This is a genomic window from Erysipelothrix aquatica (assembly GCF_009828825.1).
In the GTDB taxonomy this organism is placed as follows: domain Bacteria; phylum Bacillota_I; class Bacilli_A; order Erysipelotrichales; family Erysipelotrichaceae; genus Erysipelothrix; species Erysipelothrix aquatica_A.
This window is the reverse complement of record NZ_WTTA01000003.1, coordinates 403,700-461,370: the sequence shown is the minus strand read 5'-3', so window position 1 is coordinate 461,370 and position 57,671 is coordinate 403,700. Positions and strand designations below refer to the sequence as shown.

Genomic DNA, 57,671 nt, shown 5'->3' with positions numbered 1-57,671 from the left:
GCAAGCATGGGCAATCAATACATCAGTTTTGAAGAAATGAAAAATGCTCCCATCGTTGATAACTGTAAGACTTCAAAGTTGAAAAAAAATACAACGGTAAATATCTCTGCGTCGGGAGAATTTGCGTATTATGCAAAAACAGATGACCAAGGGCGCGTAAAATATATCTACGCACCAGAACTCTTCTTCGCAAATTATGACGAGCGATACAATGGCAACAAACGGCTGTGTGATCGTCAACAAAAAACACCGGGTGATACAAGTAGTGATGATGCCGGGCATATGATAGCGAATCAATTGGGGGGGAATGGATCATTGTACAACCTTGTGGCACAAAATGAGGTTCTTAATCGCAGCGGGGGATGGCGTAAAATGGAACGAAAAATTGTGGAGGATATGCAAAACAATAACCCGGTTACGAATTATAGTGTTGTGATAAATTATAATAATGATGAGCTACGTCCAGATCGCTTTACGGTGTCCTACGATGTTGATTATCAAAATCCAAAGACTGGGAAGAAAACGTATGAACATAGTTTTAAAAATAACGGGACGAACCAGAATTTACAGCAAGCAAAACCCAAAGCTTAATCTTACCCACTGAGTTAATCAGAAAACCCACATCTGTGAAAGATGTGGGTTTTTGCACATTTGGATTGCAACATGACGAAATTGGTTTATATATGAGTTCAATTTTAATAGCGTGGGTGGGGTAAGGGACATGTATGTACAAAAAGGGTGCTATGATTAAAGAAAAGCGAGGGAATGCCATGAAGATACGTATCGATGAAACATTTTATAACATTGTACAAAAAGATCCGGAATTGCGAAATATCTTGGTTGATTTTGGATTCAAACCGATGAAACATGATTTGCAATTTTCTACGGTGGGAAAAGTTGTGACAATTCGTAAAGGACTCAAACATCTTGGTAAAGATATGGAAGCACTCAATAAATGGTTAGAAGAACATGGGAGTACACACCGATTTATCGATGAGACGATAGCGACCAACGATGAACATGGAACCGAAAGTCAAACCCTCGGAGCTCTTATCAAGCGGCTTCACGAAGGGGAAAATCCAGAGCATGTCAAAGAGGATTTTCAAAAGCATTTTGGCAGTGTACATGCTTCGGAAATTGTCACCATGGAACAAGAACTTGTGAAAGAAGGGATGCCAATTGGAGAGATCCAACGTCTATGTGATATCCATGCAGATGTGTTCAATGGTTCGATTGAAGCTATTCATGCAAGCATGAACGATATCGACATTCCAGGTCATCCAGTCCATGTTTTGAAAGCGGAAAATAAAGCCATAACGGATCTGCTGGAAACACTTAACCAAACTTTACTAGCGTATGTAAACGGAGCAGATGATTCGATTAAGTTTGGAATTTTAATGCAGGTTAATGAGCTTTTTGACATCGAAAAACATTATAAACGGAAAGAAGAGTGTTTTTTTCCACTCTTAGAAAAACATGGTTTTACGGCACCGCCACAAGTTATGTGGGGCGTCGATGATGAAATCCGTGCTGACCTGTCGGGTTTTCATAAATCGGTGTCAGAGTTACCAGCGATAGAGGTTTACGAAATCTTTAAAGCACTAAGAAAACGTATCGAAGATATGATTTTCAAAGAAGAAATGATTCTTCTTCCCATGATTATTGATGTTGTTACGGAAGACGATTGGCTTAAAGTAGCCCATGATTCAAAAGAAATCGGGTACTGCTTAGTTAGCCCATCTCAAGAATGGGTTCCTGTTCGAAAATCGTTCTATGATCGTGTTAAAGATGATCTTTCGACACGGGATAATTCACTTCATTTTAAAGTGGGAACGTTACGCTTTGAAGAACTGGAAGCAGTCTTGAATCTCTTGCCGATAGATATTACATTCGTCGATAAAAATGATACCTTTAAGTATTTTAATCAAACCAAAGATCGCCTCTTTTTCCGTTCTCAAGCACAGATTGGACGGCAAGTTCAACACTGCCATCCCCCAAAATCACTGGATATTGTGGAAGGTATCTTACGGGACTTTAAATCTGGCGAAAAAGATGAAGAAAGTTTTTGGATAGAAATCAAAGGGAAACTAATCTATATTACGTACTATGCAGTTCGAGATCAATTTGGAGCCTACATGGGAACCTTAGAAGTCTCTCAAGACATTAAACCCTATCAGGCAATCAGTGGCCAAAAACGCTTACGTGACTAAGGAGGCGACGATGGATAAATTTGAAATGTTGCGAACACAAATCAAGCACGATTCTGAGAATAAAGTATTTACTGAAAAAGGATGGGAGCCTATTTATATGGTCGATGCGCGTGCTCGCATCCTCATTATTGGACAAGCACCAGGTGCTAAAACACAGGAAATGAAGGGTGTATTTCATGATCAAAGTGGTGTTCGATTGCGCTCTTGGATGGGGGTCGATGACTCCATATTTTATGAAAGTGGGCTGATTGCTGTGCTTCCCATGGATTTTTATTTTCCGGGTCATGGAAAACAAGGTGATTTACCCCCACGTCCAGAGTTCTACCAAAAATGGCATCCGCAATTTCTTGAAGCAATGCCTCATGTTGAACTGATTATCCTCGTGGGAATGTATGCACAAAATGCGTATCTCAAACCGAGCGCATATAAAACGATTACTGAAAATGTACTCCATTATAAAACATTTCTACCACATTATTTTCCCTTGATACATCCCTCACCACGAAATCAGGTATGGATGTCACGGCATCCAGAGTTTGCAGAAGTAATTCTTCCGGATTTTAGAAAGTGTATTCAAAAAATATTGAATGCTTGATCTAGGTCAAGGTGTCAAACTCAGAAATCTCTATACTATAAGTATGGAGGTTGAAAGACTATGGAAAAGAAAATAAGATTAGAAACGCTAACATGCCCATCATGTGTTGCGAAAATTAAAAAGGGCGTCAGCCAAATGGAAGGTGTTGAAACTGTTGATGTGGGATTTAACACATCGACCGTACGGGTTAGCTATGATGAGAAGAAAGTTGATGCGAATGTCATCGAGCAACGCATTAAGGACTTAGGATTTGCACTTCGATAAGAAGTGGCTTCCATTTGGACTTGCTCTCATCTTACGTATTAGCGTTGCAAACACGGTGATTGCACAACTGATCTTTGGACTGGTAGGAATCTTTTATGCTTCCTACTTTTCAATACAAAGTTTTCGAAATCTACGATTCCGTATTGTAGGAATTGACTTACTTGTTACGTTGGCTGCACTTGGATCCTTACTAATTGGCGAACCTTGGGAAGCCGCCTCAGTAACATTCCTGTATGTATTTGGAAAACATCTCGAATCGCGAGCACTTTACAAGACGCAAAAGGAGCTCAAATCACTCATTAACTCGATGCCAACAACGGTTGTGGGTGCAGATGGGATGTCCTATACGATGGAAGAAGTATTCCCCGGTATGAATATCAAAGTTGTTGCTGGAAATGTTATTCCGGTGGATGGTAGTGTGTATGAAGGAATTGGAAGTGTTGATGAAGCATCGATTACTGGTGAATCAAACCTCCAGCAGAAGACTGTTGCTAGTCAAGTCTTTATGGGGTCGATACTGAAAGAAGGTTATTTACTGATACGGGTTGAGCGTACGAGTGATGATACTGTCTACGGTCAAATTTTAGATTTGGTTGAGAATGCCCAGAATAAGAAATCTCGAGTTCAAAATTTTATTGATCGTTTTTCACAATACTATACACCTGCGGTGATTGGAGTTGCGATTGTGGCGTATCTTCTAACCCAAGATATCCGGATGGCGTTATCATTGCTTGTTGTATCATGTCCAGGTGCTCTTGTTATTGCGATTCCCATCGCATCTTCGGTAGCATTAAGTCATGCTCTGAAACATCATGTCTTAATTAAAGGTATCGATATCTTTGAAAAACTGAACAAAATTGAAACAATCGCATTCGATAAGACAGGTACATTGACATTAAACAGACTGAGTGTGGTTCGTGTCGAAGCCCACGCACAATCACAAGAAACAGTACTGCAAATCGCTACGTCGTTAGAACATTTTTCTGAGCATGTCATTGCATCCGCAATATTGGACAAAAATACATTGCCGCTTAAAGAGGTATCCGACTTTGAAGTAATCGGTGGTATGGGTGTTACAGGAACTATTGACGGCGTATCTTATCGCGTAGGTCAAGAAAACCTCTTCTCCTATGATGTCCCTCAAGTTTCATCAAGCGCAGTATATGTCGGGACAGAAGTGGAACTCTATGGTATTGTTATTTTAGAAGATACATTACGCCCAGAAGCACCTGATGCACTTGCTCAACTTCAAGACTATACACTAATGATCTTAACGGGTGACAACGCCCATAGTGCTCAAAGAATTGCGGATATGGTAAATATCAGCCATGTTAAGAGTCGGTTATTACCGCAAGAAAAGCTCAATATCATCAATCAAAATGAAAATATCATGATGGTTGGGGATGGTATGAATGATTCACCATCGTTAATTGCAGCTGACTTGGGAGTCTCAATGGGTGGTTCGGAAAATCGTGTGGCGATGGAATGTGCGGATATGATTTTGGCACATCGTGATTTAAATCAACTGCCAAAGATGTTCCGATTAGCACGTCGTGTTCGCAATGTTATGTATCAGAATATTGTGATTGCATTGGTCACAGTTGGTGTGCTATTTATTGGAGTGCTTAATGCACATGTATCCATGTCATTAGGTATGATAATTCATGAATTATCAGTTTTAATTGTCATTGTAAATGCAATGAGATTGCGAGGATAAAATGGATCAATACAACCGTTGTTTACTACAGGTACCGGTGTTTCAAGAGTTAACGGAGGACCGCTTAATTGCGATCTCTGATTTGATAGAACCACGTCATTATCATGCGGATGAAAGCATCTACGATGAAACAGATGTGATTGAAACACTAGGGGTTATTCATCGCGGGTCAGTCAAGTTACGAAAAATTAATGAAGATGGCAAAGAGCGAATTTTGAGCATCCTTTATCCAGGTGATTATTTTGGCGAAGCATCATTACTCATTTCGAAGGAAAGTCAATATGACATTGTTGCGCTTGAGAAGAGTGCCATTTGTACAATTGAGTTGGACGCATTTCGGACAATTATGAAGCGTGACGAAACCATGATGCTATCCATGATGGATTCTTTAATCCAAAGAATTGCGAGTCGTGACGATCTCGTGATTGCTGAGAGTTTAGTACCCGCAAAAGACCGTGTGCTCAAGGCATTAGCACACTATACAACGCCTGACGGACTTGTGCAGTTACCACTCACAAAAAAAGACTTAGCGAGCTCGCTGGGGATAACACCCGAAACAATGAGCCGCGCAATCAATATTTTAGTTCGAGAGTGTATCCTTGAGAAGAAGGAGAATGAACTCTACTTTAAGACTTAGATTGTAACCTCAAATGACCTCTCGTATTTAGGTTTTGTAAATATAAAAGCAAACACTGATTAAGGTGTTTGTTTTTTTTGTGGTATTTCCTTGGAAATTTTCCATAGATAAATTGAAATAATACTACGGTAGGGAGCGTAGGGAGAAAGGAGCTGGTTATACTGCGACTCATCAATCGCGTCCAATTGGTACCATGTGACGAGACCTCTTCGAAGGGCAACATCCGCATAACTGGTCATGTCCATGCGACCATATCCGTGTAATGCAATCATGCGTGCACTCCAATCACCAATACCTGGCAAGGCAACCAAAGATTTAATCAAATCAATATCATCGAGTGTATCTAAGCGTGCCAAGTTCAGTTCTTTTAATTTTATCTGTGTGGCAATAGCGTGAATTGCTTTGGCTTTATTATTGGTTAATCCAATCTGTTTTAAATTTTCTACACTATCTTTCGCAACTGCGTGATAACTGGAATATGCGTCAAGATAACGTGCATAAATACTATCTGCGGCTTTCACCGAAATCAGTTGGCCAATAATAGTTGAGACAATGGCATCAAAAGGGTCATTAATCGTGGGGCGGTCTACAAAGCCATACTGATCAAAGATACGATCAAATCGTTGATCGATTGTGCGTAAATGGTCGATGTGATCGGTATTATATTGAAAGATTGGCTTTGCAAATTTTTCAAGTGGGTCAGGGTCGCTAATCTTGCGTTTGCCGTAAGCAACAATCAAAGCATGAAATTCTTGATACAAAGCGACATCTTGGGAAAGTTGCGTCATAACATAGTCTTGGTACTGATTGTAGGTGGAAAACTGGGGAAGATGAACGTGCTTGAACAGGCGCTTCAGATAAGTGTCCACTACAAAGACAGGTTGATTAAATGCATATAGAAGGATAGCATCTGCAGTTTCGGGTCCAATTCCTTTTAATGCGAGCAAGTCTTTGCGTAAGGCATCAAGATTAATCGCATCAAAATCAAAATTAGCAGGTTGGAAATACGCAACAAGATTTTTAATGGTGTTTGATTTTGCGCGATAGAAACCTGCTGGCTTTATAAACGTTTGGAGTGTTTCGAGTGACAACGCATTAATTGAAGTAAAGGAAAAATCATTGTCAAAGTTAGACAGTGCTTTTTCAACGTTGGTCCACGAAGTATTCTGCACGAGGATTGCACCCAACATCATTTCTTCACGACTTTTGGCTGGCCACCAGTCCTGAGGACCATATGCGCTATATAGTTCATAGTAAATATCCATTAATCTCAGCATAATCTCTACCTCACTGCCTTAATTATACAAAAAAAGCCCTCTTAGAGGGCATGATTAACATTAATAATTGATATCTGGAATTGCTCCTTGTCTTTGGACAACCTGTGCACTAACATTACTTGCGTGTGCAATCGCATCTTGTAGATGCGTTTCTAACCACGTATCAAACGAAACGTTTGAGAGCGATAGCGATGCTAAAATCATTGCAATATAACTATCACCGGCTCCGGTTGTATCGACTTGTTGTACAATTTCTGGCGTGTATGTAATGAGTTCACCATTTGGTTTGAGAATCTTCGATCCTTCAGCTCCAAGGGTACAAATAATCAGCTGCTTGTTTGTTTGAAGTCGCTCCATCCCGATAGTAACATCATGAGTTTCCGTTAGCCATGCTAACTCGTCCTCATTAACCTTGATGATATCTACATGTGGAATCAATGTCATGACAGCAGCATAAGCATCGTCTAATGATGACCATAATCGCTCACGAAGGTTAACATCAAAGCTAACAATACCACCAGCTTTTTGACATTGTTGGATTGCGTAATGATGGGCATCCCGTGTTGTGCTCTCAGCTACGAGGCCTAACGAACAAAAGTGCAAAATGTCATCTGGTTTGAATGCAATGGTGTCAATATCTTCAATGTTTAAAGATAGGTCGGCAGTATCATTGCGATAGAATTGAAAACTACGATCGCCATTCTGATGCGAAACTAAAGCTAAAGCCGTGTTTTTGTGACTGCGAGGTAAAGGGAGCAAAATGTTGTGTTCTTTGAGCGTTGCGTATAAGAGATCACCTAAAGAATCTGTACTTATCTTACCAACAAAGACGGCATCTGCACCACGTCGGCGCGCGTGGGCTGCAACGTTTGCAGGGGCCCCACCAGGATATGGCACATAATGAGAACCTTCTTGCATAAAATCAATGAGCATTTCGCCAAGACTATAAATCATGATTAACATCCTCCAAAGGGTAAAGTGTTTTTAATGCTGAATCGTTAAGTGTCTTTATTTTAACATGGCCTTCTATATGCTGAGGGAAAAATCGCAGAGACATTGTATATCGACCTTGGTTTATAAATATTTCCAAGGTAGATGTATCACGGAAGACATGAAGGTTTTTAAGTGGTTCATCGAGGCGTACTGTTCGAGTTTCGCCTCGTTCTGTAGCATAAGTGTTTTTAAGTGCGCTGCGATCAAGGGTCAATGTCTGTGTTGATGCATCATAGCGAAAATTAATGCACTCACCTTGATAACGATAAAGGTCAATGTCCAAATCGCCTTGGATTGAATCAAGAATCAGTTCGTAGGAACATAGTGGGGAATCAATGGGAACGGCATCTGTGCGAAGTGCAATGAGATTGGGGTGTGGCTGTTGATAGAGGTGGTTATCAATCAGTGTGAGTACACGTGGTAGTGTTAATACATGAGCCCATCCATACTTATCACTTGGATATCCGCCTTCAGCGGCTCCCATCCATGCCAAGAGCACCCGTTGACCCGTTTGGTCAATAAATGTCTGCGTGGCATAAAAATCAAAGCCATAATCGAGTAATTGAGGATTGGTATGATGTCCCATATCAAAATGAGTTGTGTCATATTTTCCGACAATGTAAGCATTGGGGTAGATATTAGTATTCAATTGTGGCAAATTCATGGCTCCTTGCGGACAAAATAGCAATATACCTTTTTGATCGAGTTCGAAATAATCAGGACATTCCCACATATAACCAAAGGATTTTAATGCCGTTGTCAGTTCTTTCGCGAGATGCCAAGCTTTAAGATCTGTGGATGTATACAACAAAGCAGTTCCTGTCATATCTTGGCGTTGCGCTCCGAGAATCATCGCGTATCCTTGTGGAGTTGTGAAAACTTTGGGATCGCGAAAATGGTCAGTATATCCTGATGGAATATGGTCAATAACAACCGTTTTGTCCACAATGCCGTTTGTATCTAAGCGTGCGTTGAGTTGGTACGGAATACGGATATCATCAGGTGTCCGAGTGTTTCCGGTGTAAAAAAGTTCAAACGTGTCATCGACGATAAGTGCAGATCCGGAATAGGCACCGTGACTATCATAAATGGAGTCAGGTTGAAGAATTCGTTTATCTTGAGTCCAATGGACGAGGTCGGTTGATGTAACATGATTCCATGACTTTAAACCATGTGTTGGTCCATCTGGATGCCATTGATAAAAGACATGATAAACGCCATCATGGTAGATTAAGCCATTGGGATCGTTAAGAAGTCCAGTCGGTGGCTGAATATGAAATTGTGTGCGCCAATGATTGTTGGCGTTATGATTAAGAGTTTGTTTTGTATCTTTCAATGGATGTACCTCACAAGACAATATGTCGTTTTAATGGGAACGATACCGCACATTTAGCCTACCATATCTTGGTAAGGAGTGCAATGGTGATGGAAAATTTGTTGAAAGGGCTTGCTTTATCCTGAAAACGGTGTTAATCTGTGGTTGTGAACGTGGTAACGATACCACATTGTAGGAGGACAATATGAACTATCAAGATATTGCAGCACGCATCCTTGAATCAGCGGGTGGCAAAGATAATATTCAAAATTTTGAGCACTGTGCGACTCGTCTGCGTATTATTGTGAAAGATGATACGGCGATCGATGTTACAAAAGTTGATGCATTAAAAGAAGACATCGGTGGATACTTTTTTCAATCCGGACAGCATCAATTTATTATTGGAACAGGAAAAGTCAATTATGTTTATGAAGCATTTCAAATGCTTATGGGTAAAACCCCTTCGGATTCAAACTTTAAAGAAGATGCTTATGCAAATATGAAACCTATGCAAAAGCTCATGCGAATCTTCGCCGATGTGCTCATTCCTTTAATCCCCGCTTTAGTAACAACAGGGTTATTAATGGGAATTAGAGGGATGCTTACAAACATGGGTATCGAAATGTCAGTTGAATTCGCAACCTTGTTTGGAATGTTGACTGATATTGCCTTTGCATTCTTGCCGGTATTAATTACTTACTCTGCAACTAAACGTTTTGGCGGAAATCCTATTCTTGGAATCGTTGTTGGATTAATGATGGTCGCACCGCAACTTCCAAATGCTTGGGCAGTTGCTACTGGTGGTGCAGAACCAATGGTAGTATCGATTTTCGGCTTATCGATTAATATTGTAGGATATCAAGGATCCGTTTTACCTGGAATTTTTGCTGGATGGTTAGTTGCTTGGGTTGAACGTCATGTTCGTAAATATGTACCTGCTATGATGGACTTGATTGTTACACCATTTGTTTCCATTCTTGTATCAATTACAGTTGTACTCTTTGTGGTTGGACCGATCCTACATGGTGTCGAACAGTATGCAACACACGGCGTGCTACTTTTAACACAAATTCCGTTTGGCATTGGTCAGATCTTCTATGCTGCAATTCAGCAAGTGATAGTTATTACGGGAATGCACCATGCGCTTAGCGTTATCGAAATTCAACTAATTACTGAAACAGGTGTTAATATACTACAACCATTGGGTACTGCATCAATGGCCGGACAATTTGGAGCGGCGATTGCTGTAGCAACATTAATGAGGAATAAGAAACAACAATCGAATGCAATTTCTGCTTCGGCGTCGACGTTGTTCGGAATTACTGAACCGTTACTCTTTGGTGTCACCTTGCCCAATCCCAAAGCTTTCGCAATGGGAATGATTGGTGGAGCAGTTGGAGGGTTCGTAACATATATCCTTGGGGTAGCACCTGCGGGGATGGGAATTACATTCATCCCAGGACTTCTTCTCTATACACAATCTGTTGGAGCAATGATTGGTTATCTCTTAGTTATTGCAAGTTCATTTGCAACCGCATTTATCTTGACCCGTATGTTTGTGAAAGTAGATCAATAATAAAAAAACACCACGCTTTAGAATTGCGTGGTGTTTTTTTATCATAAAGATCTAGAAGGGTCTTTTTTTATTTGCTTGAATTGCGTTCAATGAGTTCCAAATGAACTTGCTCAAGTGTAAAAGTGAAGTCTTTTTCCAACAGTGCTAACATAGCATTTGCTGCATTACGACCTAACGTTTGATAGTCAATGTGCAGTGTTGTAAGTGTTGGATGTATAAAGTGACTTAAATCATAGTTACCAATTCCCACAACTTTTACTGTTTGGGGAACTTCGATGTGTTGGCCGTGCAAATAACGTAATGCACCAATCGCAATATTATCTGTGGCTCCGACTACAATATCAAATTTTACGGTCGCAGATTCGCGTTTCATAACCTCAAAGGCATCCGTTTGTTGGAATCCTGTGACAAGCGTACGAACGGGCTTATTTAAATGCTGTAAAAAACCTTGCTTTCGGGAAACACCTACCGCATGATCACTCTCGGATACAGAGAGATATAAAACATTTTGAACATCCAATGTATTGACGTATTCAGCAACTTTCTTGCCAATCTCGAAATCTTCTAAGGTAATAGAGCGAGTCTGTGGATGATGTTGTCCTGTGAAGATAATGGGGGTTTGGGATGCTTTCGCAATCGCAACATGATCATCCGTAATGGCATGTGCCATTACGATGATGCCATCAAATCCCTGGGTTGTGATTCGACGAAGATAGGTAATTTCATCTTCTTCAATTGTATTTTTAGGAACGACAACCATTTGGTAACCATAGTGTGATAAAACAGTATTCATACCATTCAGTGATTGAATGGATGTAAAGGAATCCAAACGCGGCAATATAATAGCAATCAATTTACTTCGATTGGTTTTTAACCCACGGGCAAAAACATTCGTTTGATAGCCTGTTTCTTCGATTGCTCGACGGATTTTTTCCCGGTTTTCATCACTGACATATCCGTCATTCAGATAACGAGAAACAGTGCTTTTAGAGACCCCAGCTACTCGAGCTACATCATTAATTGTCATTCGATCACCTCTTCGTGTACCTCTATTATACGCATCTTGCTATTAAAAAGCGATGTAAAGCTATTTAGGTGCGTAGTTCTTTGTATCCACGTTACAATTCGAGTTCTTGAAAATAAGGGCAAGTGTTAACAACAAAATGATAGTAAGTAAAAAAACAATAATCCAAGTATAGTTGTCGACGTAATTATAGGCAAGAAAAGAGAATTCAGTGGTGCCCTGGTCTCCATGATCCATGAGAATATTCGATAAAGAAAGAATGTTGAACGTTCTTTTGATAAATACAATATAAAAGCATAGAACGGCATAAGCCCAGACAGTTCCGATAATTAGTAGTGCTTTTTTCATGACAAGAGACCTCCTAATGTTGGTGCAATCCACAATAACAACAAAAGCTTGGAAAGTCGAGCGTCGCAGTTTAAGTTGCTAATTTCCACGGTTAAGTTGAGAATTGGTTAAATTAAGGATCCAGTTTCTTCGATCTGCGCGAACGCATATGCTTGATATGCATCAAATAACTTCCGGGCACGTTTCGTGTCTTTTGTTTTTAAGGCAGCAATGAACTCAGTGAGTTGTTGAATTGTTGTTTGTGGTTTGGGCTGTATTGTATTCCGGTAGGTAGGATTAATGTAAACTGCAGAGGTCATTGTTTGCAGTGAGATGCGACGGGAAACATTGATAATGGTTTGATTATTGAGTGGTTCCATTAAGGTAATATAAATTTTATGGATGGTTTCAGCATAGGCGACGATATCTCCAACATCACGATATTGATATCCAAGGGTACATAATTGATTAAGTAATGAAAAGTTAACCGTACCTTTACCAAGAAGTAACGGCTCGATTGCATTTGAAACAAAAAGAAGCAGCATTTGAGTCGCGTCTTTGACTTCTGAAGGTGTTGCCTGTCGGATGCGAATTCCTTTGTTCCGATGATACGTTATTAAGTGATCTTGTTCTAACTGTTTTAGTGCATAGCGAACGGGTGTCCGGCTAATATTTAGTTGTTGTGAAAGGGTGACTTCTGAGTGATATTGGTCGCGTTTTAAATCGCCGTTTAGAATCATTTGACGTAAAATTTGATAGGTATTTTGTTCCGTATTCATGTATTTTCCTCTTAACTTTCTTTTAACAGAATCATTACGGTGAATCCAAAGACATAGTGTTATGATGACCTCAGTAGTATCCTATTGACAAACAAATACTACACTATTTCCATTATAAACGGGAGGAAAATATGAAGATTTCAAAAATTATTGCGGGTGGTATTGCTCTTTTTGCCCTTGTCGGTTGCAGTGCTCAAGGTCAAGAATCATTTACGATTGCATACTTACCAGTTGAGGACTCAATGGCAGTTCAAGAATTGAATACAGCCTTTCAAGAAGATTTATCTAAAGCAATTAATATGGAAGTTAAATCGTATCAGACAACAAGTTATTCTGCAGCGATTGAAGCCGTTTCAAGTGGCAAAGTTGATATGGTGCAACTCACACCATTCTCGTATGTGGTAGCCCGAAACAAAGGCGGCGTTTCTTTAGTGGCCAATGTGGAGATGCCATCCATGGCAAATGACAATGGCTACGTCGCTTGTTTCATCACATCACAAGCTTCCGACATCCAGTCTCTAGATGATGTTAAAGGAAAGACGATAGCCTTCGGTGATCCTGCTTCAACGACAGGACATCTTATTCCTAAATACAAATTATTAGTTGAATCGGGTGTTCCATTGGAAACATTAGAATCCTCATATTTTAAACAAATTCAATTTTCAGGTGGGCATGATAAAACGGTTATTGGTGTTGCTCAAGGAACGTATGATGTTGGTGCGACCTATTGCCAAATGCCACAAATTCTTGAAGATAATGGTGTGATTGATAAAGATAGCGTGCGTGTTATCGGTGGTGCGGGCAGTGAACTTGGTGTTGATATTAGTGCTGTTCCAGTCGTTGTTCGGGAAGATCTTGATGCCACTGTGAAACAACAAGTTCAAGATTTCTTAATGACATATTCAAATCCAGATTATTTCAAAAACCTTGGTATGAAAGGTGGTAAATATGGTGCACCCAACGATGCCTTATACGATGGCCTCGAAATAATGTCGAGAGAACTTAAACTGACTGAAGAAGTGATGTCGCAATGATTCATACGCTTAAACATAAATGGCAAACGTTATTGGTCTTGGGTCTTTTTGCAGGGCTCTATATACTCACAAGTCAAGCAATTGATTTTAATCTTGCAGTCTTTTTGACATCGATTCCAGGTTTTATTCGATTTATTATCGTGGAGTTTTTACCACCGAACTTAACAGCGTTACCCCTCTATGTGGAATCAATTCTTAATACAATTTTTGTTTCCATTCTTGCAAGTGTTAGCGGAGCCATTCTTGCATTCGGGTTTGCATTGTTGATTGCGAAACGAACGACACCTTTTCCAAAAATTGCAATTGTGATTCGTGGGGCACTTGCCTTTGTCCGAAACATTCCAATGATGGTATGGGCATCGCTATTTGTCATCATTGTGGGAATAGGTATTACGGCTGGAGTTGTTGCTCTTGTCTTTTTCTCAGTATCGTTTCTCAGTCGTGTGTTCGCAGATGCACTCGATGATATTGATAAAGGAACGTTAGAAGCGTTGCGTGCCAATGGCGCTTCCAAGTTAGCATTGATTCATCACGTTATGATTCCAGAATTTCTTCCAACCTTTTACGGTTGGGTCTTATTTCTCTTTGAGATCAATATTAAAGCATCTTCCATCTTAGGGCTGGTAGGGGCAGGTGGATTAGGATACGAACTTAAAAAATCACTGGATTTGTTTAAGTATCATGATGCGAGTGCACTCATACTGGTGATTGTTGTATTGATGATCACGGTAGAAATTATTTCCAACAAAATTAGAAAGGCCATTTTATGAGACCTGAAGACTTAACCTTAACAACCTCGAAACAGGCCGCAAGAAAACGCATTCGCGTGAAACATGGCCCCACACAACGGCAAAACCGTCGCTTTATAGTTGGGGCAACGATCCTTGTTTTTGTATCGTTGTGGTATGTAAAACTCGATTTCTCAATGTTTGTTGCGAACATCGATAAAACGTACGGAATTATCGGACGACTCTTGAATCCAAACTGGACCTTGGCACTTCCGTATCTAACGAGTTTTATCGATACGCTTGCAATCGCGTTTGTCGCATTATTGACGGCATTATTATTTGCCTTACCCATTGCCTATCTGACCGCATCCAATACAGCACCGTTTCCAAAGTTGGCTCGCGTCTTACTCGTGCTCTTTTCATTGATTCGAGCAGTGCCGATAACGATTTGGGGATTGGTCGGAGCTGCGAGTATTGGATTCGGATCCCAAGCGGGCGTACTTGGCCTCTTTCTTCCTACGATCTCATACCTTGCGAAAATCTTAGCACAGCGTATTGAAGAAGCAGGTTATGACATTATTGAAGCCATGAGTTCGAGTGGAACTCCCTGGATTGTGATGGTGTTTCGTGGGCTCACCCAAGAGCTAATGCCACAACTGATTGCAACCGTCGCACTACGATTTGAATTAACAACATCAGAAACCATTTCGTTGGGAATGGTTGGAATTGCAGGTATTGGATACACCTTAAATATGTCGATAGGAACCTATAACTTTGAAAATGCAAGTATGGGGATCCTCATCATATTTATGGGAATGTGGATCACAGAATATACTACCCGACGCATGGTGTCGTGGATTCGAAAGGAACGTTAGCATGGAGGCAATCTTAGCAATGCATGATATTTCAATGGTTTATCCGAATGGGACCCAGGCTCTTAAGGATGTGAACCTAACAATTTATGAGGGAGAGTTTATTGCAATTATTGGTCCTTCTGGGTCAGGTAAATCCACTTTACTACGCTCGATTAATCGTCTGGTGACACCGACATCAGGCACGTTAAGTGTGAAAGATATCGAAGTCTTAACGGCTTCAAAGCATGAACTGCGAAATGTCCGTTCACGCATCGGGATGATCTTTCAAAATTATAATCTTGTACACCGATCAAGTGTTCTCGAGAATGTGCTTCATGGTCGATTGGGCCAGATGTCAACCTTCAAAGGATTCATGGGATTGTATTCCGAAAAAGACAAACGTCATGCAATTCGACTTTTAGAAGATATTGGATTGGGTGAAAAAGTATATGCTCGTGCAGATGCCCTATCTGGGGGCCAAATGCAACGTGTTGGGATATGTCGTGCATTATCTCAAAATCCTGATTTGATGCTGGCAGATGAGCCCATTGCATCGTTAGATCCGAAAGCCTCTAAAGATGTCATGGATACGTTAAAGCGCGTTAACGAGGCACAAGGAATCACAACGATCGCAAACCTCCACCAAGTAGATGTGGCGAAACACTATGCAACGCGAATCATTGCATTAAAACATGGACGCATTGTGTTTGATGACAGTCCAGACAAATTGAGTGATGCACTCATTCATGATTTATACGAAAACATCGAGGAGAAACACTAATGCAAAAACGTTATCGCTTTAAACAGGTTCATAATTTCCGTGATTTGGGCGGTTATCCGTTAGCGGATGGTTCCCAAACGAAATGGAATGTAATATTCAGATCGGATGATATGGGTCTATTAAGACCCGAAGAAGTTATGTATCTTGAGCAACGTGGACTTCAAACAGTCATTGACTTGCGTCATCAAGAAGAGCTAGCCCAGAGTCCGAATCCTTTTGCGGTTCACGAAACAATTGCATATCACAATCACAGTGTATCCAATTTAGATTTAAATCCCAATCCAAGTTTGAAATTGGGCGATATGTATGTCATGATGATGGACGATCATGGGTTTATTCGCAATGTTTTCAACACGATAGCGGAAAGTGAAGGTCCCGTTGTATTTCATTGCTCTGCGGGAAAAGATCGGACAGGTATCATCGCAGCGACACTTCTTGGTTTAATGGGGGTTGAACATCGAGATATTATCAACGACTACCAACAATCTTACATCAACATCAAAGATCGTTTTCAAACTTTGGATCCCGAATTAAATCAACGATATATGAATTTAATGAAATCAGAACCAGAAGCCATTGAACAGTTCCTGCATGCGATTCATGACCGTTATGGTTCGTTTGTATCATATCTTTCTACAGTTGGCGTGGATGTCACAGTCCAAGACCAAATTGTCAAAAAATTCACCTCAAAATAACACGAAAGACCACCTATAGGGTGGTCTTATTATTTGATGGAGGTGGCAAAATTGACATACATTGTGACTCTAGGTATAATGTACATAGATACACATAGGTAGGAGGGATACCATGAAACGAAATCGAGAATGGTTGCGAACCGGTGCAGAATTTATGTTGCTGTCACTCATCCAAGAACAGGATCGCTACGGCTATGAAATCATTAAAGAATTGGAGTCACGTTCCGACAATACTTTCGAGATGAAAGAAGGAACGTTGTATCCAATTTTGCATCGCATGGAAGCATCAGGATATTTAAAATCTTATATGGCTAAAGGGGAGAATGAAAAGAAAAGGAAGTATTATCGCATCACGACTGCGGGTCAAAAACAACTTGAAGAAGAACGTGCAATTTGGGAACAATTCTCAAATTCTGTGAAACGAGTTGTGAATACACCGCAAACACTTACGACATCATGACACCACGACAACAATTCATCCAAACCCTGATTGCTCACATTAAATATCCATTTGATCGAAACGCAATTCGTGCTGAGTTTGAAAATCATCTTGATGAATTGACGGAAACTTTTACGGACTTAGGAATGTCTTTAGAAGATGCCGAGCTAGAAGCCGTCCACCAGATGGGAAATCCTGACGACATAGGTAAACAATTGAATGCGGTGCATAACCCCATCATTGCATGGTTATATTTCGGTTTGAAAATAGTACTTGTGATTTCAGTTGTTTATATTCTTATAGCAATTTATCCTTCGTTAAGTCGCACAGTTGATATTGCGAGAGCTCCTAAGCCGTCACTCACAACGGCATTGGAAAATGAAAATCCTACTTTTGTCCAGCCGGTCGAGGGGGCAATGACAATCGCAAACACGGACTATACGTTTCTAAATTTCGCATACTTCGATGACAACTTGTTAGTAATTACAGTACATAAAGAAACGCCACCGTTTACGGTCTTTAGCACGGATATCCAATACCTTGATTGGACGATGACATTGAATGGCAAGCTACTCGAGAGCGGAGAACGCAGCAACTATACTATGCCAGGAATCCCTGAAGGAGGGTTTGCCGCACTCGATACACATGAATCATTCGCACTGAAAGTTTACTCGCAAACTGAATTTTATCTTATAGTTCGTAATGTGATGGAAGCACCTGAATCCATAAAAATAACGGTTAATCGTGACGACGGCGTTGCGATCTCGACCGATTTAGAAAGGAAGTAGGCCACATGCGTAGAACTCATAAATTAACACTTGCGACACTCATAGGGGTTGCACTTGTTGGAACGTATCTCTTTGTTTCAGGGTGGAAGTTTTCCACAGATGCGTACATTGAAGACGTGTGTATAGGCGCAACAATCCCGCAGTGTGACGTTGGGTATAAAGAAGACATAAATCAACTGGACACCCTCTATATTCTTGAAACAGATACGCATTATCTCCCGATTATTTTTGAGAAATTGGGTCCTTTAACACGTCCCAAAATGCTATCGGGAGCGACGTATTTTGAAGGGTCGCCTATCGAAACCTATATTCGATTCTATCCGAAAGAAAGTACCTCTTCGCTAACGGCATTGACAAAATACCGTACACAACCAGATACGATCGTACTTGCGTTTCCAGGAGATGCAACTAAAAATTATGCGGTCGCGCTCAAAAAAACAAATCAAAGTTACGCGAACAATAAGGAATTCGGTGTTTTTACATTTGATGATATGTTTGATGAGCCAGAAAAAATTCAAAAACAAGGGAACTATTATGTGCACGTATTACCAAACGACACGTCGACCAATTACGTTAATTATGCTGTGATTGAATCGAAGCTTGATGGTACGAAGCTCATGACAATCGCGGACTACAGTATAGACATCGATGGCACAGTCGTCGAAGCATATGACAGTGTCAGTGAACAAACGATTAATACCCCGACGCCGTTCCAATTTAGTGATGTGTTTCGTCGACGTGTTCATGATACGACCCTTGTGGATTCAGCTTTAGAAGAAAATCCAATTCTTACTTTGCGCTATCGGGATGCAAGCATAAACGGGATCGTTGTGGATGACTTACAACTGAGTGTGTATGCATTTGATCCAACAGAAACAGTAACGAAATGGGAGTGGACAGACCATAATAAGACCACCCGACATACAGAGATTTTCTTAACTCATAGGGATCGTTACTTTACAGACAGGTTATTCAATTAATGATGAGGGCATTTAAGCCCTCTTTTTTAATGGCGAATTATTAAGACTTTTGAAACACATGAGTCGTCTATTAAGTGTGGGGTGATTGTTTTGAATCAATTTGAAGAGAAGTTGCGGCGCTTATTTTGTGCCGATAAAAGTGAGTATGTTATTCCGAAACAACAATGTATGGACATTTGGAATAAAATTATGTTGCTGAATTTGCAACAGGATACGAAAACAATCTCAGAAAAAATACAACGGAAAAAATGAAAAGCTTCAGTACAGCGATTCATGATTGAACTACCTTGAAAAAACGCGGATTCCTAAGCACTACAGGGTAAAACGAACGGTGTTTTTGAAAATGGTATCGGTACATTTATAAGCCATCTGAGTGTTCAAATTTCCTCAGAACGTTGGTTTAAACAGTGATTTTAGTCTCCCCATTGCAAGACGTCATTGAAAGACTTGCAACCACACAAATAATATCAGCTGTTTTGATATCACGATACTTTCTCCATCCCCATTATGATCAAAACCGTCTGGTGCTGATCTGCAACAGGAAGTTATCGTACCGTATAATGATTCATTACGGGTATGTGCATAAAATCGTCTTTGCACAACACAGGTTATGCGCACCATGCCGATTCACATCGAGCACATTCAATAGGGATCCACATGTGCCAAGGTTATGAGATAACCATGATATGGGCATAGAAAAACACACTTGTCGAGTGTGTTTTTTTAATACAAGGGTAATGGCGTCGGCATGATATAATGAAATCAACACGTGTTAGGAGGGAATTATGGATTCATATATGCAATACATCGACGTCTTTTTGAAGTTACTAATAGGAATTGCGTATGCCATTCTTGTCATGAAAGTATCGGGGAAAGCGAATTTAGCACCCATGGCACCACTGGACCAAATACAAAATTACATACTGGGTGGAATCATTGGAGGTGTGCTTTACAACCCTGCGATTACGACACTTCAATTTGTGGTCGTGATGACAATTTGGGCAATCCTATCCATCAGTTTGAATCTCTTACGAAAGCATAATATTTTTGTCAAGCGACTGATTGATGGTGATATCATTAATGTTATTAAAGACGGCAAAATTACACGCAAAGGTGTGGAAAAAGCCCGTCTTCCCATTGCTGATTTGTATCTCAAACTTAGACTTCAAGGAATCCAAGATATTGCCCATATTACTTCTGGGCAAATTGAACAGAATGGGTCGCTCGTCATCACCACACACGAAAGCGATACGAAATATCCAATGCTCTTAGTTGTTGATAAAGTCATCTATAAAGATAATCTTGAGCGCATGGGTAAAGATACATCATGGGTATATGAGTTTATTAAGGAACAAGGTTATGCCTCTTTAGATGACATTGCAGCAATCGAATATTTTGATGGTGAGTATCGAATTATTGCGTGGAATGCTTAAATACCAGGCTTCATCATAAGTGCTAGACGCTCAAGGTCATATGCAATTGAATAGCGCAATGGATACGATATCTCAGCATCTTGAGTATAAACAGTTCCGTTCGATACGGTATATGCGACATCGCGCTTATTCACGACTTCAAAGTCGTTTATGACGTGGTATCCATCTTCTTTGAGCCAAGCAACAGCACGCTCAAAGCGATGCATGTCTGTATTGGGTGCGAGTGGTTCAATAACAATATACTTCATAAAATCATCTCCTCTCAGCCATACTGTAATGGATGGAACGCGTTTCATGTCAAGTCAATCGAGAGAATGTGGAATCCCTTCCACATATAAAAGTACGATACACTAAGACTAAAGGAGGATTACAATGGCAAACATCTATGATATTGCGAAACATGCAAATGTTTCGCCAGCAACGGTTTCCCGTGCAATTAATAAGTCGGGATACGTCTCAAAAGAAACCTATGCGATTATTATGAAATCAGTAGAGGCGTTAGACTATCGAAAAAATGTTCATGCTGTTCATTTGAGCACCGGTTCCACAAAAGTGATTGGTGTGATTATTCCTGATAATACCCATTGTTACGATACCTTTGTGAAAGGCGTGCTTCATGAGGCGATAAACAATGGCTATGAAATCCTACTGATGCCAACATATTTTGATGCAGCAATTGAGTTAGAACACCTTAATAAACTAAAAGACAAACGTGTTGATGGAATAATTCTCACCTCACGCATTAATGATGTGGAAGTGCTTCAGGCATTCAATGATGAAGGCTATCGTTTAATTGTATGTGAACGCGATCTACCCCAAGGAATTGCCTCCGTGTTTACAAAACGTTACGAAGCCTATCGAGAAATGTTTAAAACGTTTCAACACAATGGTCTGGAACGCATTGCGATTACTGTAGCCCGTGAATCACAGTCGCTCAAAGAATTAATGCGAGCTTTTCACGAGTTTTATGCAACAGACAACATTGTTTACTATCGGAGTGATGCCCATCATTTCGACGATGGACAAGCGTGTGCACTGGAAATGTTTCGATCACAACAGGTGCCAGATGCTATTTACACTCACAGTGATGATCACGCCGCAGGAATTATTACCGGAGCACTGTCATTAGGGTATCATGTGGGCAAAGATTTCATGATTGTTGGCGAAGATAATTTAACGTTAAGTCAAGTAATGGAGTTTTCCACAATTCAATTGAACCTCGACAAAGTCGGTGCGATAGCGGTCCAAACGTTATTAAAGGGTGAATCACAATCCGAAGGCGTCGAGGCCGAATTCATTCCCCGTAACATTTAAGATTCGCCAATACCGGACACAATGAAATGAAAGCGTGTACATAGTGTCATCTTGTGATAAAATAAAGATAGGATAAATAGGTATTGAAATAATCCACAGTTAGCAAAGGGGGACTAAATTATGGATGACTTCGAAAAACAATTATCACAGAATAAAGAAAAGGCACAACAAAAAAAGCGAACCACCAACATCGTACTGATCGTTATTGGTATTCTTGTTGTTGGAGTGGGTGTGTGGGCGTTGATGCGCAAGCCTAAACCCGTTGTCCCACCGATCATTGAACCACCAATTATTGAACCGCCGGTAGTTGATAATACCGATCCAGTATATGGGTTCGAAAAACTGTTCGAACCCATCGCATACAATCAGTTATTTTTCTTTGATGCATCGGGCGGGACTGTAATTGAAGATAATGGTATGGTAAAAGCTATTGATAAACAGGGGAACGCAACCAACGTTGTGGAAACATCAAAAGTAAATATGTTCAACTATAAATATGATAATGGTCACCGTTACCCAACTTTTATACTTAAAGATTTAGAATCGCAGTACACTGTTACGTTTAATGAGGATGGGACACCAAAGGTTCTAGAAGAACCGCTATATGGTGGTGACTACTATGCAGGCACTCAAATATACGGTGTTGAAAATGGGGTTCTATACCGTTATGAGTATTCTGTTGACTCATTGGTAGAAGGCGTAATTCGAACTGAAATTAACATTGATTACATTATAGAATATGAACGGTCAAACTTAATTCCAATCCATCAAATTGTAGCAACCGAAGGTCAAGCATATCAGGAAGACAGCCAAGCACTCACATTTGAGTCCATAACCGTTGGAGACAAAGTAGCGGTTGCTCTATTGCAAGCTGGTACGCCTATCGATGTTTCAAAATTAGATTTTAAATACGATATTGTTACAACGCCGCGCCATGATTTCCAAGCTGATAATAAAGCAATTGGGGTCATCGAAAATGGCAAACTTGGATATATCAATACGCAAGGTGAAACAGTCGTAGCCACTGAATTTGAGTTGCCAAACGGTTATGAAATCGTAGTAAACCAAATCATGAAATTTAACTGTGATTCTACACCAATCCGTAAATTCACATGTTTTGATGGGTTCCCAGAGATTGACGCACGATTCAAAAATTACCGCAAAGTTGCGGAGCCAGATGTGACACTTTCAACGAATCTGTCATTCCAAACACCATTTATGATTGTTGGGAAAGCGGGCAAAACACATTTAATTGACAGAATGGGCAATGTTTCTAAACAAGGTTTTGATAAACTGTATTTGCATGATAACTATATTCTAGAGTTTTCAGATTCAACGTATACAGTTCACAAAGTCACTGTGAAATAGCTCAAGAAGGTATCCAAGTGGATACCTTCTTTTTATGTACCATTAGACTTTACTGACGAGGTACATCAGAAATCCAACCACAGTTGCTAGGGCACCAATTAAGAAGAATAAGTTTGACGAGAACAAAGTGGGTTTTTCAGGAGTTTTGACGACGACTGATTTCGATTGAACGGTTTCAGGTTTTTCTTTTTTTGCTAGTGCCGATGTGTTAGTAACTTGAGAATAGAACTTCAAGGCGTCCTGGACGTTATAAAAATCAAAGGGGGTATACGGCGCACCTGAAGAAATTAGCATGTAGGATGAGCCATTCACAGTCGCTGTTGAAGCTAGCGCCGATCCTGCGAGCTCGGTATATCCAGATTTTGTACCTGTTAAGGGGTTTTGGGGGTCAACACCATTCGCAAATTCAAGGTTTTTATCAACCCATATATATCCAGATTCTTTATAATTTGTCGGTGAAGACTGATATTCTGAGGCCGCGAATATTTTTTTGAATGTTGAATTTTTCAATGCAGCTTCAAGGATGATTTGTAAATCATGAGCGGTTGTTAAATGATTCGGATGATCTAAACCGCTTGTGTTTTCAAAATGAGTATTCTCGAGTCCTAATTCATGTGCTTTTTGATTCATCAAGCGTACAAATGCATCCTCGCTCCCACTAATATAATTCGCAATTGCGCGCGTAGCATCTGCGCCAGAAGGAAGCATAATGCCATAAAGAATATCAATAATTTTAACGGTCTCACCAGCATCAAAACCAGCGACAGAAGCATCTAATGAAACTAAATCATAAAATATATCATGGGTTAAGGTATAAGTTTCGTTTAGTTGGTTTTCATCCATCATTTCAAGTGCAACAAAGGTCGTCATAATTTTTGTTAAGGAAGCAGGGTGAATCAGCTTTTCATCGTTTAATTGTTCAAGAATAGCACCAGTATCTCGGTTGACCAAAAGATATGTCGTTGAGTAATAGGCGTCAGATGCTGCTAGGGTAGATACATTCATATTCGCTAAAAGTCCAAGTACAAAAAGTAAAAGGGTATATTTTTTCATATTAAATTCCTCCGTAAACATCTTAACGCTGACTTGTAACAGAAATGTATCCAGATTAAAATACCGCATGATATACTGAACTAAAAGGAGCGCTTATGAAAATATTAGTTATTGAAGACGATAAATCGATTCTTTCATTGATTGAACAAACCCTCGTAGAACATGGTTATGATGTTGATGTTGCGCAAGATGGCCAACGTGGTGCCGATGCGATAGAAGCGAATCCGTATGACCTCATTATTTTAGATGTTATGCTCCCGATTCATAGCGGCTATGACCTGTTGCCGATGGTTAAGGATTATAAGATACCTGTTCTTATGTTGACGGCACTCGGTTCGATTGATGATAAAATTAAAGCATTCGACTTAGGCGTCGAAGACTATTTAACAAAACCATTCGAAGTCCCGGAGCTTTTAGCGCGCGTAAAAGTAATTTTACGACGTTACCACAACCCAATGACAAACCTGCAGTATAAGAATATTCAAATTGATCTTGAGGCATCGACAGTATGGATGGACGGAAATGTGGTTTCATTAACGCCATTAGAATACCGTCTCCTGATATTTTTAATTGAAAATACTGGAATTGCGTTGTCTCGCGAGTACCTTCTTGAAAGTATCTGGGAAACAGATCATGATGAAACACGAACGCTCGATTTACACATCCAAAGGTTACGTAAAAAAATGCATCTTGAGACAAATATTCGAACTATTTTTAAATTTGGCTATATCTTGGATCACCTATCATGAAACCTTATCTTAAAATTTTTACGATCCTTTTAGCAACGTTTGTAACGTTTATCTGTGCTGTTGGGATAACATGGTTCACCATCGCATCACAAAGCCTCATGCAACAAGCACAAGAACGGGCCCTAGAAGAACATAAGTCCCTTGAATATATAACAAAGCAGCGCGTCCCAGATATTGAAAAAGACGCACCCCGAGAACCATTGGAAAATGATTTGCGCCAAACGCTTCAAAGTGAATATGTCATTGGTTCCACATCCGGTGGCATTTTGCTCAAATCAGAGGACTATTCGGCTTTTGGTCCACTAGAACTCATGAGTACAGTTAATTATGACACAGTATGGATTAAAACCTACCAGTCTCCTACAGAAACCATGTTGGTCACACAAGAGTATATTGAAACAGCATTTAGTCCATTGGTTATTAGCTTACGCTACGACCTCACGAATACGATTCAAACGATTAATGTCTTATATTTTAATGCCGTGAGTGTCATGATCGTGGCAACGCTTGGATCAGGAGTTATTGCATGGATTTTAGCACGCTACGTTGTTAAACCAACAGAGACTCTGACACAAGCGATGGCTGAAGTCCGTGCAGGTAACCTCAAAACAACCGTTCGTGTTGATGAGATTGATAGTGATCGGGTTGCGGCAGTAGCCCATCAGTTTAATATAATGATGGCGAGTGTGAACCAGCAACTCTCGAGTTTGACGGATGCGAATGCGTCACAACAAGAATTCATTAGTTATTTGTCTCATGAAATCAAAACACCATTAACCAGTATATTGGGCAATGTCAACCGCTTGCTATCACAAAACAAAAATCCAGAAGTAGAAGCAACGCTCGTTGCAATCCATCAAGAAGCATATCGACTCAAATCATTATCAGTTTCATTACTCAAGCTCTATAGTCAAAATACGAAAGTGCTTCAAAATGTAACGCTTGATACACAGTGGCTATCGGAGTTAATTGTTAGTATTGCCGAGCCGACCCGTCAAGCACTTACGATTGAACTGGAGTCATCTACATTCGAACTCGATGAAGGGTTATTCCACATTGCGATTCTTAATGTAATGACGAATGCGATTGAAGCAACGATGGATCGTATGATACCAATACACGTTTGGGGAATCGATACACCCACGCACTACACAATCCATATTAAAAATAGAATAACATCAAAGCGTTCCTTAACTTCAAAATCAGAAAACTTTGGTATGGGTTTATCATTAACAGATAAAATAATGATGCTCCACAACGGATCCCTAACAACCCATCATACAGAAACACATTATGAAGTGGTACTTACAATTCCACATAGAGGTTACTATGAAACAGTATAAACTTTATGTCATCATGCTTTTACTCCTATTTGTACTTTTTGCACTGAGTATCGGTATTCTCAACGAAATTCGACACAAAACAATCGTTGTGGATGAGATTATTACCCGTGTGAAGTGAGCATGTCGCTTGCATGAAATACCGGGGGTGGTATATTTATAGTCAATGAGGTGACCTATGATACGTAACTACATTACCAACAATAAATATAAGTTTTTTGGATTCTTTGCTTTCTTTTTACTCGTAAATCTAGTTATTGACAATTTAAATATAAGCTATAGTGAAATGCAGTCTCAGTATTCACTTGGACTTGTCATGACTAATATCATTCTTAACATTCTTATGGCAGGTATATCTGCCTATTTAATGATGATCAGTAGTTTGCAGTTTAGCATCATTGGAAAAGAGAGCAAAAGTCAAAATTTTAGTTTTGTATCAATAATCTTTGGTATCTTGACATATGGCTGCACACCCTGCGTGGTTGCGTTCTTTGCGTCCTTTGGCGTTGCATTTTCAGTTTATGCCTTGCCACTAGCGAATTTACCTTATAAAATAATATCATTAGGAATTCTTGCTCTGGGTATTTGGTTTACGCATCGTGAACTGAATAAAACGTGTAAGATTGGGTAATGTATGAATAAAGATTTAGTTGCTTTTACAGGCGCATATTTTGCAAAGTATATGGATCAACATCCAGATGTTTCTAAAGTATTTGATAAAACGTATTCGACATTTACAGATGCCATCGAGTTTGGGTCACGGACGTACCGGGATGATCGCACATTTTATATTCATGCAAAGATCACGAATGAAGGAAAAGAAACTGTAATGCTTATCCATGATTTTGGGGGTACGGCAGCATACTTTGAAAAAGATGGATTTTTTGAATTGTTGGTGTCATATTTACAAGTTCTTAAGAAAATAAGAAACGTGAACACGGTTCGTTTTACCCAAAACACTGACCATTATTATAGATATGATTTACTTGAAAGATTACGTTAATCGGCCTCGGCCGATTTTTTTTTATTATTTTGAATGTGAAAGTTGCTTAATAATTGTTTTGGAATACAAACTATCGATTGTGAAGAAATCGCCACTATTCACAGACTATTTTTAACGAAGGAATGTAAAAGTTTACATTGAATATATGTAAAACTTTACAATTTATGATGAAAACATTTGCAATCGACTTGCGTTATGTGATAAACTCGAGAAAACCAGTGAAGAGAAGGAGAACAAATATGAAATATCGCAAAAAACTATCGATCATTATGATCGCAGCATTCGCATTATTTTTAACCGCATGTTCAAGTGGATCAAGCCAAGGAGCAAAAGATTCACTTATCATTGCATCAAGTGCTGATGCCGTAACATTTGACATCCAAAATACGAATGACCAAGCAACAACACGAATTGCCCGTCAAATCTATGAAACACTGATTAAACAAAATGAAAAACTTGAGTTAGAGCCCGGACTTGCAGAGTCATGGACTGCTATTGATGATACAACATACGAATTTAAACTTCGTAAAGACGTTAAATTCCACAATGGGGAAGCATTTACAGCGAAAGATGTCGCATACACCATGAACCGTGCAGCTGCATCTGAGCAAATTGGACACATTGTCGGTTCCGTTGATCCAGCAAAAGTAAAAATTGTTGATGATCATACTATTCAAATTGGAACCAAAGAACCATTTGGACCATTCCTAACACATCTTGCACACCCTGCAACAGCGATTATGAACGAAAAAGCTGTCACAGAGGGTGGTCAAGACTATGGAACACAACCTGTTGGTACAGGACCATATAAATTTACGAACTGGACTGCAGGAAGTGAAGTCAATGTAGAACGCTTTGCTGATTACTGGGGGGAAAAAGGCTTAGCAGAAACAATTACATTTAAAGTTATCAAAGAGAATTCGGTCCGACTTATTGCACTAGAGAATGGTGAAATTGACATTGCATTGGATGTTGCACCATCAGACATTGCCAAAGTTGAAGAAAACAAAGACTTAGCACTTTACCGTGACCTTAACTTATCAACAGGTTATGTTGGTTTCAACACTCAAAGTAAAACACCGGTCAATGATGTTCGTGTCCGTCAAGCAATTAACTATGCTATCGACGTAGATGCAATCGTTAAAACGGTATATCAAGGTGTTGGTAAAGCTGCACAAGGACCGTTAAATCCACTTGTGTTTGGTGCGAACTCAGAATTAGAACCATACAACTATGATGTAGATAAAGCGAAAGCATTGCTTGCTGAAGCTGGATATGCAGATGGTGGGTTTACATTGAAACTGCTTGTTGGTGACAACAATGCTGAGCGTATTAAGATTGCGGAAGTCGTCAAAGAAGAACTTTCAAAACTTGGAATTACAGTTGAAATTAACCAATTAGAATGGGGAGCATACTTAGATGCAACCGGAAAAGGTGAAGGTGATATGTATATTTTAGGATGGACAACTGTCACAACTGATGCTGATTACGGTCTGTATCCATTGTTCCACACATCACAATTTGGTAAAGCTGGGAACCGTGCATTCTATAGTAATCCTAAGGTTGATCAATTACTAGATGATGGTAAAACAACAACGGATCCAGCAGCCCGTGAAGCACTTTATAAAGAAGCACAAGTCATCATTCGTGATGAAGCTCCTTGGATTTTCGTTCAAGATGGCGAGAATGTCACTGCAACACGTAAAAATGTTCAAGGATTTAAACACCATCCAACAGGTTCATACTTCTTGAGCCAAGTTAAGGTTGGAGAGTAATTAACACTGAGTGGGGCGACAATCTCCCCACTCTTTTTTTAAAAGAAAGGATGAGTACAATGTACAAATATGTTCTAAAAAGACTTCTATGGGTCATTCCAATTCTCTTGGGTGTATCATTGATTGTCTTCGCAATCATGCACTATTCACCAGGAGATCCCGCAACTTTGATACTTGGTGAATCTGCGACACCTCAGGCAATTGCTCAATTAAGAAGTGAAATGGGGTTGGATCAGCCCTTCCTCATCCAATATTTCAAATATATTGGGAATGCGTTGCTAAAATTTGATTTGGGTCGTTCTTTTGTCAATAACCGTCCCGTCATCACTGAGATTATGACGCGTTTTCCAAATACAATGAAACTTGCTGGATATAGTATTGTATTAGCGGCAGTCGTTGGAATTCCACTGGGAGTTCTTGCAGCCCGTAAACCCTATTCAGCTGTGGATAATGGAACAATGTTTGTATCACTTTTGGGTGTATCCATGCCAACATTTTGGCAAGGGCTCCTACTCATCATTGTCTTCTCATTACAACTAAAATGGTTCCCATCCACTGGATTTGAATCATGGCAACAAATGGTCCTTCCAGTTATTACCCTTGCATCGAGTTCAATAGGATCGATTGCGCGTATTACCCGTTCAAGTATGCTAGATGTGATGGGACAAGATTTCATTCGTACAGCTCATGCTAAAGGGGTATCCCAGCGTGGGGTCATTTATGTCCATACATTACGAAATGCATTACTTCCTGTTGTAACCGTGATTGGATTACAGTTTGGAGCGCTTCTAGGGGGGGCAGTACTGACGGAGACGGTATTTAGTATAAATGGGCTTGGGACCTTGATGGTCAATGCAATTCGTCAACGTGATTTAATTGTCGTTCAAGGTGGGGTTCTCTTTATTGCCTTTATCTTTACGATTGTGAACTTAAGTGTTGACATCCTATATGGGTATATTGACCCACGAATTCGTTCACAATACAAATAGAAGGGAGATCCAATATGTTTAAACGAAATAAAAAGAAAGACATCGTGGTAGCTCCTGAAGGATCATTTCGCGATATATGGCGTGCATTAATCAAAAATAAACGAGCAGTTGTCGGTTTAATTTTTATTGTTGTTCTTGTCTTTGTTGCTATCTTTGCAGACAAAATTGCACCGTTTGGCATGACAGAACAAAACTTATCGAATGCGCTTCAACATCCTAACGGAACGCATTTGTTAGGAACTGATGCGCTAGGACGTGATGTCCTTAGTCGTATTCTATACGGAGCTCGCGTATCGGTCACCATCGGAATTTCAGCAGTTATTATCTCATTATTCTTTGGTGGTATTTTTGGATTGCTAGCAGGCTACTACGGCGGTAAAGTCGATACTGTGATTATGCGCTTTACAGATATACTCCTTTCAATTCCATCGATTCTACTTGCCATTGCGATCGTTGCCTCATTTGGTCCAAGTTTAATGAATTTAATTCTGGCGATAGGTATTGGAGGGATTCCAAGTTATACCCGGATTGTACGATCTGCAGTTATGGCTGTGCGCGAGAAACAATTCATTGAAGCAGCACATGCAATTGGCTTATCCAATACATCAATCATGATAAAACATATTGTACCCAACGTTTTATCACCGGTTATTGTTCAAGCAACCATGGGTGTTGCTTCTGCGATTTTATCGGCAGCAGGACTTGGCTTCATCGGATTAGGCATTGAAGCATCCGTTGCTGAATGGGGTACCATGTTAAGTTTGGGACGTGAACATATTCGAACACATACCTATCTTACGGTATACCCTGGACTTGCAATCATGTTAACCATTTTAGCCTTTAATTTATTGGGTGATGGGATTCGTGATGCAATTGATCCAAAAATGCGTGATTAGGAGGACTCAAGATGACAACACGACAATTATTTAAAATACAGAACTTACAAAAATACTACCCTGTCAAAAAATCCAGTGTCTTCCAACGTCACCAAGAGTATGTAAAGGCAAATAAAAATATTTCCTTGGAAATATTTGAAGGTGAGACGTTAGGCATTGTAGGTGAATCAGGATGTGGTAAATCGACATTTGGTCGAACGTTAATTCAACTTCAGGAACAGACTGGTGGTACAACCATGTTTTATGGTGATACCATTGAAAATCTGATGCCTTCCTACGTTAAAGAAACCTATGACTCAATTCCAAAAATATCAGGATCCTATGATAAAGATTTTGCGGAGTTAAAAGCATTGGAAGCACAACGAAATGATGAAGCGAGCATCGATGCGTATCGTCTCAAAGAAATTGACTTTAATAAGAAGTATGGTAACGTACTCCGACTCGCAGGTGGATTGTTGGTGCATGATGATCTTAATTTTGTCCGCCAGTTACTGATTAAACGATACAGTGCGGGATCAAAGCTAGCTCAAATTCATCAGGATTTATACATGACACAAGCCCGATTGAAAATTGTTGGAACTGATGCAAAATTAGAAGCCAATGAAAAACGTTTACAAACACAGTTTGAAGATGAAACAAAAGTCTTTGAAACAATCGAGGCTGAGGTAGAAGCTGTGAAAGCAACCTTAAGTGGTCATGAGCGCTTTGCGTACTTTGAATCATTTTTAGATCACGGCATTGATTTGACGTCATTATCTACGAAAGAATTACGAGGATTACGTCATAATATCCAAATCATTTTCCAAGATCCCTATTCATCATTAAATCCCCGTTTTACAGTTGGCGATATTATTGGTGAAGGGTTGATTACGCATGGTGTTTTTGAAAGTAAAAAAAGTGATGGCTACATTGAATACATTGAAGATGTCATGGAAAAATGTGGTCTTAGCAAGTCTTTTAGGAATCGTTACCCACACCAATTCTCAGGGGGTCAACGTCAACGTATTGGGATTGCCCGCGCTGTTGCGCTAAAGCCTAAATTCATTGTTTGTGATGAAGCGGTTAGTGCATTGGATGTTTCCATTCAATCGCAAATCATTAACTTACTTCAGGAGCTAAAAGAGAAAGAAAATCTTACGTATCTATTCATCACCCATGACTTAGGAGTTGTCCGATACATTAGTGACCGAATTGGAGTTATGTATTTTGGAAATCTGGTGGAATTGGCACCTGCTGATGAAATTTTTACGAATCCACAACATCCTTATACAAAACGTCTCTTAGATGCGATTCCACGCCTCAATGCTGAAGAAGCATTGTATGAATCCCGTGAAGACACACGATTTGAATTCTTGTTTGATGAAATGGGCGAAGCGGATAAGGATTGGTTTGAAGTATCACCCGGACACTTTGTCGCATGTCATTTGAAAGAAAGAGGTGAAGCAGCATGAGTAGCATTTTAGAAGTTAATAACTTGCACACATACTTTACAACCCGTCATGGATTGGTAAAGGCTGTCAATGGTGTTTCATTTAAAGTTGAAGCTGGAAAAACATTGGGAATTGTGGGGGAATCGGGAAGTGGCAAAAGCCAAACTGCGATGTCAATTCTCCAACTGTTTACAGCCAATCAAAAAATTCACGAAGGTACTATAACTTTTGAAGATAAAGCCATCTCGACGATGCCTGAAAAAGAACTTCAACAGATCCGCGGGAATGAGATATCTATGATATTCCAAGAACCGATGACCAGTTTGAATCCTGTTTTTACGGTTGAACGTCAAATTAATGAAGTACTTATTCTCCATCAAGGACTATCCAAAAAAGAAGCGTCGCAGAAATCACTTGAAATGTTGGAAGCAGTTAAGATTCCGAATGCGAAACGAATCTTAAAGTCTTATCCCCACCAACTTTCAGGCGGAATGAGTCAGCGTGTCATGATTGCGATGGCCCTTGCATGCAATCCCAAATTACTCATTGCGGATGAACCAACAACTGCTTTGGACGTCATTATTCAAGCAGAGATTTTGAAGTTAATGAATGATTTGAAACGTGATTTTAAAACGTCGATCATGTTTATCACCCATGACTTGGGTGTCATTAGTCAAATGGCGGATGATATCATTGTTATGCATGGTGGAAAGATTGTGGAAGCAGCGCCGATCGCAGCGCTCTTCAATAAACCCACACACCCATATACAAAACGTTTGATTGCGGCGTTTTTGAAAACTGATATCGCTGGAAAAACACAAGAGCGTCATGCGCTTGATTATTTCTCAGCGGAAACAGATGTGTTTGATTTTAGAGCCTTTAGAGAAGGACAGATTGATCCGGATTGGTATGAAATTGACCCCGGACATTTTGTAGCAGTAACACTTAAATAGACTTAAAGCCTGTACGATGAAGAAGGAACATTGTACAGGCTTTTTATGGGGCGTATTATTTAATACCGTCTTAATACTGTATGTGGTATGTTTGGGATGAGGTGATACAGATGAAACGTGGAAGTCTAAAAATATTTCTTGGTTATGCTGCGGGTGTTGGTAAAACATATGCGATGTTGGAGGCAGCACATGCTTTAAAGCAAAATGGGCATGATGTTGTGGCAGGCTACATTGAGCCGCACCAACGTCCAGAGACATCGGCGCAAATTAAAAATCTTGAAATAATCGAACCACAAAGTGTGTATCGACAAAACGTAGCCCTTCAAGAGTTTAATCTTGAAGCTGCCTTAGAGCGTCATCCAGAGTATATTTTAATTGATGAATTGGCACATACAAATGCCCCGGGTGTTCGTCATCATAAACGATATCAGGATATTGAAGAGCTTTTACATAATGGTATCAATGTGTACACAACAGTGAATATTCAACATATCGAGAGCTTGAACGATGTCGTCGAAGTCATTACAGGGGTGGTTGTTAACGAACGCGTGCCAGATCGAATATTTGATGCGGCAGAAACAATCGCATTAATAGATATTGCGCCCCGTGATCTGATAGATCGTTTGCATGCTGGTAAAATATACAAAACGGAGCAGGCTAAGCGGGCGCTGGATAATTTCTTTACAGAAGAAAACCTTGTCGCGCTGCGCGAGATTGCATTGCGTAAAACTGCCGATCAAATTAATCAAAACAGCTATAAAACAGCCCCATATTTTACGAAAGAGCACATTTTAGTGTGTCTTTCGGCGTCGCCGACTAATGAGAAAGTTATTCGTACGGCTGCACGGATGGCAGATGCCTTTCATGCAACGTTTACTGCGGTTTATGTTGATGACGAAACGGATGAGATGGATGATGTGTCGCGCCGACAACTTAAAGTTAACATACGTTTAGCGGAAGAATTAAATGCTCAAGTATCGTTATTATATGGTGATGATATCGCGTTGCAAGTTTCGGAGTATGCAAAAATTAGTAATGTCTCAAAAATCGTGATCGGCCGAAGTATTCGCAAACGAAGTTTGTTTAAAGGACAAAGCATTATTGACCAAATGTCAGAATTTGCACCGATGATTGATATCTATGTCATTCCGGATCAAGCGTCATCTTATTATCATCGCCGCTCAAGCATCATCCAAAAAGAATATTTTCAATGGAAAGATGGGTTTGTGGCATTTTGTATTATCGTTCTTGCGACGGCTATGGGTGCAATTTTTGCCGAGCAAGGCTTTAGTGAATCCAATATTATTGTTGTTTACTTGCTTGGGGTACTTCTCATCTCGATTCTCACACGGGGCCGTATTTGGTCATCGCTAGCATCGGTGGTATCCGTTCTTGTTTTTAATTATTTCTTTACACAACCACAATTTTCATTACAAGCGTATGACACTGGGTATCCCTTTACCTTTTTGTTTATGTTTATTGCGGCGTTTGTAACTAGTACACTGACCACAAAACTCAAACAAAAAGACATTCAGTCGGCGAAGAAGGCATACCGTACTGATATTTTGCTTGAAACCAGTTTGCGTTTGCAAAGTGCATCTAATCGCAGTGAGATCATCGATGCTCTGGGTCATCAAGTAAAGAAATTACTCAATACATCTGTCATCATTTATACTTTGGAAGCAGACCAACTCATTCCAACTGTATATAGTGATTTAAGCTCAGACTATATTCATGACGTGCTTTTAACGCAACAAGAACGTGCAATCGCACAATGGGTTTTTGAAAATAACAAACGTGCGGGTGCCCATACCAATACATTGTCAAACGCAAAACTTACTTATCTTGCAATTCGGTCTGTAGACAAAGTTGTGGCTGTACTTGGTTTTGCGAATCGCGAAGACGGCATGGACCCCTTTGAAAAGAATCTTCTGGTATCGCTAATTAATGAAGGGGGTCTCGCGTTGGAGAAAGCGTCGTTGGATGAAGATCAACATCAGAATGCGTTGTTGATTGAACAGGAAAAGCTACGATCCACAATACTTCGTACAATTTCTCATGATTTACGTACGCCTCTCACTACGATACTTGGGAACATGGATTTGCTCCAACAAGCGTCTTTAGATACAGTCAAAACGCATGAAATTTATAAGGATGTGCGAAATGATGCCTTGTGGTTGATTGATTTGGTTGAAAATATCTTAGCCATGACGAAAATTGATCAAGACCATGTGATGTTGCATATGGAGGGGGAAATCCTTGAAGATTTAGTAGATGAAAGTGTCCAAAGAGTGCGTACGAAAGCGAAAAATCATCGCATCGAAGTCGTAGATTCAGATATCCTTGCAACCGTTAATGTCGATTCAAAGCTTATGATTCAAGTTTTTACGAATATTTTGGACAACGCTTTAAAGTATACTCCTAAAGGAACGCTCATTAAGATAACAACGGAAATTGTCAATCATGAATGGGTGACGGTTCATTTTGAAGATCAGGGACCGGGAATTGCCGATAAATCAAGAATTTTTGAGATGTTTTACACGCAAGACCAGGACAGTCGTCGTGGTCTGGGACTGGGTCTATTTTTAGTATATGAAATCGTTAAAGCACACAAAGGGCGCATTAGTGTTGAGGATGTTTTACCGCATGGAACGTGCTTTAGTATCATGTTAAGGAGGTATGATGTTGATGAAACCACAACTATTAATCATTGAAGATGATCCTGTCATCCAAAATTTGATGCGGAATACGCTAATTCAAGATGGCTATGCCGTGACTGTAGCCAAAAGTGCCCGTCATGGGATGAAACTGTTTCACGATGCAGTATTTGATTGTGTGATTCTTGATCTGGGACTTCCAGATAAAGATGGCGTGTGGGTTGTCACCCAAATTCGTAACAGCTCTGATATCCCCATCATTATTGTGAGTGCACGGGCTGAGGTTAGAGATAAGATTGAAGCATTGGATGCAGGAGCAGATGACTACATTACGAAACCTTTTCAAGCCGATGAATTGATGGTTCGAATTCGGGTTCTTCAACGACGCATGCGCCGTCATGAAGACGAGACCAATCTCTACACGAACCGCAATCTTGTGGTTGATAATAACGCGAAAACAGTGAGTGTATCGGGCCAAGATGTGCATGTAACGCCAACAGAATATAAGTTACTCTTGCTTATGGTTGAAAACATGGGAAAAGTAATTACATACCAAAAAATACTTCGGGAGGTATGGGGTATGTATTCCGACAACATTCCTGCACTACGCGTTTTTGTGACAACGCTTCGTAAGAAAATCGAACACTATGATCCAGAAAATCGGTACCTTCAAACCCATGTGGGTGTTGGTTATCGCATGATAAAGTATGAAAAATAAGACCGGGTTTCTGGTCTTTTTTCTATGTCAAATTATTAATGCCACCTTAATATCCTCAGTGCTAGAATGGGGATACTCAAGAAACGGGGGATTCTCTATGATCTTACTGAGTATCGTAATTATTGCTGTGTTTGCATATCTCATTTATGCACTTATTCATCCAGAAAAATTTTAAGGGGAATGGTTATGACGTATACATTATCGTTTTTTATTTTGGCGGCTGCAGGAATTTATTTAAGTGGTCGTTACTTATATGCCATTATGAGCAATACATCTCATAGTGGACAAAAATTCTTTTCTAAAGTTGAGGCACCGTTGCTCGCACTGAGCGATGGCTCGAAAACCAATATGTCGTGGAAAACCTATTTTTGGGCACTTGTTAGAATTAACTTGATTGCTGTGATACTGGGAGGACTCATCCTTTTGATGACGTCAAACATGAGTTTAACACAGGTTATCCACACACTTTCAAGTTTTATTACGAATACCAATTTGCAACATTATACACCTGAAACCAGCCTAACAATGTTGGGACAAATGTTTGTCATCATGGTCATGATGTTTCTCTCAAGCGCCTCAGGAATCGCGGTGGGATTTGCATTTATTCGCGGATTATCCGGACAAGCCCTTGGAAACTTCTATAAAGATATTACACGTGTGTTAATTCGTTATTTGGTTCCAATCGCATTCGTAATTGGTCTCTTGCTTGTCTGGCAGGGGGTACCACAAACGTTGCTTGCGACACAAACTGCACACACAATCAGTGGATCCACGCAAACCCTCTATATGGGACCGGTTGCGGCCTTTGAAGCCATTAAGCATTTAGGAACAAATGGTGGTGGGTTTTTCGCAGCAGGATCGGCAGTACCGTTTGAAAATCCAAGTGTTATAAGTAATCTAATCAACATGGTGGCGATGACGTTGGTTCCGGGCGGTATGTTACTCGCATTCGGATTCAATGTACGCAAACAACATGGTAAAAAAGGATGGCTCGAAAGTACGCCCATTCTAATAGCCTCTGTCGTTTTCTTTATGCTCGCTTTTGCCCTCTTGGTTTTTGCAGAGACGCAAGGGAATCCGTTATTTACGCATCTTGGATTGAACTCACCAGCGAATCTTGAAGGGAAAGAACTCCGCTTTGGAATAGTCCAAACTGCCCTATTTACGACAGTATCGTCGGCATTTACCACAGGTTCAGTCAACAGTATGCTTGACTCAACGACACCTCTAGGCGGCATGGTGCCGATGGTGCTGATGATGCTTAATGTGGTGTTTGGAGGTTCGGGTGTAGGGCTCATGAATGTCATGATGTATGTCTTCTTAACAGTCTTTATGTGTGGTCTTATGATTGGTCGCTCTCCATCTTATCTTGGCAAAAAAATTGAAAGCCAGGAAATGAAACGTGTTGCGATGGTGATTGTGATTCACCCCTTACTTATTTTAGGATTTACTGCACTCGCAGTTGTAATGATACAAGGTGCTGGGAGCCACCACAGCTTATCCCAGGCACTTTATGAATTTACATCAGCGGCAGCGAACAATGGTTCGGGTTTCGAAGGTTTAGCAGACAATACGACATTCTGGAATGTATCGACGAGCATCGTTATGATTGTAGGTCGATATGTCACGATGTATCTCCAGTTAAGTATTGCTGCAATGATGTTGAAGAAACAAAGCATCAGTGAGTCTATCGGAACGTTAAACACGAATACGCCGTTGTTTACAATTGCGTTGATTGTCATTATCGTCTTAATTTCTGCACTTACATTTTTCCCAACCTTAATCTTAGGACCGATTGCAGAAGCGGTAAGCATGGGAATTTAGAGGTATCGTATGAATAAAAAAATAATCAAACAAGGACTCCTTGATAGTATCAAAAAATTGGATGTTCGTTACATGATCAAGAACCCCGTTATGTTCGTGGTCGAAATTGGATTTTTCTTAAGTGTAATCTTGACCTTTGCGCCAACTGCTTTTGGAGATCCAAACGCATCTATGCAAGTTATCAACGGAATTGTTGCGTTCATCTTATTGTTGACATTACTCTTCGCAAACTTTGCCGAATCCTTGGCTGAAGGACGGGGAAAAGCCCAAGCAAATACTTTGCGTCAAACTAAAAAAGACATGATGGCCAATCGTATCTTGCCAGATGGATCGTTTGAACATATTGCAGCATCCATGTTACAAAGAGGCGATCGGGTGCGCGTTGTTGCTGGGGAAACAATTCCTAATGATGGTGAAGTTATTGAAGGGGTTGCGACGGTTGATGAGTCTGCAATTACCGGAGAATCGGCTCCAGTTGTAAAGGAACCCGGAGGCGATTTCTGCTCTGTTACCGGTGGAACAACTGTTACGAGTGATGCATTGTTGATTGAAATTACGTCAGAACCAGGGGCATCGTTTCTCGATAAAATGATTGCGATGGTCGAAGGTGCATCGCGCAAAAAAACACCGAATGAGATTGCTCTAAGTACACTTTTGGTTTCATTAACTTTAATTTTTGTGATTGTGATTGTAAGTTTGAAACCGTTAGCGATGTATGTTGGCATCACTATTCCAACATCAATCTTAATTGCTTTAACCGTATGTTTAATCCCAACTACAATTGGGGGTCTCTTATCAGCTATTGGGATTGCGGGGATGGATCGAGTTACCCGTTTTAATGTTATCGCAATGTCTGGTAAAGCGGTGGAAGCATCGGGTGATGTGGATGTCATGATTTTAGATAAAACGGGAACCATTACATATGGAAATCGGATGGCCTATGCGTTTCTACCTGTTGCGGGTATTCAAGAAGCAACGCTTGCGCAGTATGCGGTGATTGCTTCATTGGATGACAATACACCAGAAGGAAAATCAATTATGTCTCTCGCTACAACGAAGGGGATTCACGTTGATGATGCGTTACGTGATGGTGCAACATTCCAAGAGTTTACAGCTCAAACGCGAATGAGTGGTTACGAACGAAATGGCCTTGTGGTGATGAAGGGTGCAGCTGATGCGATTAAGACGTATGCACTCAATCGCGGCCAAGCGATTCCATCCGATTTGGATGAGCATGTTAATGCTGTCTCTAAACTAGGCGGAACACCCCTAGTGGTTATTAAAAATGCAGAGATTCTGGGTGTTGTATACCTTAAAGATACAATCAAAGAAGGGCTTGTGGAACGTTTTGCACGTCTCAGAGCCATGGGAATAAAAACGATTATGTGTACCGGGGATAATCCACTTACAGCTGCAACAATCGCCCAAGAAGCAGGCGTTGATGGCTTCCTTGCTGAATGCAAACCTGAAGATAAAATTGATGTTATCAAACAAGAGCAAGCGCAAGGAAAAGTGGTTGCCATGACGGGAGACGGGACGAATGATGCGCCAGCGCTCGCACAAGCCGACGTTGGTATCGCCATGAATAGTGGTACGATTGCTGCGAAAGAAGCTGCAAACATGGTTGATTTGGACTCTGATCCAACTAAAATCTTAGATATTGTTGAGATTGGAAAACAACTTCTTATGACGCGAGGTGCACTCACAACGTTTAGTATCGCTAATGATATTGCCAAGTATTTTGCAGTGTTACCAGCCCTTTTTGTTGCATCTGTACCAGCATTAGGAATCTTGAATATCATGCACCTCAATTCGGCAACATCTGCAATCCTGAGTGCTCTTATCTTTAATGCATTGATTATTCCAGCATTAGTCCCTATTGCCATGAAAGGTGTTAAATACCGACCAACAAGCTCAGATGCATTATTGAGCCGCAATCTCATGGTCTTTGGCTTGGGTGGAATTATCACGCCATTTGTGGCGATTAAGTTGATTGATCTTGTGATTACGCCGCTCTTACTTTGGGCAGGAATCTAGGAGGAACTATGAAAAAAATACTGAAAAATTGTCTCTTCGTTGTTGCACTTACGATTCTATGTGGTGGTGTCTTCCCCCTTGCACTTACAGGCCTTGCGCAACTTACAATGCCCCATCAAGCGAATGGTAGCCTGATTTATGCCGGGAAGGTTGTGATAGGTTCGGAGTTGGTTGGCCAGGACTTTGAGGGTAGTGATTACTTTTGGGGACGTCCATCGCGTGTTGCTTACAATATGGATGGGAATGCGAGTGGATCGGGGTCAAACAATTACAGTGTGTCAGACCCACAACTCGAACAACGCATTGTAAATCGCAGCGAGGGACTTTCCCTTTTCGATACGGGAAATGCAATTCCAACAGATTTGGTAACAGAATCAGGTTCCGGATTGGATCCGCATATAAGTTACGAGTCAGCACGTATTCAAGTGCCCAGAATAAGTCAAAATACAGGTATATCAGAATCTGAGCTTATCGTGTTAATTGATAAACATACTGATAATTACAAACTCACTCATGTCGTGAACCTTAACTATGATCTTTACGAACTTAGAAAGTAATGGAAAAGCGTTGATCGATCAACGCTTTTTTGGTGTCAGAATAGGAAGCACTTTCGCGTCCGTGTTATAATTATAAAAACAATGACTGATGCGGAGGTATTATTATGCATGATGAATTTTTAACAACACTTCGGGATGCAACGCAACGTGAAAAATTAGCGTCCATTTTGACATGGATTCAGTTGCACTATCCACATTTAGACGCCGTCGTAAAATGGAACCAACCCATGTTTCTCGATCACGGAACCTTTATCATTGGATTCAGTGTCTCGAAACAGCATATCGCGGTTGCACCCGAAGTTGTGGCAATGAAGCAATTTGACCTCGCGATTCAAGAAGCTGGCTATAAAGCTACAAGTAATTTGTTCCGTATTAAATGGAATGATGCCATTTCATGGGACTTGTTGGAGCAAATTATTTCCTTTAATATCGAAGACAAAAGCGCCATCACATCATTTTGGCGCTAAATGTTTTTAACAGAGTATTTACACAAAAATGATAGGATAAAAACAGAGTAGGGTTAGACTATGGCTGTAGGGATGAACACTACACATTATTCTGGGATTATGCCACACGAATCATTGTTTCTCTTCCTTGTTCTCAATTCTGAGTGTGGTCAAAAAAGGTTGTTTATGAACAATCTTTTTTTCTATTTGCAAGGAATAAAGACGTAAACCCGACGAATCTTACAAAATGTGAACATTCAATGATAATGATAACTATTATCATTGACTTTATTCGCACAAAGCGTGACAATGTATGTAGCGGGGAAACCCAAGGAGGATAAAGTATGTCATTAATTGGAAAAACAATTGAGCCATTCACAGCGAATGCTTATCACAACGAAGAATTCATCAGTGTCAGTGATGAAAACTTTAAGGGACAGTGGAGTGTTGTGTGCTTCTACCCAGCGGACTTTACATTTGTATGCCCAACAGAACTCGCAGATCTTCAGGATCAATATGAGACGCTAAAAAAACTGGGTGTTGAAGTATATTCAGTATCCACCGATACACATTTTACACATAAAGCATGGCATGACCATTCAGAAGTAATCAGCACAATTGAATACATTATGATTGGTGATCCATCACACCGTATTTCTCGATTCTTTGATGTTCTCAATGAAGAAGAAGGAACTGCCCAACGTGGAACCTTTATTATCGATCCCGATGGTGTCGTACAAGCAATGGAAATCAATGCGGATGGTATTGGTCGTGATGCAAGTACACTTATTGATAAAATTAAAGCAGCACAATATGTTCGTAAAAATCCAGGTGAAGTTTGCCCAGCAAAATGGAAAGAAGGAGAAGAAACACTCACTCCAGGACTTGACCTTGTAGGGAAAATTTAAACATGCTCGATGCAAATATTGTTAAGCAACTTGAAAGCTATGTTGCCTTACTTGAAGGTGATGTTGTCTTAACACTCAGTGTTGGTGATGATGAAACATCTCTCAAATTAAAATCATTTGTGGAAGAAGTTGCCGCATTATCGCCACGAATCACGGTTGTTTCTGATACCTTGTCACGAACACCAAGTTTTGCAATTGGTGATACGGGCATTGTCTTTGCAGCAATTCCCTTGGGTCATGAGTTGTCTTCGTTTGTGTTGGCACTCATTCAAGCCAGTGGTCGTGCTCCCAAAGTTGATGCAAGCCTTATTCAAAGAATTCAAGGCATTACAGATACCTTGCATTTTGAAACCTATGTGAGTTTATCGTGTCATATTTGCCCTGATGTCGTTCAAGCTCTTAATATTATGGCAGTACTCAACCCGAACATTAGTCATACAATGATTGACGGTGGTATCTTTAAAGCAGAAATTGAAGAACACAATATTATGGCTGTACCAACAGTCATGTTGAATGGTGAGGAATTCTCTGGTGGCCGTATTACTTTAGAAGAAATTGTGGATAAAGTAGGTGGTAAAGCTGCAATCACGGCAGATTTATCGAAACCTTATGATATTCTTGTCATTGGTGGTGGTCCAGCGGGAAGCAGTTCGGCTATTTACGCTGCACGTAAAGGACTTCGTGTCGGAATGATTACAGACCGTATGGGTGGTCAAGTTCTGGAGACACTTTCCATTGAAAACTTGATTAGTGTTCCACAAACAGAAGGCCCTAAACTAGCAATGGCTTTAGAAGCACATGTCAACGAGTATCCAATCGATATCATCAAATCACGGACAGTTGCATCCCTTCGTAAAGAAGATCTTGCGATAGCAACGTTAGAAGATGGTACAGAAATTCGCAGTAAAATGGTCGTCCTCGCAACAGGTGCCCGTTGGCGTAACGTTAATGTCCCGGGTGAACAAGCGTTTAAAAATAAAGGCGTGGCTTATTGCCCTCACTGTGATGGACCGCTTTTTGAAGGTAAACGTGTAGCTGTTATTGGTGGGGGAAACTCAGGAATCGAAGCAGCCATCGATTTGGCAGGAATTACCAAACATGTTACTGTCGTTGAGTTTATGCCTGAATTGAAGGCTGATGAAGTGCTGCAAAGACGTCTTGCGACACTTGATAATGTAACCGTCGTCACCAACGCTCAAACAATGTCGATTGAGGGTACGGAGAGTGTCAACGGCTTACGCTATAAAAATCGAGACACTAACGTTGAAAGTCATGTCGATCTTGACGGTGTATTTGTTCAAATTGGTCTTGTGCCTAATACAGAATGGTTGGGCGACTTTGTTGATAAGACAAAACAAGGCGAAATCATTGTCGATAAACATGGTGCAACAAGTGTACCTGGCATCTTTGCTGCAGGTGATTGTACCGATAGTTCTTATAAGCAAATAATCATTGCGATGGGTTCTGGTGCAACTGCTGCATTGGGTGCATTCGACGCGCTCATTCGTGAATAGTTAATAAAATTCAAAAAGATGCACACTGTGTGCATCTTTTTTTACTTTGTCTAAGTTGTATGTATTGATGTCTAAATGGACAAATATTCTTAAATGCTTGTGAAAATATGAGTTTTATGTGTAAATTATGCATTTGGCATCATATTTGATTTGAAAGAAAACGTTTCATGAATTAAAATAAAAGTATATGTACATCATGTAACTAGGGGGTAGGAACATGAAGAATTTGTTAAGTGCAAAAACATTACGATATCTTAAAATTATTGATATCACACGCGAGACCGGCGTTGTGACTTTCGATATGATTCAAGCCGTCAACAGTTCTAGTAAAAACACAGTGTATGCAGATTTAGAATTCATGCGCGAGCAATGGGGCGAGTTTTTGGATATTCGTGTCAATAAAAATAATGTTTTTATATCAAATAATGCTATGCAGGATTTTATTGAAGTCCGAAAAGAACTGTTTCGTAATGAAATCGGCATACGTTTTTTGCTGAACATTTTTGAAAATCCAACGCATACAATTGTGGATCATGCACTTGATTTATCATATAGTGAATCACACCTTCGAAAAATTGTGATTGAAATCAATAAATTCATGAAACAATTTAAAAGTGAAGTGGTCTATAATCAAAATAATGCCCTCGTCTATACGACAACGAGTGAAGGCCATCTTAATTATGCCATTGCAGAAATAATCAAATTTTCAGATTTAGAACCGACGCTTCCGACAGTGGATCGTCAAGTTTTTGCGGAGGTTTTAAACTATGTTTCAACGTATAAAAACGTAGAAGCTGTACATATTGTTGATAACATTGAAATGATCATTCGGGTTGCGATGTATCGCATTCAAACACATCAAACTACAGAAACTGCCATCGTTGACCAATTCCGTAATACTGTATTAGCCATTGATCATGAAACATTCCACCGTGATTTTGTGGACTCTGTTGAACGTAACTTTGATGCGTTATTTGACCGCACTAAAATTGATGCTGAGTCGTACGAAACGTTCCTCGATACCCTCTATATTCTCGTTATTTGGGCCCGCACGTTCCCTGTGAAAATAGATACGATTATGAATCGACATGCTATTTTTTATAAAGAATTTAAACGTCAAAACTCCTACTACGCCAATTACGTTGAATTAGGAACACAAGCACTGGGTAAGGATTTAGGAATCGATTTATTACCGTTTGTAGATGATATGGTTTTCCACATCTACAATAACATTCCCCATTTACGAAACTACAAACGTTTGGATATTGCGATTCATAGTGATTTGGGTTTCCATCACACGCAAGCGATTATCGCATTTTTGATGAAGTACTTTAACACACAACATTTCTTTGAATTTGACCCCAAAAAAGAATTTGATCTCTTATTGTCGACAACAAGCAGTATTTTTAGAGGAACACCGATCATCAAAAAATTGTATCCCATTTCAGATTTGCCGAATGATCGTGATATCCAGAATATTTTCAGACTGATTCAATATACACAAAAAGTTTAGGGTATAATAAGAATAATACAGTTTGAAGGAGATCGTATGAAAAACTTAGTACTCACATCATCGTTTATTGATTTTGCACCCGAATTAGAAAAGTTGGGAATTAAGAGTGACGATACGCCCTTACGTGTTGCCTTTATTCCTACGGCATCATATGTCGAGACCGTGGATTTCTATGTCGATGAAGCAAGAAAATGGTTTGAAACACATAACATGGCAATCACGAATCTGGAGATAGGTGCCTTACATGAATCTGACATTGTATCGATCATCGAAGGCAGTGATATTATTTATGTATCAGGGGGGAATACGTTTTATTTACTTCAAGAACTGCGTAAAAAAGGCGTTGATAAAGCGATTGAAAAACATGTTGCAACTGGGAAATGGTACATTGGTGAATCTGCCGGATCAATCGTATGTACGCCCAATATTGGTTATATAACGCTTATGGATAACGAGGCAGCAGCAACAACTTTAACAAGCCATCGTGGCTTAGGTTTGGTTGATGTTCATATCGTTCCCCATCAAGGCAATGAATATTTTGATGCCGAGGTGACTGAAATTATTGAAACATACAGTGAGGCTTACAATTTATGTGTGATTGATGACCACCAAGCAGTGGTTGTGATTGATGATGCATTGCAAATCATGACCGTCGGTAGTCCAAAGTGAAGGTAATAATTGGGGCAGGGGATACAGATTATCCTGGATGGATTGCCACGAATTGTGACGTTTTAGATGTACTATCACGTGACAGCATGCACGCGTTTTTTTCGAAGGAGAAAGCGTGTGCGTTTTTAGCTGAACATGTGTGGGAACATTTTACAGAAGAAGAAAGGGTTCGTGCTGCACAGCATTGTTATGAGTATCTACAACATGGTGGATACATGCGCGTTGCGGTTCCGGATGGAAATTTGCAAGATGCATCTTTTCTAAAAATTGTGGGTGTCGGCGGACCAGGGCCCAAAGATCATCCTGCAGCGACACATAAAATCTTATATACGTATAAAAAACTCATATCTGTTTTTGAACGTGTAGGGTTTAGAGTGAATCTTTTAGAGCATTGCGATGAAGTTGGAAATTTTCATTTCAGTTATTGGAATCCTGACGATGGCATGATTGGTCGTTCCTTACGCTTTGATAGTCGAAACAGCCACGAGAAGATTGGTATGGCATCGATTATCATTGATGCACATAAACCACTGACTATCAAGGCTCGCTAATTAGCGGGCTTTTTTATGATGTCATGAACTGAAGTGTCTATGTTATAATTAATGAAAAGGTGATATTATGTACAAATTTTTCAGTAAACATACAGGATGGCGCACCCTTATGGACTGGTGTGTCCTGCTGGGCGTTGTTCTGACCATTTTTACCCTTTTTCCCAACCAAGATTTATCAATGGCATGGTTTGTTCCTGTGTATATCAATTTATTTGTAATTGCGTTATTTGCGTATATCGATTGGGTTCACGAACCACCAGAAAATCGTATGGATGGCATCCAATGGCTCAACAATATTCGATGGATAAATGGCATAACCTTCGTGTTACATATGACAATTGGATTCTATAAGCAGTATACAAATAACCGTATCGTTGAACCGTTATGGATGCAAGGTCCGTCCAGTATTATTACGACACTAGCCGTCTATGCGTGTATGATAGTAATTCCTTCAGTATTAATCTATGTAATCAAACGACATCGCTAGGCACACTTGAGTCTCTAACTAAGATTGGAATTGGTGCCCATAGAGTCTATAAAATTTTGAAGATTTATATCTAGAACGCTGTAAGAGATAACAAGCGGTTCACTCAATCCGATTCCTATGTAAACCTTGGGTTGTGATTGCCGTCAACGGAAAATGAAAGTGTCTCAAAAATATTAAAACATAAGCATGGTAATCGAACTTGAGAACTGTGCTTTAAATCTGCTCTATATGCATCATAGCAAACGACTATTCAAGGATGTCGCTATTTTTGAATCATATAGATTAATCCAAATCAATACCACGCTTACTAATCCTTACCAGATAAATTCGGATGCATCCATTTCAATCATTTCTCCTACATATGTACAGCGAGTGCTTTAAGGGTGTGATTCATCTTGTGTAAGTTCAGTCAATGAATCAGAATTTAGTAGCATAGTTTTTTCAAGTACGCTTGCGTGCTTTCGGTGATAGTATTAATTCCTGGAATAACCAATTGCTAAGAGTGCGTGTATGAACATTGATACCCACATTTGAACTTGAACGCTTTGAAAAACGAGTTATATTTTCACCATCATATTTGGGATTGTACAGGTCAATGACTAAATCTATAATCGCTAAATCAAAAGCGATTGAAGGGATTTATTTCTTTTTTAATGTATAAAATTTACTGTACCTTTAGTTGATATACTTGAATCATCAGATTAACGGTTCGTGTTGTGCATCCTAACACAATCGCCGCTTTCTTTTTATTACCAGTATGATCGACAAGTGATTTAATGATTAAATACTTTTCACGTTCATTCATGCTTAAATTAACCTTTCTCATCGTATTATCCTAACGTTTTAGAACCATTTTACAACTTCAAGATATTAGCACTTTCATTTCAGAATTGAATATAAATTTAAAAAAAGATTGTTGACAACGCTTACATAGTTGATATAATGAAATTGAAATAGGATTGTTACTGCTAATAAGCAAGCAAAACCTGTTTGTGGGATATTAATACCTACGACAGTTTTGCTTGCTTTTTTTTCTATTAGGAGGATTCGTATGCACGAAATCATTTATAGTCCATTACAAGGGACTGCAGTTGTATTAGAGGAAGTAAACGATCCAATGTTTTCGCAGAAAATGCTTGGTGATGGAATGGCAATCATTCCATCAGATAAAAAATTAGTAGCACCGATAAATGGTAAAGTCGTCATGATATTTGAAACACGACATGCTATAGGGATACAAAGTGAATCAGGATTTGAAATCCTTATTCATATGGGAATTGATACAGTAATGTTAAAAGGAAAACCATTCGAAATTCTTACCAACATTGGTGACGATGTAAAAGTAGGAGATCACATTGCAAATGTAGATTTTGAAACCATTAAAGATTCGGGCTATGAAACAGTCACCCCTGTTATTAGTACCAACAGAGATGTTCGATGGAAAAAAGACGAAGGAGCAATAGCGTTTGGAGAAGCATTGTTTGAAGTTTCTGAATAAAGAATAGGAGATAATCGCTATGATTATTAAAAGAATCTATAACAATAACGTTATATTAGCTTTAGATGCCTTTGATAGAGAAGTTGTTCTTTTAGGTAGAGGCATTGGATTTCAGATGTCAAAGGGCGATACTGTCAACGTATCAAAAATTGAGAAACGTTTTGATCTCGATGATGAAGAACAGTTTAAGTTTCAAGAATTGGTTAAAGACATGCCAATGGATTATATATCACTCGCAGACGACATTATAACTTTAATTAAATCAAAGATTCATGAACCATTGAATGACAGTATTTATACAACATTAACAGATCATATCTCAAATTTGGTAGAGCGGATCCATATGGGAATCACTTTTGACAACTCATTACTGTGGAATATTCAAATGCTTTATCCATTGGAGTATGATATTGCGACAGAAGTTGTTGAAATTATTTCGAAAGAACTGGATATTAGAATCGACAAAGATGAAGCAAACTTCATTACTCTGCATATAGTTAATGCGGAAACGAATACACGAATGATGGAAATCTATCAAATAACAGAGATTGTAAGTCTGATTAACTGTGTTGTAGATGAAAGTTTTCCACACATTGATAAAGAAAACTATGCATATCAAAGGTTTTTAACACACTGTCGGTGGTTTGCGCACCGAGTTTTAAATGAGGGCTCAAATTCTAAAACAGAGAAAGCGAATTTTGAGACATTAAACTTACTTAATAGACAGTACGGAGGAGCATCCGACTGTATTGTTGAGATTAAAAAGATACTGAGTGAAAAATATTCCTATGAAGTGAAAATTGATGAAGAACTGTACTTAATGTTACATCTTATCAAACTAACGTCATAAGAATATACATTCATGAAAGGAGAGGATCGAACTTTTTGAATTGGATAGTTACAGTTAGGCTGGCTAAACCTCTTAGTAACAACATTAGCTTGTGAAAAGGAGAGAAAAAATGGAATACAAGAAATTATCAGAAGCAGTACTAGAAAATGTTGGAGGTGTTCAAAATATTAGTCACGTTGAACACTGTGCTACACGTTTAAGAATTCACTACATCAATAAAAAGATGGTGAATGAAGAAGCAATCAAAGTTATTGATGGCGTTGTTGGGATTATCAATAAAGGAGATCAAATCCAAATAATTATTGGACCTGATGTACATAATGCATATAATGATTTTTTAGAAATATCAAAATTCAAAGAAACGAATAAATCAACAGAATCAGATGAACCAGAAAATGGTAAAAAAGATGTTATGTATTACGTTAATGCAGTTGGGAACTTCTCAGCAGCTGTATTTATGCCAATTGTTCCTGCCTTAGTTACAGGTGGTTTAATTCTCGTTATTCGTAACTTACTGATTAACTATTTTGGTGTGAGCATGGAAAGTGGGACAGCAGAAGTTCTTACAGCTATCTTTACCGCTGCATTTGCTTACATTCCTGTTTACCTTGGTTACACAACTGCAAAAAGATTGAAACTCGAACCAATTATGGGTGCACTACTCGGGGCATTTATTGTGAGTCCTGCGATTAGTGGTGTGGAAGGTTTGGATTTTTTAGGAATCGCTGTACCAACCGCTGATTATGCAAGTAGTATCCTTCCTGTAATTATGGGTATCTTCTTGATGAAATACGTTGACCAACTTTTCACCAAAATTCTACCGTTATCAATTCGTTATTTCTTGAAACCATTATTAACAATGGTCGTCGTAGCTCCAATTACAATTATTGTTTTAGGTCCAATCGGAACACAACTCAGCGGATCTGTTGCTAACGGTATCGTTTGGCTCATGGATAAAGCTGGATTTATTGCAATGCCTATTTTATCTGCTCTTTACCCATACATGGTTATGTTGGGAATCGACAAAGCGATTACACCTATTGGATTCCAATCTGTTGCTACATTAGGTTATGATCCAATCACAGTTGTTATGGGATTCATCTCTAACTTAGCTGTTGGTGCAACAGCACTAGCGGTTTCATTTGCAATGAAAACGAATAAAGGAGAACGAGGCGTTATCACATCCGCAGCAATCACTGGTATTTGTGGTGTTACTGAGCCAGCATTCTATGGTGCATTAATCATGAGACCTAAAGTTCTCATCGGAACAGCAGCGGGAGCAATCAGTGCTGGTCTTATTGCAGGTATATTTGGGTTGAAGAGTTATGTAATGGGATTCTGTCCAGGACTCTTAACAATTCTATTTTTCTTAAATCCAGATGGATCAATGACAAACTTAATCGTTGCTCTTCTTGTAGGTATTGTTGCAGTTGTTGTATCATTCACAGTCACAACTATCATTATTAAAAATGATAAAACGCTTGTAGTAGAGAGCCAAGAATGAAAATCTTAGTAGCACAGTTTATGACAGAATCGAATGCGAATATTCCTTCTATGTGTCAACTTGAAGATTATGAACTTGCATTCGGTCAAAATTGTATTGACCGAATGCGTTGTAGAGAAGTGTTCGAAAAAGAAAAGGTTGAGTTAATCCCGTCCATTTACGCGAACTCTGGATCAGCAGGGGTTGTTGAAAAACATACCTTCGAATATATCAAGAATCGTCTTTTAAGAGATGTTAAGCATTCAATGCACGAACTTGATGGGATTTTCCTTCACTTACATGGAGGAAGTGAGGTAGAGGATTTGTTGGGTGGATCAGGCGACCACCACATTCTTCAATGCCTTCGTGACCTTGTGGGTGAATACTTACCAATTGGAATTGTCTGTGATCCGCATGGGAATCTCTCCCAGAAATACGTCAATAACTCAACGTTAATTCGTAGTTATCGTGAGTCTCCACACACTGATATGGATGAAACTGTTAATACGGTTGCATCGATGCTTGTAGATATTATCCGAAACCGTGTATTTACCAAACCGCTTTATCGAAAATTACCTCTTATTTTAGGGGGAGAACAAAGTGTTTCATTGGATGAACCGGTCAAATCTATTAATAAATACTTGAACAAGATTGAGGAAGATCCAAGGATTATGAGTGCTTCGTGGCATGTTGGATACCTCAGACATGATACAGATGTAGCTGGATGTGGTGTTGTTGTTATTCCAAGTTCGGAAAATCATGTGCAATACGCTCAAGAAGTGCTTGACGAACTCTATGACTTTGTTTGGGATCGACGTCATGAATTTCATTACACAGGAACAACTATGAATCCTGACGCGGCACTTGAGGCAGTCTTGACCTCTTTGAAGCGTCCTGCTTTTATTACTGACTCTGGTGATAACGTTACATCAGGATCACATGGCGGTAATACGTTCATTTTAAGACAAGTACTTGATAGAAAAGATGAGATAAGTAAGAGAATTCTTTTTGCTTCAATTCATGACAGTAAAGCCCAACGATTGCTCTACGACCTAGAAGTAGGAACTGTAAAGGATATTGAACTTGGAATGGGCTTCAATGATTTGACACAGAAAGTTCCACTCAGTGTAAAAATTCTATCAAAAGGCGCACTGAAAGGTGGGTTCTATGAAACAGAACACTCTGAGATTGTAGGTGAATCTGTCGTAGTTCGTATTGAGGGTACATCTATTGATATTGTAGTGGCGAACCGTAACTCAGCATTTTGCGAAAAACCTCAGTTTGATAGTGCCGGTGTCGATTGGAATGATTATGACATTGTGGTAGTGAAACAAGGATATATATTCCCCGAACTTAAAAAGTTCTCAAAACTAAGCATTATGTCCTTGACGGATGGACCTACACCACAAGATACGAAATCCATACCATTCAAACGCATTAAGAGACCGATGTATCCCATTGATAATATTTAAGAAGGAGGAATAGATTTGATTAAGTACAAAAAAATTAGCCAACCAGAGATTGAAGAGGATCTTTGTCCAGTATTAATAACGGATGAGACTATAGAACATCGAAAAGAACGTGTTCTTGAGAAGATGAAAGATGAGGGTGTTGATACACTTGTAATCTACGCAGACCTTGAACATTCAGGAAACTTTGAATATCTTTGTGGGTTTGTTCCTCGTTTTGAAGAAGCATTACTAGTGTTGCATCAATCAGGCAAAGCATATATGGTTTTAGGTAATGAGAATTTTAATAAAGCTGAAAAATCAAGAATCCCCGTAATAGGTGTTCGTATGCCACAACTTTCACTCCCTAACCAGCCGATGTTTGAAGGGAAAAGCGTTGCAGATATACTATCTGTTTGCGAACTATCTACATCAAAAACGATTGGACTTGTTGGGTGGAAGAACTTTGTTGGTGGTATGGAAGATGGTTCAAAGTTATTTGATATGCCCTATTTTTTAGTGTCAGCGATTCAAAAACTCTCACCGAATGCAACGTTGGTAAATAAAACATCCATCTTCATTGGACGAGGTGGTGTGAGACAAGTTAATAATGCTAATGAGATTGCACACTATGAATTTGGTGCAGCACTATCAGGGAATTGCATTCTAAATGCCATGAATAAGATGGAAGTAGGTATGAGTGAGCTGGAAGTTGCAACTGAATTGGGTGCATTTGGACAATACCATAATGTTGTCACAATCATGGCAAGTGGTGAACGTTTCGTTAAAGCAAATATCTATCCAACGTGTAAATCAATAAAACTTGGAGACCCGATTTCAATGACAACATCCTTTAAAGGGGGTCTTCAAAGTCGTGGTGGTTACGCAGTAGCAAAAAGCGAAGAACTTGATGCTGTTTCAAAAAATTATTTAGAACGGCTTGCGAAACCTTATTACAATGCCGTTACAGAATGGGTATCGACGATTCAAATTGGTATGCAAGGTGGACTCCTGTATGAACACATTGAAACCATTTTCCCTAAAAAAGATTACGGATGGTATCTCAATCCGGGTCATTTGTCCTCGGATGAAGAATGGATGGCGTCCCCAATCTACTCCGGTTCAAAGGAAATCATTAAGAGTGGTATGATTTTTCAGGTTGATATTATTCCTTCAGTAGAAGGATTTGCAGGTGCGAGCTGTGAATCGGGGGTATTTATTGCTGATGAGTCACTACGTCAAGAATTAGAAAAAGACTATCCTAAAGTATGGGAACGTATTCTAAAACGTCAAGCATATATGCGTGAGGTACTGGGTATTAATCTTCCGGAACACGTGTTACCGACAAGTAATGCGACATTATTTTACAGACCATTTTTCCTTAATAAGGAAATGGCGCTTACAGTAGAAGGAGGACAATAATGATGACAGACAAATTCTTGTGGGGAAGTGCAACAGCTTCCTATCAATGTGAAGGCGGATGGGATGCAGATGGAAAAGGATTGGGTGAATGGGATGTATTCAGTCATGAAAGTCCATTGAATATTAACGGCGCAACAGGAGATGTATCTGCTGATTTCTATCATCGTTACGAAGAAGATATCGACATGATGAAGGCCTCAGGGCAAAACACGTATCGCTTTTCCATATCTTGGGCGCGTATCATTCCTAACGGAGTAGGGGAAGTCAATGAAGCAGGTATTGATTTCTATAACCGCGTTATCGATTATTGTTTGAAAAATGATATCGAACCCAACGTCACACTCTTCCACTATGATCTCCCCAATGTACTTGCTCTTAAGGGGGGGTGGGAGAATAGAGATATCGTTGATGCATTCGAAAAGTACGCGGAAATCTGCTTTAAAGCATTTGGAGATAGAGTTAAATTATGGGTAACCATTAACGAACTTCGTTACTATTCGTATTGCTCTAATATTGTAGGAAACTATCCACCTAATGAAAAACAAAACTTTCAAAGATACTTCACGGTAATCTATCACGAAGTTCTTGCGAGTTCTCAAGCGGTTGCGATATATCGGAAATTAAATTTTGATGGACAAATTGGAATTGCTCACGACAGTTGTAATGTGGATGTTAATGTAGACACACATGAACCTGATAAGGTAAGGCTCTTGGCAGAAAATTTCTATAATAATTTGATTCTAGACACATCGATACTTGGAAAATTACCCGGGTCATTAATTCTACAACTTAGAGAATACGGTATCGATACATCGTTTATGAAATTTGAGGACTGTTTAGTATTTGAAAAAGGTACCATTGATTTCCTAGGACTTAATGTCTATAACCGCTACTATGTTTCAGATCCAGTTGTTGGAGGTAAGACGGAAGTCTTTCATAATAATAAAGGTGCAGGGTCAAATATGAAGGAAGGAATAAGAATCGAAAATTGGTTTGAAACGTCTTTTGATCTGACGACACAACGCAACCTGTGGGGACGAGAAATCTATCCCAAATGTATGTATGATACGTTGTTTGATATTAAAAATAAATATGGCGATATCCCTGTATATATCACAGAAAATGGCCACGGTTGTTATGAAACACCCGACGAAAATGGTTATGTCGTGGATGATGAGCGAATCGATATGATGCAATCCTACATCGACTATATGCTCAAAGCAAAAGCTGAAGGCTGCAATGTGAAGGGATACTATGCATGGTCAACAATGGATCTCTATAGCTGGGTCAATGGCTATGAGAAACGCTATGGATTCGTTCGTGTTGACTTTGAGAACAAAGATTTACCAAGATATCCTAAGAAGAGTTACTACTGGTTTAAAAAACTAATTGAAGCGAATCCTTACGGGTAATTTATCGATGTCTCAAAAATACTAAAGCATAAGCCCGGTAATCAAACATGAGAACTGTACTTTTGCTTTACTTTGTATACATCATAGTGAAAACCACTCCAAAGAGGGAGTGGTTTTGGTATTGATCGTATCTTAGAACGATGAGAAGTTTTATTATTTTCAAAATATCGCGAGTGCTCCTTGTAATCTTGAATAAGTGCAAGTTCATAAACTTTGTTATCAACATTTGCATAAAGATTTCCACCAAGTGTCTCGATGACCATAAGCTTCACTTGAATGACCTGAATCAGGAACCCGCTTACGAAGTCTTGAAAGTATGAGCTAGATCATGTCATCATCTTTTTTAAAATATTTGGTAATGTTTAATTGAGTTGCGAACTGTTGATTTAATGATTGGATCTATGATTGAACAATCGTGTTTGCTTCCTCAATTGAAATTATTCCAATCAATTTTAATTCGACCGGTAATTGAGTTTGAAGGGATTCCATTTCTATTCCCATGCATAAAAGCTTCTTGATATACCTAAGTCAACAGATTGGCGGTTCATGTTGCGCATACTAACTTAATCGCCGTTTTCTTTTTTATTACAATTATGACTGACAAGTAATTTGATGATTAAATATTTTCATTCTCATTCATGCTTAATTTAACCGCTGTCATTGTTTTCTCCCAATCAGGTAGAAACATTATTCAACTTCGGGACATGATCACTTTCCATTCAGATTATGAAAACCTTTGGTTGTGATTGCTTGACTTAACGCTTCAAATAAATTACGATATTCCTAACAGAAAATCCTTTAAGTAATGTCCAGAGAGGCATTCAAGGAAAGACTTTAAGAAACATCACACGATGAGTCTCTTTCCTTGTACGAAAGAGGCTCTTTTTTGTAAAGATGGAGGCTTAAGATGATGCATCGCTTAGAGACAGTTGATATCAATTCAAAAAATCAAATGCGAATAAAGAAAACATCTTTATTCCAAAATAGAGAATATATCAGGTGATTTCACTTTAATTGGATCCAGAGAGACCAAAAGCGAGAACACTTCTTTAAGTCATCTTGCTTGGTCATACGATCAAGCTTTTTTTATGGAGGGACGAATGGGACATTTTGTCAATGTGGAAGATTTATCTTCCAACCAAGTTATGCATTTAATTGATCGCGCTATCGCCTACAAAAAAGGTGAAGTGAAACATGTTACCGGTCATGTTGTGAACATGTTCTATGAAAACAGTACTCGAACAAAACATAGTTTTGAGATGGCGCAGTATCGCCTGGGAATGCACATTATTAATTTTGAGGTACAAACAAGTTCAGTGCAAAAGGGCGAATCTTTATATGATTCTTTATTAACAATGAAAGCATTAGGTGTTGATACTGCGGTTATTCGCCACTTTGATGATAACTACTACGAACCACTCATGAATCTTGGCATCAATATCGTGAATGCCGGATCAGGATGTGGGTCACATCCTTCACAATCGCTCTTAGATATGATGACGATTTACGAAGAATTTGGAAATTTTGAAACGCTAACAGTAGCAATTATTGGTGATTTGGTACATTCTCGTGTCGCGCACTCAAACATGCAACTCTTAAAGGCATTGGGGGCACGAGTTTTACTGGTAGGTCCCAAATGGTATTTCAACGAACGCATGTTGCAGTGGGGCGAGTATGTTGACATTGAGACTGCTATCGAAAATTCGGATGTTGTGATGATGCTTCGTGTCCAACTTGAACGTCATGATGATGTGATGCTCATGTCGGCGGAAGGTTATCATGAAAGCTATGGTTTGAGCCTTGAACGACAAAAAAGAATGAAACCCCATGCGATTATTATGCATCCAGCACCGGTCAATCGAAACGTAGAAATCGCAGATGCATTGGTGGAATGTTCACAGTCACGGATTGTGCGGCAAATGGAAAATGGTGTTTATATGCGTATGGCAATTTTAGAATCAGTGATGGAGGGGTAAATGAGACACATATTAAAAAATGCATGGATGATAACAAAAGGCAATGATGGGAAGTTGCAAGATATTGCGATTGAGAATGGCAAAATTCATGAGATAGGTACGGCTTTGCAAGGGGATGTTGAAACAGATCTTCACGGTCAACTTGTCATGCCAGGGTTAGTGGATGTTCATGTACACCTTCGTGAACCTGGGTTTACACACAAGGAAACAATCAAAAGTGGAAGTATGGCTGCGGCTGCGGGTGGTTTCACAACCATTTGTGCGATGCCCAATACCAATCCTGTTCCCGATACCGTTGAAGCGATGACACAGGTACGTGATATCATTGCACGCGATGCAGTTGTTAATGTTTATCCTTATGCGCCCATAACCACAGGATTAAAAA

At 39.6% G+C, this 57,671-nt stretch carries 57 protein-coding genes (2 of these 57 running past the window's edge); 49 read left to right on the top strand and 8 right to left on the bottom strand.

Features of this window, described 5'->3' with window-relative positions:
- From GVV22_RS08135 to GVV22_RS08110, 6 genes are all read left to right on the top strand, one after another.
- Positions 1-591: the 3' portion of a DNA/RNA non-specific endonuclease gene (locus GVV22_RS08135; RefSeq protein WP_159649623.1), read on the top strand. 117 nt of this gene lie to the left of the window's left edge; 591 of the gene's 708 nt are visible here — the last part of the coding sequence; the start codon falls outside the window, past its left edge; it ends in the stop codon at positions 589-591.
- A gap of 152 nt (positions 592-743) precedes the next feature.
- Positions 744-2,210: a DUF438 domain-containing protein gene (locus tag GVV22_RS08130; protein ID WP_236261939.1), complete on the top strand. Its 1,467-nt coding sequence runs from the start codon at positions 744-746 to the stop codon at positions 2,208-2,210.
- Positions 2,211-2,220: 10 nt separating this feature from the next.
- Positions 2,221-2,805 carry a uracil-DNA glycosylase family protein gene (locus tag GVV22_RS08125; protein WP_159649621.1) on the top strand — a complete coding sequence of 195 codons (585 nt, stop codon included), beginning with the start codon at positions 2,221-2,223 and terminating at the stop codon, positions 2,803-2,805.
- 60 nt (positions 2,806-2,865) lie between these two features.
- Complete coding sequence (locus GVV22_RS08120) at positions 2,866-3,069, top strand: heavy-metal-associated domain-containing protein (protein ID WP_159649620.1); 204 nt, start codon at positions 2,866-2,868, stop codon at positions 3,067-3,069.
- Positions 3,056-4,786, top strand: a complete 1,731-nt coding sequence (locus tag GVV22_RS08115) for a heavy metal translocating P-type ATPase (RefSeq protein ID WP_159649619.1) — start codon at positions 3,056-3,058, stop codon at positions 4,784-4,786. Before GVV22_RS08120 ends, GVV22_RS08115 begins: the two co-directional genes overlap by 14 nt.
- A gap of 1 nt (position 4,787) precedes the next feature.
- Positions 4,788-5,423: a Crp/Fnr family transcriptional regulator gene (locus tag GVV22_RS08110; protein WP_159649618.1), complete on the top strand. Its 636-nt coding sequence runs from the start codon at positions 4,788-4,790 to the stop codon at positions 5,421-5,423.
- Positions 5,424-5,482: 59 nt separating this feature from the next.
- Here the strand turns inward: GVV22_RS08110 and GVV22_RS08105 are convergent, their stop codons facing one another.
- Genes GVV22_RS08105 through GVV22_RS08095 form a run of 3 tightly spaced genes read right to left on the bottom strand, consistent with a single transcriptional unit; the run spans position 5,483 to position 9,029 of the window.
- Positions 5,483-6,700: a hypothetical protein gene (locus GVV22_RS08105; protein WP_159649617.1), complete on the bottom strand. Its 1,218-nt coding sequence runs from the start codon at positions 6,698-6,700 to the stop codon at positions 5,483-5,485.
- Positions 6,701-6,760: 60 nt separating this feature from the next.
- Entirely contained in the window at positions 6,761-7,654 is an 894-nt protein-coding gene (locus GVV22_RS08100; protein ID WP_159649616.1) for a carbohydrate kinase family protein, read from the bottom strand.
- Positions 7,644-9,029, bottom strand: coding sequence for a glycoside hydrolase family 32 protein (locus GVV22_RS08095; protein ID WP_159649615.1), 1,386 nt, complete (start codon positions 9,027-9,029; stop codon positions 7,644-7,646). The genes GVV22_RS08100 and GVV22_RS08095 overlap by 11 nt, the downstream gene beginning before the upstream one ends.
- A 184-nt stretch (positions 9,030-9,213) precedes the next feature.
- On the opposite strand from GVV22_RS08095, the gene GVV22_RS08090 reads away from it, so the two are divergent.
- Positions 9,214-10,584: a PTS transporter subunit EIIC gene (locus GVV22_RS08090; protein ID WP_159649614.1), complete on the top strand. Its 1,371-nt coding sequence runs from the start codon at positions 9,214-9,216 to the stop codon at positions 10,582-10,584.
- Positions 10,585-10,651: 67 nt separating this feature from the next.
- On the opposite strand, the gene GVV22_RS08085 is transcribed toward GVV22_RS08090, so the two are convergent.
- Together GVV22_RS08085 and GVV22_RS08075 are read right to left on the bottom strand one after the other, a co-directional pair.
- Positions 10,652-11,611: a LacI family DNA-binding transcriptional regulator gene (locus tag GVV22_RS08085; RefSeq protein WP_159649613.1), complete on the bottom strand. Its 960-nt coding sequence runs from the start codon at positions 11,609-11,611 to the stop codon at positions 10,652-10,654.
- Between the two features lie 452 nt (positions 11,612-12,063).
- The gene (locus GVV22_RS08075) at positions 12,064-12,714 is read right to left on the bottom strand and encodes a GntR family transcriptional regulator (RefSeq protein ID WP_159649611.1); all 651 of its coding nucleotides are present in this window, start codon (positions 12,712-12,714) and stop codon (positions 12,064-12,066) included.
- A 131-nt stretch (positions 12,715-12,845) separates the two neighbouring features.
- Here GVV22_RS08075 and GVV22_RS08070 point away from each other — a divergent pair, with 131 nt between their 5' ends.
- The 9 genes from GVV22_RS08070 (at position 12,846) to GVV22_RS08030 (ending at position 20,446) form a co-directional block, all read left to right on the top strand.
- The gene (locus GVV22_RS08070) at positions 12,846-13,748 is read left to right on the top strand and encodes a phosphate/phosphite/phosphonate ABC transporter substrate-binding protein (protein WP_159649610.1); all 903 of its coding nucleotides are present in this window, start codon (positions 12,846-12,848) and stop codon (positions 13,746-13,748) included.
- Positions 13,745-14,518 (top strand): phosphonate ABC transporter, permease protein PhnE, encoded by a 774-nt coding sequence (gene phnE, locus GVV22_RS08065; protein WP_159649609.1) that lies wholly within the window; start codon positions 13,745-13,747, stop codon positions 14,516-14,518. Before GVV22_RS08070 ends, phnE begins: the two co-directional genes overlap by 4 nt.
- Positions 14,515-15,351 (top strand): PhnE/PtxC family ABC transporter permease, encoded by an 837-nt coding sequence (locus GVV22_RS08060; RefSeq protein ID WP_159649608.1) that lies wholly within the window; start codon positions 14,515-14,517, stop codon positions 15,349-15,351. Before phnE ends, GVV22_RS08060 begins: the two co-directional genes overlap by 4 nt.
- Before the next feature lies 1 nt (position 15,352).
- Positions 15,353-16,111 (top strand): phosphonate ABC transporter ATP-binding protein, encoded by a 759-nt coding sequence (gene phnC, locus GVV22_RS08055; protein WP_159649607.1) that lies wholly within the window; start codon positions 15,353-15,355, stop codon positions 16,109-16,111.
- Complete coding sequence (locus tag GVV22_RS08050; RefSeq protein WP_159649606.1) at positions 16,111-16,806, top strand: tyrosine-protein phosphatase; 696 nt, start codon at positions 16,111-16,113, stop codon at positions 16,804-16,806. The genes phnC and GVV22_RS08050 overlap by 1 nt, the downstream gene beginning before the upstream one ends.
- Positions 16,807-16,918: 112 nt before the next feature.
- A complete protein-coding gene (locus GVV22_RS08045) occupies positions 16,919-17,266 on the top strand; it encodes a PadR family transcriptional regulator (RefSeq protein WP_159649605.1) in 348 nt (115 codons plus the stop codon).
- Positions 17,200-18,033: a permease prefix domain 1-containing protein gene (locus tag GVV22_RS08040; RefSeq protein WP_159649604.1), complete on the top strand. Its 834-nt coding sequence runs from the start codon at positions 17,200-17,202 to the stop codon at positions 18,031-18,033. Before GVV22_RS08045 ends, GVV22_RS08040 begins: the two co-directional genes overlap by 67 nt.
- Before the next feature lie 5 nt (positions 18,034-18,038).
- On the top strand, positions 18,039-19,013 hold the full coding sequence (locus tag GVV22_RS08035) for a hypothetical protein (protein WP_159649603.1): 975 nt from the start codon (positions 18,039-18,041) through the stop codon (positions 19,011-19,013).
- A gap of 785 nt (positions 19,014-19,798) precedes the next feature.
- Positions 19,799-20,446: a DUF421 domain-containing protein gene (locus GVV22_RS08030; RefSeq protein WP_159649602.1), complete on the top strand. Its 648-nt coding sequence runs from the start codon at positions 19,799-19,801 to the stop codon at positions 20,444-20,446.
- Here GVV22_RS08030 and GVV22_RS08025 read toward each other — a convergent pair.
- A complete protein-coding gene (locus GVV22_RS08025) occupies positions 20,443-20,694 on the bottom strand; it encodes a hypothetical protein (RefSeq protein ID WP_159649601.1) in 252 nt (83 codons plus the stop codon). The two genes, GVV22_RS08030 and GVV22_RS08025, sit on opposite strands and share 4 nt — an antisense overlap.
- Before the next feature lie 124 nt (positions 20,695-20,818).
- Here GVV22_RS08025 and GVV22_RS08020 point away from each other — a divergent pair, with 124 nt between their 5' ends.
- Both GVV22_RS08020 and GVV22_RS08015 read left to right on the top strand, forming a co-directional pair.
- Positions 20,819-21,760, top strand: a complete 942-nt coding sequence (locus GVV22_RS08020; protein ID WP_159649600.1) for a LacI family DNA-binding transcriptional regulator — start codon at positions 20,819-20,821, stop codon at positions 21,758-21,760.
- Positions 21,761-21,880: 120 nt separating this feature from the next.
- A complete protein-coding gene (locus GVV22_RS08015; protein ID WP_159649599.1) occupies positions 21,881-23,128 on the top strand; it encodes a hypothetical protein in 1,248 nt (415 codons plus the stop codon).
- Between the two features lie 42 nt (positions 23,129-23,170).
- Here the strand turns inward: GVV22_RS08015 and GVV22_RS08010 are convergent, their stop codons facing one another.
- Positions 23,171-24,181: a D-alanyl-D-alanine carboxypeptidase family protein gene (locus GVV22_RS08010; protein WP_159649598.1), complete on the bottom strand. Its 1,011-nt coding sequence runs from the start codon at positions 24,179-24,181 to the stop codon at positions 23,171-23,173.
- A gap of 95 nt (positions 24,182-24,276) precedes the next feature.
- Here GVV22_RS08010 and GVV22_RS08005 point away from each other — a divergent pair, with 95 nt between their 5' ends.
- The 23 genes from GVV22_RS08005 (at position 24,277) to GVV22_RS07905 (ending at position 47,197) form a co-directional block, all read left to right on the top strand.
- Positions 24,277-24,930: a response regulator transcription factor gene (locus GVV22_RS08005; protein WP_159649597.1), complete on the top strand. Its 654-nt coding sequence runs from the start codon at positions 24,277-24,279 to the stop codon at positions 24,928-24,930.
- Complete coding sequence (locus tag GVV22_RS08000; RefSeq protein WP_159649596.1) at positions 24,927-26,273, top strand: HAMP domain-containing sensor histidine kinase; 1,347 nt, start codon at positions 24,927-24,929, stop codon at positions 26,271-26,273. Before GVV22_RS08005 ends, GVV22_RS08000 begins: the two co-directional genes overlap by 4 nt.
- Positions 26,260-26,391, top strand: coding sequence for a hypothetical protein (locus GVV22_RS11130; protein WP_268890717.1), 132 nt, complete (start codon positions 26,260-26,262; stop codon positions 26,389-26,391). The genes GVV22_RS08000 and GVV22_RS11130 overlap by 14 nt, the downstream gene beginning before the upstream one ends.
- Before the next feature lie 57 nt (positions 26,392-26,448).
- The gene (locus GVV22_RS07995; RefSeq protein ID WP_159649595.1) at positions 26,449-26,901 is read left to right on the top strand and encodes a hypothetical protein; all 453 of its coding nucleotides are present in this window, start codon (positions 26,449-26,451) and stop codon (positions 26,899-26,901) included.
- A 3-nt stretch (positions 26,902-26,904) separates the two neighbouring features.
- Positions 26,905-27,273, top strand: a complete 369-nt coding sequence (locus tag GVV22_RS07990) for a hypothetical protein (protein WP_159649594.1) — start codon at positions 26,905-26,907, stop codon at positions 27,271-27,273.
- A gap of 239 nt (positions 27,274-27,512) precedes the next feature.
- Positions 27,513-29,048, top strand: a complete 1,536-nt coding sequence (locus GVV22_RS07985; RefSeq protein WP_159649593.1) for a glutathione ABC transporter substrate-binding protein — start codon at positions 27,513-27,515, stop codon at positions 29,046-29,048.
- A gap of 59 nt (positions 29,049-29,107) precedes the next feature.
- Positions 29,108-30,037, top strand: a complete 930-nt coding sequence (locus GVV22_RS07980) for an ABC transporter permease (RefSeq protein ID WP_159649592.1) — start codon at positions 29,108-29,110, stop codon at positions 30,035-30,037.
- A gap of 14 nt (positions 30,038-30,051) precedes the next feature.
- Complete coding sequence (locus tag GVV22_RS07975; protein ID WP_159649591.1) at positions 30,052-30,933, top strand: ABC transporter permease; 882 nt, start codon at positions 30,052-30,054, stop codon at positions 30,931-30,933.
- Positions 30,934-30,944: 11 nt separating this feature from the next.
- Entirely contained in the window at positions 30,945-32,384 is a 1,440-nt protein-coding gene (locus GVV22_RS07970; RefSeq protein WP_159649590.1) for an ATP-binding cassette domain-containing protein, read from the top strand.
- A complete protein-coding gene (locus tag GVV22_RS07965; RefSeq protein WP_159649589.1) occupies positions 32,381-33,316 on the top strand; it encodes an ABC transporter ATP-binding protein in 936 nt (311 codons plus the stop codon). Before GVV22_RS07970 ends, GVV22_RS07965 begins: the two co-directional genes overlap by 4 nt.
- Positions 33,317-33,426: 110 nt before the next feature.
- The gene (locus GVV22_RS07960; RefSeq protein ID WP_201290705.1) at positions 33,427-36,030 is read left to right on the top strand and encodes a sensor histidine kinase; all 2,604 of its coding nucleotides are present in this window, start codon (positions 33,427-33,429) and stop codon (positions 36,028-36,030) included.
- Positions 36,005-36,691: a response regulator transcription factor gene (locus GVV22_RS07955; RefSeq protein WP_201290704.1), complete on the top strand. Its 687-nt coding sequence runs from the start codon at positions 36,005-36,007 to the stop codon at positions 36,689-36,691. The genes GVV22_RS07960 and GVV22_RS07955 overlap by 26 nt, the downstream gene beginning before the upstream one ends.
- Positions 36,681-36,866 (top strand): K(+)-transporting ATPase subunit F, encoded by a 186-nt coding sequence (gene kdpF / locus GVV22_RS11215; protein ID WP_201290703.1) that lies wholly within the window; start codon positions 36,681-36,683, stop codon positions 36,864-36,866. Before GVV22_RS07955 ends, kdpF begins: the two co-directional genes overlap by 11 nt.
- Positions 36,867-36,877: 11 nt before the next feature.
- Positions 36,878-38,515: a potassium-transporting ATPase subunit KdpA gene (gene kdpA / locus GVV22_RS10990; RefSeq protein ID WP_201290702.1), complete on the top strand. Its 1,638-nt coding sequence runs from the start codon at positions 36,878-36,880 to the stop codon at positions 38,513-38,515.
- Positions 38,516-38,524: 9 nt separating this feature from the next.
- Positions 38,525-40,552: a potassium-transporting ATPase subunit KdpB gene (kdpB, locus tag GVV22_RS10985; protein ID WP_201290701.1), complete on the top strand. Its 2,028-nt coding sequence runs from the start codon at positions 38,525-38,527 to the stop codon at positions 40,550-40,552.
- A gap of 8 nt (positions 40,553-40,560) precedes the next feature.
- A complete protein-coding gene (locus tag GVV22_RS07940; protein WP_159649587.1) occupies positions 40,561-41,109 on the top strand; it encodes a potassium-transporting ATPase subunit C in 549 nt (182 codons plus the stop codon).
- Between the two features lie 104 nt (positions 41,110-41,213).
- Positions 41,214-41,576 carry an iron chaperone gene (locus GVV22_RS07935; protein ID WP_159649586.1) on the top strand — a complete coding sequence of 121 codons (363 nt, stop codon included), beginning with the start codon at positions 41,214-41,216 and terminating at the stop codon, positions 41,574-41,576.
- A 323-nt stretch (positions 41,577-41,899) separates the two neighbouring features.
- A complete protein-coding gene (gene ahpC / locus GVV22_RS07930; RefSeq protein ID WP_159639343.1) occupies positions 41,900-42,463 on the top strand; it encodes an alkyl hydroperoxide reductase subunit C in 564 nt (187 codons plus the stop codon).
- Between the two features lie 2 nt (positions 42,464-42,465).
- The gene (gene ahpF, locus GVV22_RS07925) at positions 42,466-43,977 is read left to right on the top strand and encodes an alkyl hydroperoxide reductase subunit F (RefSeq protein WP_159649585.1); all 1,512 of its coding nucleotides are present in this window, start codon (positions 42,466-42,468) and stop codon (positions 43,975-43,977) included.
- A 217-nt stretch (positions 43,978-44,194) separates the two neighbouring features.
- Complete coding sequence (locus GVV22_RS07920) at positions 44,195-45,490, top strand: hypothetical protein (RefSeq protein ID WP_159649584.1); 1,296 nt, start codon at positions 44,195-44,197, stop codon at positions 45,488-45,490.
- Between the two features lie 36 nt (positions 45,491-45,526).
- The gene (locus tag GVV22_RS07915) at positions 45,527-46,159 is read left to right on the top strand and encodes a Type 1 glutamine amidotransferase-like domain-containing protein (protein ID WP_159649583.1); all 633 of its coding nucleotides are present in this window, start codon (positions 45,527-45,529) and stop codon (positions 46,157-46,159) included.
- Entirely contained in the window at positions 46,156-46,710 is a 555-nt protein-coding gene (locus GVV22_RS07910) for a hypothetical protein (protein WP_159649582.1), read from the top strand. The genes GVV22_RS07915 and GVV22_RS07910 overlap by 4 nt, the downstream gene beginning before the upstream one ends.
- 67 nt (positions 46,711-46,777) lie before the next feature.
- On the top strand, positions 46,778-47,197 hold the full coding sequence (locus tag GVV22_RS07905; protein ID WP_159649581.1) for a hypothetical protein: 420 nt from the start codon (positions 46,778-46,780) through the stop codon (positions 47,195-47,197).
- Between the two features lie 664 nt (positions 47,198-47,861).
- Here the strand turns inward: GVV22_RS07905 and GVV22_RS07900 are convergent.
- Positions 47,862-48,023, bottom strand: a complete 162-nt coding sequence (locus GVV22_RS07900) for a helix-turn-helix domain-containing protein (RefSeq protein ID WP_159649580.1) — start codon at positions 48,021-48,023, stop codon at positions 47,862-47,864.
- Positions 48,024-48,248: 225 nt separating this feature from the next.
- On the opposite strand from GVV22_RS07900, the gene GVV22_RS07895 reads away from it, so the two are divergent.
- The 8 genes from GVV22_RS07895 to GVV22_RS07860 form a co-directional block, all read left to right on the top strand.
- Positions 48,249-48,695: a PTS sugar transporter subunit IIA gene (locus GVV22_RS07895; RefSeq protein ID WP_159649579.1), complete on the top strand. Its 447-nt coding sequence runs from the start codon at positions 48,249-48,251 to the stop codon at positions 48,693-48,695.
- Between the two features lie 19 nt (positions 48,696-48,714).
- Positions 48,715-49,545 carry a PRD domain-containing protein gene (locus GVV22_RS07890; RefSeq protein ID WP_159649578.1) on the top strand — a complete coding sequence of 277 codons (831 nt, stop codon included), beginning with the start codon at positions 48,715-48,717 and terminating at the stop codon, positions 49,543-49,545.
- Between the two features lie 109 nt (positions 49,546-49,654).
- The gene (locus GVV22_RS07885; RefSeq protein WP_159649577.1) at positions 49,655-51,049 is read left to right on the top strand and encodes a PTS transporter subunit EIIC; all 1,395 of its coding nucleotides are present in this window, start codon (positions 49,655-49,657) and stop codon (positions 51,047-51,049) included.
- Positions 51,046-52,500 (top strand): M81 family metallopeptidase, encoded by a 1,455-nt coding sequence (locus GVV22_RS07880; RefSeq protein ID WP_159649576.1) that lies wholly within the window; start codon positions 51,046-51,048, stop codon positions 52,498-52,500. Before GVV22_RS07885 ends, GVV22_RS07880 begins: the two co-directional genes overlap by 4 nt.
- Before the next feature lie 15 nt (positions 52,501-52,515).
- Positions 52,516-53,898 carry a M24 family metallopeptidase gene (locus GVV22_RS07875; protein WP_159649575.1) on the top strand — a complete coding sequence of 461 codons (1,383 nt, stop codon included), beginning with the start codon at positions 52,516-52,518 and terminating at the stop codon, positions 53,896-53,898.
- Positions 53,898-55,310: a family 1 glycosylhydrolase gene (locus GVV22_RS07870; protein WP_159649574.1), complete on the top strand. Its 1,413-nt coding sequence runs from the start codon at positions 53,898-53,900 to the stop codon at positions 55,308-55,310. The genes GVV22_RS07875 and GVV22_RS07870 overlap by 1 nt, the downstream gene beginning before the upstream one ends.
- A 1,100-nt stretch (positions 55,311-56,410) precedes the next feature.
- Entirely contained in the window at positions 56,411-57,286 is an 876-nt protein-coding gene (locus GVV22_RS07865) for an aspartate carbamoyltransferase catalytic subunit (protein WP_159649573.1), read from the top strand.
- Positions 57,287-57,671, top strand: partial view of a dihydroorotase gene (locus GVV22_RS07860; protein WP_159649572.1) — the 5' end (the start) only. 872 nt of this gene lie beyond the right edge of the window; the window shows 385 of its 1,257 coding nt (coding positions 1-385); its start codon is at positions 57,287-57,289; its stop codon lies beyond the right edge, outside the window. It abuts the gene before it with no gap.

Excerpts from the sequence above, each read along its gene's own strand:
- GVV22_RS07980 (WP_159649592.1), top strand. The coding sequence starts at position 29,108 with ATGTACAAATATGTTCTAAAAAGACTTCTATGGGTCATTCCAATTCTC.
- GVV22_RS08090 (WP_159649614.1), top strand. The coding sequence starts at position 9,214 with ATGAACTATCAAGATATTGCAGCACGCATCCTTGAATCAGCGGGTGGC.
- GVV22_RS08100 (WP_159649616.1), bottom strand. The coding sequence starts at position 7,654 with ATGATTTATAGTCTTGGCGAAATGCTCATTGATTTTATGCAAGAAGGT.
- GVV22_RS07985 (WP_159649593.1), top strand. The coding sequence starts at position 27,513 with ATGAAATATCGCAAAAAACTATCGATCATTATGATCGCAGCATTCGCA.
- GVV22_RS08050 (WP_159649606.1), top strand. The coding sequence starts at position 16,111 with ATGCAAAAACGTTATCGCTTTAAACAGGTTCATAATTTCCGTGATTTG.
- GVV22_RS07970 (WP_159649590.1), top strand. The coding sequence starts at position 30,945 with ATGACAACACGACAATTATTTAAAATACAGAACTTACAAAAATACTAC.
- GVV22_RS08085 (WP_159649613.1), bottom strand. The coding sequence starts at position 11,611 with ATGACAATTAATGATGTAGCTCGAGTAGCTGGGGTCTCTAAAAGCACT.
- GVV22_RS07880 (WP_159649576.1), top strand. The coding sequence starts at position 51,046 with ATGAAAATCTTAGTAGCACAGTTTATGACAGAATCGAATGCGAATATT.
- ahpC (WP_159639343.1), top strand. The coding sequence starts at position 41,900 with ATGTCATTAATTGGAAAAACAATTGAGCCATTCACAGCGAATGCTTAT.
- GVV22_RS08010 (WP_159649598.1), bottom strand. The coding sequence starts at position 24,181 with ATGAAAAAATATACCCTTTTACTTTTTGTACTTGGACTTTTAGCGAAT.
- phnC (WP_159649607.1), top strand. The coding sequence starts at position 15,353 with ATGGAGGCAATCTTAGCAATGCATGATATTTCAATGGTTTATCCGAAT.
- GVV22_RS08125 (WP_159649621.1), top strand. The coding sequence starts at position 2,221 with ATGGATAAATTTGAAATGTTGCGAACACAAATCAAGCACGATTCTGAG.
- kdpB (WP_201290701.1), top strand. The coding sequence starts at position 38,525 with ATGAATAAAAAAATAATCAAACAAGGACTCCTTGATAGTATCAAAAAA.
- GVV22_RS07995 (WP_159649595.1), top strand. The coding sequence starts at position 26,449 with ATGATACGTAACTACATTACCAACAATAAATATAAGTTTTTTGGATTC.
- GVV22_RS08035 (WP_159649603.1), top strand. The coding sequence starts at position 18,039 with ATGCGTAGAACTCATAAATTAACACTTGCGACACTCATAGGGGTTGCA.
- GVV22_RS07905 (WP_159649581.1), top strand. The coding sequence starts at position 46,778 with ATGTACAAATTTTTCAGTAAACATACAGGATGGCGCACCCTTATGGAC.
- ahpF (WP_159649585.1), top strand. The coding sequence starts at position 42,466 with ATGCTCGATGCAAATATTGTTAAGCAACTTGAAAGCTATGTTGCCTTA.
- GVV22_RS07865 (WP_159649573.1), top strand. The coding sequence starts at position 56,411 with ATGGGACATTTTGTCAATGTGGAAGATTTATCTTCCAACCAAGTTATG.
- GVV22_RS08030 (WP_159649602.1), top strand. The coding sequence starts at position 19,799 with ATGGATTCATATATGCAATACATCGACGTCTTTTTGAAGTTACTAATA.
- GVV22_RS07990 (WP_159649594.1), top strand. The coding sequence starts at position 26,905 with ATGAATAAAGATTTAGTTGCTTTTACAGGCGCATATTTTGCAAAGTAT.
- GVV22_RS08130 (WP_236261939.1), top strand. The coding sequence starts at position 744 with ATGATTAAAGAAAAGCGAGGGAATGCCATGAAGATACGTATCGATGAA.
- phnE (WP_159649609.1), top strand. The coding sequence starts at position 13,745 with ATGATTCATACGCTTAAACATAAATGGCAAACGTTATTGGTCTTGGGT.
- GVV22_RS08110 (WP_159649618.1), top strand. The coding sequence starts at position 4,788 with ATGGATCAATACAACCGTTGTTTACTACAGGTACCGGTGTTTCAAGAG.
- GVV22_RS07895 (WP_159649579.1), top strand. The coding sequence starts at position 48,249 with ATGCACGAAATCATTTATAGTCCATTACAAGGGACTGCAGTTGTATTA.
- GVV22_RS08000 (WP_159649596.1), top strand. The coding sequence starts at position 24,927 with ATGAAACCTTATCTTAAAATTTTTACGATCCTTTTAGCAACGTTTGTA.
- GVV22_RS08045 (WP_159649605.1), top strand. The coding sequence starts at position 16,919 with ATGAAACGAAATCGAGAATGGTTGCGAACCGGTGCAGAATTTATGTTG.
- GVV22_RS07940 (WP_159649587.1), top strand. The coding sequence starts at position 40,561 with ATGAAAAAAATACTGAAAAATTGTCTCTTCGTTGTTGCACTTACGATT.
- GVV22_RS07935 (WP_159649586.1), top strand. The coding sequence starts at position 41,214 with ATGCATGATGAATTTTTAACAACACTTCGGGATGCAACGCAACGTGAA.
- GVV22_RS07965 (WP_159649589.1), top strand. The coding sequence starts at position 32,381 with ATGAGTAGCATTTTAGAAGTTAATAACTTGCACACATACTTTACAACC.
- GVV22_RS07870 (WP_159649574.1), top strand. The coding sequence starts at position 53,898 with ATGATGACAGACAAATTCTTGTGGGGAAGTGCAACAGCTTCCTATCAA.
- GVV22_RS08070 (WP_159649610.1), top strand. The coding sequence starts at position 12,846 with ATGAAGATTTCAAAAATTATTGCGGGTGGTATTGCTCTTTTTGCCCTT.
- GVV22_RS08105 (WP_159649617.1), bottom strand. The coding sequence starts at position 6,700 with ATGCTGAGATTAATGGATATTTACTATGAACTATATAGCGCATATGGT.
- GVV22_RS07975 (WP_159649591.1), top strand. The coding sequence starts at position 30,052 with ATGTTTAAACGAAATAAAAAGAAAGACATCGTGGTAGCTCCTGAAGGA.
- GVV22_RS07885 (WP_159649577.1), top strand. The coding sequence starts at position 49,655 with ATGGAATACAAGAAATTATCAGAAGCAGTACTAGAAAATGTTGGAGGT.
- GVV22_RS08075 (WP_159649611.1), bottom strand. The coding sequence starts at position 12,714 with ATGAATACGGAACAAAATACCTATCAAATTTTACGTCAAATGATTCTA.
- GVV22_RS07915 (WP_159649583.1), top strand. The coding sequence starts at position 45,527 with ATGAAAAACTTAGTACTCACATCATCGTTTATTGATTTTGCACCCGAA.
- GVV22_RS07920 (WP_159649584.1), top strand. The coding sequence starts at position 44,195 with ATGAAGAATTTGTTAAGTGCAAAAACATTACGATATCTTAAAATTATT.
- kdpA (WP_201290702.1), top strand. The coding sequence starts at position 36,878 with ATGACGTATACATTATCGTTTTTTATTTTGGCGGCTGCAGGAATTTAT.
- GVV22_RS08060 (WP_159649608.1), top strand. The coding sequence starts at position 14,515 with ATGAGACCTGAAGACTTAACCTTAACAACCTCGAAACAGGCCGCAAGA.
- kdpF (WP_201290703.1), top strand. The coding sequence starts at position 36,681 with ATGAAAAATAAGACCGGGTTTCTGGTCTTTTTTCTATGTCAAATTATT.
- GVV22_RS07960 (WP_201290705.1), top strand. The coding sequence starts at position 33,427 with ATGAAACGTGGAAGTCTAAAAATATTTCTTGGTTATGCTGCGGGTGTT.
- GVV22_RS08015 (WP_159649599.1), top strand. The coding sequence starts at position 21,881 with ATGGATGACTTCGAAAAACAATTATCACAGAATAAAGAAAAGGCACAA.
- GVV22_RS08120 (WP_159649620.1), top strand. The coding sequence starts at position 2,866 with ATGGAAAAGAAAATAAGATTAGAAACGCTAACATGCCCATCATGTGTT.
- GVV22_RS11130 (WP_268890717.1), top strand. The coding sequence starts at position 26,260 with ATGAAACAGTATAAACTTTATGTCATCATGCTTTTACTCCTATTTGTA.
- GVV22_RS07890 (WP_159649578.1), top strand. The coding sequence starts at position 48,715 with ATGATTATTAAAAGAATCTATAACAATAACGTTATATTAGCTTTAGAT.
- GVV22_RS08005 (WP_159649597.1), top strand. The coding sequence starts at position 24,277 with ATGAAAATATTAGTTATTGAAGACGATAAATCGATTCTTTCATTGATT.
- GVV22_RS07900 (WP_159649580.1), bottom strand. The coding sequence starts at position 48,023 with ATGAGAAAGGTTAATTTAAGCATGAATGAACGTGAAAAGTATTTAATC.
- GVV22_RS07955 (WP_201290704.1), top strand. The coding sequence starts at position 36,005 with ATGAAACCACAACTATTAATCATTGAAGATGATCCTGTCATCCAAAAT.
- GVV22_RS08025 (WP_159649601.1), bottom strand. The coding sequence starts at position 20,694 with ATGAAGTATATTGTTATTGAACCACTCGCACCCAATACAGACATGCAT.
- GVV22_RS08020 (WP_159649600.1), top strand. The coding sequence starts at position 20,819 with ATGGCAAACATCTATGATATTGCGAAACATGCAAATGTTTCGCCAGCA.